The sequence below is a fragment of the Niallia nealsonii genome (assembly GCF_002835805.1).
GTDB lineage: Bacteria > Bacillota > Bacilli > Bacillales > Cytobacillaceae > Niallia > Niallia nealsonii.
Genome location: NZ_PISE01000026.1, coordinates 1 through 57671, shown reverse-complemented (window position 1 = coordinate 57671; position 57671 = coordinate 1). Strand labels below are relative to the sequence as shown.

General features: G+C 34.9%; 53 protein-coding genes (1 of these 53 running past the window's edge). 41 read left to right on the top strand and 12 right to left on the bottom strand.

What is annotated here, in order from left to right; genetic code table 11:
• Window positions 1-307: the start of a 5-oxoprolinase subunit PxpA gene (pxpA, locus tag CWS01_RS12705; RefSeq protein ID WP_101177574.1), read on the bottom strand. It extends 458 nt beyond the left edge of the window; only the first 307 of its 765 coding nucleotides appear in the window; the start codon lies at window positions 305-307; its stop codon lies beyond the left edge, outside the window.
• 260 nt (window positions 308-567) lie between these two features.
• On the opposite strand from pxpA, the gene CWS01_RS22670 reads away from it, so the two are divergent.
• From CWS01_RS22670 to CWS01_RS12680, 6 genes are all read left to right on the top strand, one after another.
• Window positions 568-723, top strand: a complete 156-nt coding sequence (locus tag CWS01_RS22670; RefSeq protein ID WP_168714393.1) for a hypothetical protein — start codon at window positions 568-570, stop codon at window positions 721-723.
• Window positions 724-837: 114 nt separating this feature from the next.
• Complete coding sequence (pxpB, locus tag CWS01_RS12700; RefSeq protein ID WP_328588911.1) at window positions 838-1590, top strand: 5-oxoprolinase subunit PxpB; 753 nt, start codon at window positions 838-840, stop codon at window positions 1588-1590.
• Complete coding sequence (locus tag CWS01_RS12695) at window positions 1587-2588, top strand: 5-oxoprolinase subunit C family protein (protein WP_101177573.1); 1002 nt, start codon at window positions 1587-1589, stop codon at window positions 2586-2588. The genes pxpB and CWS01_RS12695 overlap by 4 nt, the downstream gene beginning before the upstream one ends.
• 55 nt (window positions 2589-2643) lie before the next feature.
• Window positions 2644-3414 carry an IclR family transcriptional regulator gene (locus CWS01_RS12690; RefSeq protein ID WP_101177572.1) on the top strand — a complete coding sequence of 257 codons (771 nt, stop codon included), beginning with the start codon at window positions 2644-2646 and terminating at the stop codon, window positions 3412-3414.
• A gap of 484 nt (window positions 3415-3898) precedes the next feature.
• The gene (locus CWS01_RS12685; protein WP_101177571.1) at window positions 3899-4411 is read left to right on the top strand and encodes an RNA polymerase sigma factor; all 513 of its coding nucleotides are present in this window, start codon (window positions 3899-3901) and stop codon (window positions 4409-4411) included.
• Window positions 4389-5315, top strand: coding sequence for an anti sigma factor C-terminal domain-containing protein (locus tag CWS01_RS12680; protein WP_101177570.1), 927 nt, complete (start codon window positions 4389-4391; stop codon window positions 5313-5315). The genes CWS01_RS12685 and CWS01_RS12680 overlap by 23 nt, the downstream gene beginning before the upstream one ends.
• 77 nt (window positions 5316-5392) lie before the next feature.
• On the opposite strand, the gene CWS01_RS12675 is transcribed toward CWS01_RS12680, so the two are convergent.
• The gene (locus CWS01_RS12675) at window positions 5393-6049 is read right to left on the bottom strand and encodes a Type 1 glutamine amidotransferase-like domain-containing protein (protein WP_101177569.1); all 657 of its coding nucleotides are present in this window, start codon (window positions 6047-6049) and stop codon (window positions 5393-5395) included.
• A 413-nt stretch (window positions 6050-6462) separates the two neighbouring features.
• Here CWS01_RS12675 and CWS01_RS12670 point away from each other — a divergent pair, with 413 nt between their 5' ends.
• The 4 genes from CWS01_RS12670 (at window position 6463) to CWS01_RS12655 (ending at window position 8949) form a co-directional block, all read left to right on the top strand.
• A complete protein-coding gene (locus tag CWS01_RS12670) occupies window positions 6463-6759 on the top strand; it encodes a hypothetical protein (RefSeq protein WP_101177568.1) in 297 nt (98 codons plus the stop codon).
• 73 nt (window positions 6760-6832) lie between these two features.
• Window positions 6833-7090, top strand: coding sequence for a hypothetical protein (locus tag CWS01_RS12665; protein ID WP_101177567.1), 258 nt, complete (start codon window positions 6833-6835; stop codon window positions 7088-7090).
• Between the two features lie 376 nt (window positions 7091-7466).
• Entirely contained in the window at window positions 7467-7970 is a 504-nt protein-coding gene (locus tag CWS01_RS12660; RefSeq protein WP_101177566.1) for an RNA polymerase sigma factor, read from the top strand.
• Window positions 7963-8949, top strand: coding sequence for an anti sigma factor C-terminal domain-containing protein (locus CWS01_RS12655; protein WP_101177565.1), 987 nt, complete (start codon window positions 7963-7965; stop codon window positions 8947-8949). Before CWS01_RS12660 ends, CWS01_RS12655 begins: the two co-directional genes overlap by 8 nt.
• 56 nt (window positions 8950-9005) lie before the next feature.
• Here the strand turns inward: CWS01_RS12655 and CWS01_RS12650 are convergent, their stop codons facing one another.
• Window positions 9006-9980, bottom strand: a complete 975-nt coding sequence (locus tag CWS01_RS12650; protein WP_101177564.1) for a cation diffusion facilitator family transporter — start codon at window positions 9978-9980, stop codon at window positions 9006-9008.
• 209 nt (window positions 9981-10189) lie between these two features.
• Window positions 10190-10363: a hypothetical protein gene (locus CWS01_RS22665; protein WP_168714392.1), complete on the bottom strand. Its 174-nt coding sequence runs from the start codon at window positions 10361-10363 to the stop codon at window positions 10190-10192.
• Window positions 10364-10808: 445 nt separating this feature from the next.
• Here CWS01_RS22665 and CWS01_RS12645 point away from each other — a divergent pair, with 445 nt between their 5' ends.
• Complete coding sequence (locus tag CWS01_RS12645) at window positions 10809-12458, top strand: copper resistance CopC/CopD family protein (protein ID WP_101177563.1); 1650 nt, start codon at window positions 10809-10811, stop codon at window positions 12456-12458.
• A 525-nt stretch (window positions 12459-12983) separates the two neighbouring features.
• Here the strand turns inward: CWS01_RS12645 and CWS01_RS12640 are convergent.
• A complete protein-coding gene (locus CWS01_RS12640) occupies window positions 12984-13556 on the bottom strand; it encodes a biotin transporter BioY (protein ID WP_235852052.1) in 573 nt (190 codons plus the stop codon).
• Window positions 13557-13721: 165 nt separating this feature from the next.
• Between CWS01_RS12640 and CWS01_RS12635 the strand changes: the two genes are divergently transcribed.
• Both CWS01_RS12635 and CWS01_RS12630 read left to right on the top strand, forming a co-directional pair.
• Window positions 13722-14051, top strand: coding sequence for a DUF3889 domain-containing protein (locus CWS01_RS12635; RefSeq protein ID WP_101177600.1), 330 nt, complete (start codon window positions 13722-13724; stop codon window positions 14049-14051).
• Window positions 14052-14166: 115 nt separating this feature from the next.
• The gene (locus CWS01_RS12630) at window positions 14167-14892 is read left to right on the top strand and encodes an MOSC domain-containing protein (protein WP_101177562.1); all 726 of its coding nucleotides are present in this window, start codon (window positions 14167-14169) and stop codon (window positions 14890-14892) included.
• A gap of 30 nt (window positions 14893-14922) precedes the next feature.
• Here the strand turns inward: CWS01_RS12630 and CWS01_RS12625 are convergent, their stop codons facing one another.
• Window positions 14923-15375, bottom strand: coding sequence for a VanZ family protein (locus tag CWS01_RS12625; protein ID WP_157827648.1), 453 nt, complete (start codon window positions 15373-15375; stop codon window positions 14923-14925).
• A 272-nt stretch (window positions 15376-15647) separates the two neighbouring features.
• Between CWS01_RS12625 and CWS01_RS12620 the strand changes: the two genes are divergently transcribed.
• Both CWS01_RS12620 and CWS01_RS12615 read left to right on the top strand, forming a co-directional pair.
• Window positions 15648-16085, top strand: a complete 438-nt coding sequence (locus CWS01_RS12620; protein ID WP_101177560.1) for a MarR family winged helix-turn-helix transcriptional regulator — start codon at window positions 15648-15650, stop codon at window positions 16083-16085.
• The gene (locus CWS01_RS12615; protein ID WP_101177559.1) at window positions 16078-17289 is read left to right on the top strand and encodes an MFS transporter; all 1212 of its coding nucleotides are present in this window, start codon (window positions 16078-16080) and stop codon (window positions 17287-17289) included. The genes CWS01_RS12620 and CWS01_RS12615 overlap by 8 nt, the downstream gene beginning before the upstream one ends.
• 42 nt (window positions 17290-17331) lie before the next feature.
• Here the strand turns inward: CWS01_RS12615 and CWS01_RS12610 are convergent, their stop codons facing one another.
• Entirely contained in the window at window positions 17332-20580 is a 3249-nt protein-coding gene (locus tag CWS01_RS12610) for a S8 family peptidase (RefSeq protein WP_101177558.1), read from the bottom strand.
• A gap of 260 nt (window positions 20581-20840) precedes the next feature.
• Between CWS01_RS12610 and CWS01_RS12605 the strand changes: the two genes are divergently transcribed.
• Genes CWS01_RS12605 through CWS01_RS12590 form a run of 4 tightly spaced genes read left to right on the top strand, consistent with a single transcriptional unit; the run spans window position 20841 to window position 24467 of the window.
• The gene (locus CWS01_RS12605) at window positions 20841-21221 is read left to right on the top strand and encodes a GntR family transcriptional regulator (protein ID WP_101177557.1); all 381 of its coding nucleotides are present in this window, start codon (window positions 20841-20843) and stop codon (window positions 21219-21221) included.
• A gap of 1 nt (window position 21222) precedes the next feature.
• Complete coding sequence (locus CWS01_RS12600; RefSeq protein ID WP_101177556.1) at window positions 21223-22125, top strand: ABC transporter ATP-binding protein; 903 nt, start codon at window positions 21223-21225, stop codon at window positions 22123-22125.
• Entirely contained in the window at window positions 22097-24067 is a 1971-nt protein-coding gene (locus CWS01_RS12595) for a DUF6449 domain-containing protein (RefSeq protein ID WP_101177555.1), read from the top strand. The genes CWS01_RS12600 and CWS01_RS12595 overlap by 29 nt, the downstream gene beginning before the upstream one ends.
• Window positions 24068-24095: 28 nt before the next feature.
• Window positions 24096-24467: a hypothetical protein gene (locus tag CWS01_RS12590; RefSeq protein ID WP_101177554.1), complete on the top strand. Its 372-nt coding sequence runs from the start codon at window positions 24096-24098 to the stop codon at window positions 24465-24467.
• Between the two features lie 125 nt (window positions 24468-24592).
• Here CWS01_RS12590 and CWS01_RS12585 read toward each other — a convergent pair whose 3' ends face one another.
• Window positions 24593-25381, bottom strand: a complete 789-nt coding sequence (locus CWS01_RS12585; protein WP_101177553.1) for a histidinol-phosphatase HisJ family protein — start codon at window positions 25379-25381, stop codon at window positions 24593-24595.
• A 257-nt stretch (window positions 25382-25638) separates the two neighbouring features.
• Between CWS01_RS12585 and CWS01_RS12580 the strand changes: the two genes are divergently transcribed.
• From CWS01_RS12580 to spoIIP, 7 genes are all read left to right on the top strand, one after another.
• The gene (locus tag CWS01_RS12580; protein WP_157827647.1) at window positions 25639-26418 is read left to right on the top strand and encodes an alpha/beta hydrolase; all 780 of its coding nucleotides are present in this window, start codon (window positions 25639-25641) and stop codon (window positions 26416-26418) included.
• 202 nt (window positions 26419-26620) lie between these two features.
• Window positions 26621-27379: a DeoR/GlpR family DNA-binding transcription regulator gene (locus CWS01_RS12575; RefSeq protein ID WP_101177551.1), complete on the top strand. Its 759-nt coding sequence runs from the start codon at window positions 26621-26623 to the stop codon at window positions 27377-27379.
• Window positions 27380-27393: 14 nt separating this feature from the next.
• Complete coding sequence (locus tag CWS01_RS12570) at window positions 27394-28269, top strand: Cof-type HAD-IIB family hydrolase (RefSeq protein WP_101177550.1); 876 nt, start codon at window positions 27394-27396, stop codon at window positions 28267-28269.
• Between the two features lie 264 nt (window positions 28270-28533).
• A complete protein-coding gene (locus CWS01_RS12565; RefSeq protein WP_101177549.1) occupies window positions 28534-29145 on the top strand; it encodes a lysophospholipid acyltransferase family protein in 612 nt (203 codons plus the stop codon).
• Window positions 29142-29561 carry a 3-hydroxyacyl-ACP dehydratase FabZ gene (fabZ, locus tag CWS01_RS12560; protein ID WP_235852051.1) on the top strand — a complete coding sequence of 140 codons (420 nt, stop codon included), beginning with the start codon at window positions 29142-29144 and terminating at the stop codon, window positions 29559-29561. Before CWS01_RS12565 ends, fabZ begins: the two co-directional genes overlap by 4 nt.
• Before the next feature lie 547 nt (window positions 29562-30108).
• Window positions 30109-30507, top strand: coding sequence for a GTPase RsgA (gene rsgA, locus CWS01_RS12555; RefSeq protein WP_235852050.1), 399 nt, complete (start codon window positions 30109-30111; stop codon window positions 30505-30507).
• A 181-nt stretch (window positions 30508-30688) separates the two neighbouring features.
• On the top strand, window positions 30689-31834 hold the full coding sequence (spoIIP, locus tag CWS01_RS12550; protein WP_101177548.1) for a stage II sporulation protein P: 1146 nt from the start codon (window positions 30689-30691) through the stop codon (window positions 31832-31834).
• Between the two features lie 155 nt (window positions 31835-31989).
• Here spoIIP and CWS01_RS12545 read toward each other — a convergent pair whose 3' ends face one another.
• Together CWS01_RS12545 and CWS01_RS12540 are read right to left on the bottom strand one after the other, a co-directional pair.
• On the bottom strand, window positions 31990-32442 hold the full coding sequence (locus CWS01_RS12545; RefSeq protein WP_101177547.1) for a stage III sporulation protein AH: 453 nt from the start codon (window positions 32440-32442) through the stop codon (window positions 31990-31992).
• A 2-nt stretch (window positions 32443-32444) separates the two neighbouring features.
• A complete protein-coding gene (locus CWS01_RS12540) occupies window positions 32445-33413 on the bottom strand; it encodes a tyrosine-type recombinase/integrase (RefSeq protein WP_157827646.1) in 969 nt (322 codons plus the stop codon).
• A gap of 107 nt (window positions 33414-33520) precedes the next feature.
• On the opposite strand from CWS01_RS12540, the gene CWS01_RS12535 reads away from it, so the two are divergent.
• Window positions 33521-35002, top strand: coding sequence for an aminotransferase class V-fold PLP-dependent enzyme (locus CWS01_RS12535; protein WP_101177545.1), 1482 nt, complete (start codon window positions 33521-33523; stop codon window positions 35000-35002).
• A gap of 46 nt (window positions 35003-35048) precedes the next feature.
• On the opposite strand, the gene CWS01_RS12530 is transcribed toward CWS01_RS12535, so the two are convergent.
• Window positions 35049-35576, bottom strand: coding sequence for a hypothetical protein (locus CWS01_RS12530; protein WP_101177544.1), 528 nt, complete (start codon window positions 35574-35576; stop codon window positions 35049-35051).
• A gap of 126 nt (window positions 35577-35702) precedes the next feature.
• Here CWS01_RS12530 and CWS01_RS12525 point away from each other — a divergent pair, with 126 nt between their 5' ends.
• The 6 genes from CWS01_RS12525 (at window position 35703) to CWS01_RS12500 (ending at window position 45411) form a co-directional block, all read left to right on the top strand.
• A complete protein-coding gene (locus CWS01_RS12525; RefSeq protein WP_235852049.1) occupies window positions 35703-37013 on the top strand; it encodes a D-serine ammonia-lyase in 1311 nt (436 codons plus the stop codon).
• 267 nt (window positions 37014-37280) lie between these two features.
• Window positions 37281-38993, top strand: a complete 1713-nt coding sequence (locus tag CWS01_RS12520) for a glycosyl hydrolase family 18 protein (protein ID WP_101177542.1) — start codon at window positions 37281-37283, stop codon at window positions 38991-38993.
• 361 nt (window positions 38994-39354) lie between these two features.
• Window positions 39355-39768 carry a CoA-binding protein gene (locus CWS01_RS12515; protein WP_101177541.1) on the top strand — a complete coding sequence of 138 codons (414 nt, stop codon included), beginning with the start codon at window positions 39355-39357 and terminating at the stop codon, window positions 39766-39768.
• Between the two features lie 735 nt (window positions 39769-40503).
• Window positions 40504-42483, top strand: coding sequence for a DNA topoisomerase IV subunit B (parE, locus tag CWS01_RS12510; RefSeq protein ID WP_101177598.1), 1980 nt, complete (start codon window positions 40504-40506; stop codon window positions 42481-42483).
• Window positions 42480-44906 (top strand): DNA topoisomerase IV subunit A, encoded by a 2427-nt coding sequence (gene parC / locus CWS01_RS12505; RefSeq protein WP_101177540.1) that lies wholly within the window; start codon window positions 42480-42482, stop codon window positions 44904-44906. Before parE ends, parC begins: the two co-directional genes overlap by 4 nt.
• A 157-nt stretch (window positions 44907-45063) precedes the next feature.
• Window positions 45064-45411, top strand: coding sequence for a short-chain dehydrogenase (locus CWS01_RS12500; protein ID WP_101177539.1), 348 nt, complete (start codon window positions 45064-45066; stop codon window positions 45409-45411).
• Window positions 45412-45866: 455 nt separating this feature from the next.
• Here CWS01_RS12500 and CWS01_RS12495 read toward each other — a convergent pair whose 3' ends face one another.
• Entirely contained in the window at window positions 45867-46496 is a 630-nt protein-coding gene (locus CWS01_RS12495) for a ribonuclease H1 domain-containing protein (RefSeq protein WP_101177538.1), read from the bottom strand.
• Between the two features lie 192 nt (window positions 46497-46688).
• Here CWS01_RS12495 and CWS01_RS12490 point away from each other — a divergent pair, with 192 nt between their 5' ends.
• The 8 genes from CWS01_RS12490 (at window position 46689) to CWS01_RS12455 (ending at window position 57659) form a co-directional block, all read left to right on the top strand.
• Entirely contained in the window at window positions 46689-48476 is a 1788-nt protein-coding gene (locus tag CWS01_RS12490) for a sensor histidine kinase (RefSeq protein ID WP_101177537.1), read from the top strand.
• Window positions 48448-49191, top strand: a complete 744-nt coding sequence (locus CWS01_RS12485) for a LytR/AlgR family response regulator transcription factor (protein WP_101177536.1) — start codon at window positions 48448-48450, stop codon at window positions 49189-49191. The genes CWS01_RS12490 and CWS01_RS12485 overlap by 29 nt, the downstream gene beginning before the upstream one ends.
• Before the next feature lie 118 nt (window positions 49192-49309).
• Complete coding sequence (cstA, locus tag CWS01_RS12480; RefSeq protein ID WP_101177535.1) at window positions 49310-51103, top strand: carbon starvation protein CstA; 1794 nt, start codon at window positions 49310-49312, stop codon at window positions 51101-51103.
• A 159-nt stretch (window positions 51104-51262) separates the two neighbouring features.
• On the top strand, window positions 51263-51685 hold the full coding sequence (locus CWS01_RS12475) for an EamA family transporter (RefSeq protein ID WP_101177534.1): 423 nt from the start codon (window positions 51263-51265) through the stop codon (window positions 51683-51685).
• 303 nt (window positions 51686-51988) lie between these two features.
• Window positions 51989-54214 (top strand): sensor domain-containing protein, encoded by a 2226-nt coding sequence (locus CWS01_RS12470; RefSeq protein WP_168714391.1) that lies wholly within the window; start codon window positions 51989-51991, stop codon window positions 54212-54214.
• Window positions 54215-54435: 221 nt separating this feature from the next.
• On the top strand, window positions 54436-55365 hold the full coding sequence (glsA, locus tag CWS01_RS12465; protein WP_101177532.1) for a glutaminase A: 930 nt from the start codon (window positions 54436-54438) through the stop codon (window positions 55363-55365).
• Between the two features lie 146 nt (window positions 55366-55511).
• Window positions 55512-56315: an adenosylmethionine decarboxylase gene (gene speD, locus CWS01_RS12460; RefSeq protein WP_101177531.1), complete on the top strand. Its 804-nt coding sequence runs from the start codon at window positions 55512-55514 to the stop codon at window positions 56313-56315.
• Window positions 56316-56489: 174 nt separating this feature from the next.
• Entirely contained in the window at window positions 56490-57659 is a 1170-nt protein-coding gene (locus tag CWS01_RS12455; RefSeq protein ID WP_101177530.1) for a M20 family metallopeptidase, read from the top strand.
• Window positions 57660-57671 lie beyond the last annotated feature (12 nt).

Sequence of the window (57671 nt, the reverse complement as noted above, 5' to 3'; positions counted from 1 at the left end):
CTTCTGCTTTCACAAACCCGTTTAATGCGCCAATTTGATAGAGTACAAGATCATATGCTTCTTGTGGAGAAATATCCATATTGCGGCGTCCAAAACCAATTAAATCAGGCAGTCCTGGATGTGCACCGATTTTTACTCCGTTATCAAGAGCAAGACGAACGGTTTTTCCCATAACAGATGGATCTCCAGCATGAAATCCACAGGCAATATTAGCAGAAGTAATTAGAGGAAGAATTTCTTCATCTCTTCCTTTCTTGTATGTTCCAAAACTTTCTCCTAAATCACAATTTAAATCAATTTGATGCAAGCAAAAAACCTCCCTTTTAAAAATAGTTTCTATGTATTTGTCTATATTTCGGAATAAAAGTTCCAAAAAAAGCAAGCTATCATAATCTTAATATAGATATGGAATTTTTAAAATAATTATTTAAAAAGTAACGGTTGTTCTTTTTGAAAAGGATCATTATAATATAGTTAAATCTATAAAATAGAACTAAAGTTCCGAAAAAAGGAATGATATAACGTTCAGTTATTAAATATTAAGAGATTGTCAGGAGGCATTTAAAAATGTGGGTTATTACCCTCTATTCAAAAGAAAATGAATTATGCATGTATGAATTTACAAGCGAAAAGGAAGCAAGGGAAACATTGGCGAAATTAAATGGAAGCAAAATTCTTTCTGAAGTGATCTACTACAATGATCCGGTTTTTGCAGGAAATTGATTAACCACAAAAATGGGAAACTACTAAGATGAATTTCTAGTTAGTTTCTATTTTTTTAGGTGAAGTTATGGTAATATTCAGATATTATGGACATGAAAAAAGAGGGGATGAACATTGACTCATATAAGGATAGATTTACGGACAATCATACATATAGAACCATTCTCCGATTCGGCCATATTAATTGAATTCGGCAAGGAAGTAAATAAAGACATTCACCAGCATATCCAGCAGTTAACCCACTATTTAGATCAGCATTCTTTTCCAGGATTTATTGAGTATATACCCGCATTCACCAATGTTGTTGTGTTTTATGATCCTGTTGTTGTTTACGAAGAATATAAAAACTCATTTCAAGAGATTTCTCCATACAAAATGGTAGATGCTTTGATGGAAGAAATTATTGGGAAGCTAAACAGTAATGAAAAATGCAGCCCCCGTATTATGGAAATACCTGTATGCTATGGAGGAGAATTGGGACCAGACTTAGAACTGGTGGCATCCATTAATAAATTAACGTCAGAAGAAGTGATATCTATACATACAAGTGGAGAATATCTTGTTCATATGATTGGATTTGCCCCAGGTTTTCCTTTTTTAGGCGGGATGTCGAAAAAAATTGCAGCGCCTAGACATTCGTCGCCTCGCACTCTTATTCCACCTGGTTCTGTTGGGATAGCTGGAGTACAAACAGGTGTTTATCCAATTGGTACACCAGGTGGCTGGAATCTGATTGGAAGAACGCCATTAAATCTTTTTTTGCCAGAAGATAATCCGCCAAGTCTGCTTCAAGCAGGTGATCTAGTAAAGTTTCGTTCTATTTCTTGGAAAGAATATAACGAATGGAAAGGAGACACTTCAACATGAGCATAACAATACTTCGTCCAGGGCTTCTTACTAGTATACAGGATACAGGCAGGTACGGTTTTCAAAAATATGGCGTCATTGCGAGTGGTGCAATGGATGTTTATTCTTTAAGAATGGCAAATTTATTAGTCGGAAATAAGGAAACGGAAGCGGCCCTTGAAATAACACTAATGGGACCTATGATAAGTGTGAATGAAGATATGCTGATTGCCATTACGGGAGCCGATTTATCTCCATCAGTAGACGGGATTTCTTTGCCTGTTTGGCGCCCTGTTTGGATAAAAAGGGGAAGTGTAATAAAGTTTGGTGTGCCAAAGTCTGGCTGCCGCAGCTATTTTGCTGTTGCCGGCGGATTTGCTGTAGAGAAAATTATGCACAGCAAAAGCACCTATTTGCGGGGAGAAATCGGCGGTTTTAAAGGAAGAGCGCTACAAAAGCAGGATACTATTGAGATAGGCAAATATTCGGAACGATCCATGATGCTTTTTAGCAAGCTGAAAGATACAGTTTCTACTTCTCCTTTTTCCACAACCGATTGGTTTGTAGACTCCAAGCTATTTTTTTCTGGGTCGAGTGAAGCCCTTATCCGAGTGCTTTCTGGACGGCAATATGATCAATTAACAAAACAAGGAAAAAATCAGCTTTTTGCAGAATTTTTTCAAATAACCCCTCAATCAGATCGGATGGGCTTTCGTTTATCAGGACCAAAGATGGAATTTCAGGAAAAAGAAGACATGCTGTCAGAAGCTGTTTCTTTTGGCACGATCCAACTTCCTCCAAATGGAAATCCCATCATTCTCCTTGCTGATCGCCAAACAACAGGGGGCTACCCGAAAATTGCTCAAGTTGCCTCCGTTGATTTAGCTTATTTAGCACAAAGGAAGCCAGGAGAAAAAATTAGGTTTCAGCTTATCACATTAGAAGAAGCACAGCAGCTGCAGCTTAAAAAGGAAAAACAATGGAAACAGCTGAAGCACGCTATTTTAATGAAACAGTAGACTGCTAGAAAGAATTGTTTAAAATAGACAAATCTGTTTAAAAGGGGAATGGTGCATGCAAAACAAAAATAAAACCGTCATTAAATCAAAGGATCTATTAACACTTTTTCTTATACATTCAAAACTATCATTTAATGAAATCATTCAGCTGACAGGAACGCCAAAAACATCTGTTCATCGTATGCTTGGTTCTTTAGAGGATATGGGTTTTCTTGATAAAGATGAGGATAACTTATATTCTCTAGGTCTATTATTTTTGCAGTTTGGCCAATTAGTTGCCGACAGGCTCGATGTAAGGGAAATTGCTTTGCCTGTGATGAAAAAATTGCGTGATGAAACAGAAGAAGCAGTGAATTTAATTATTAAAGATGGCGATGAGGCGATGTATGTAGAAAAGTTGGATTCCACTCATCCGGTCCGGTTATATACAGCTGTTGGCAGAAGATCCCCTTTATATGCAGGGGCATGTCCGCGCATTATTTTAGCATTTTTTCCAAAAGAAGAGCAGGAACAATATTTGAAAATAGTTGATTTTAAGGCATATGCATCTGGAACCATTACGGATGTAGACAAACTTCGCCTTGTTTTGGAAGAAACGAGACAAGCTGGTTATGCAATCAGCAAATCGGAATTAGAAGATCATACAACAGCGATTGCTGCACCTATTTTTAACCATAAAGGCCAGGTGGTTGGAGGCCTTAGCCTAGCAGGACCAGATATTCGTTTTCAAGCAGAAAGATTGCCAGAATTTATTAAAAAAGTAAAGAAGCATGCCCAAGAAGTATCAGAGAAAATGGGATATGCAGGGGATGTTGTTTATAAATAACCATACAACTGGTAAAAGAAGGAGCTCTTAAAAGGGATTTTTTTATGGAGTAAAGCCAAAAAATAGAGAAGATGGCAAATAAGCGAACCCGAATAGTACACTAAAATAAATTCATTTAGTATAAATGTGAAAAAAATCCTATTATTTTCGATCTTTCTATAAATCATTTAGTGGAGACAATAGAAGCAGCACTACAATATGGAGAGGATATTGTCGTAGTTGGTGGACAGATCAGTTAACAAAAAAGCATTAGGAGAAATCCTGATGCTTTTTTGTTTTGAAGTTTTTATTCGGTAAGCAATTAAATAGGAAATTTAAAATAATTAACATGGATTTCTAGTATTCTCAAAAAATGATTTTATAGAAAGAGGGATTAATTTTACACAGTATTCCCTCTTTGACAAAATTATTTCCAATTAATATTAATTATAACTGTATACATTTCATCTCCTTTTGCGTTATAAAAACAGAGGGAGGAAGATAGTTGAAAAAGAAGTTGTCCAATGATGTTTTAAAGAAAGTGATGAATGAGCTTTATTATTATTTAATGAGGCAAGGGGCTGATTCAGAAACGGCTAAAGATATTGTGCAGGATAGTGTGTATAAGATGATGATTCATATTGATGCTGTTGATCCTGATAAATATAGGGCATGGCTTTTTAAAGTGGCAACCAATCTTTACTATGATTATTGCCGGAGGAAAAATAAAGCGCCAAGTTTAATGCTCGATGAAACACTCGCATCCAATACAGAATTAATAGAGGATATAATCATTACAAAAGAAAATCAGCAGCACATCAGAAAAATGCTGGATCTTATGCCAACAGCGTATAAGCAGCTGCTTCTTCTAAAATATGAATTAGAGTGGTCTTATCAGCAAATTGCCGATTATTTAGAAATGAAGCCGAACAATGTCAAAACGTATTTAGCAAGAGCACGAAAAAAATTTAGAGAGATTTATCAGGAGGAATATAATGGAAAAAATAAAAGAAAATGAATTGGAAGATATTTTTGATGAAAAAAGCTTAAAAAAAACATTGAAAAAAGCAAAACGAATAACTTTAGTCCGGACATTACTTATCTCAGTTATTGTTTGTTTAGCTGTCGGTTATGGAGTGCATCGAACGAATATTTGGATTGTCGATAAAAGAGGAAGTGAAGTTGCTATAGAACATCAAAAAGCAGATGCAGTAATGAAAGCACCCAATACATTTATCCAAACAGAAACAATTGATTTTGGCTTTTTTAAAGGCACAGTAAAAAGAAAAGTATATAAAGTGATAGAAGATAAAATTATTCCATGGGATACGGAAGAAGCACATTTTGGGATAAGGGGTTTTACATCAACTTCTTTTTCATCTTATAGTACAATTGTGAATGATACAACAGTTGTTAATATTCCTAGCGGGGAAAAGGAAATGATGTTTTATGTTCCACGGTATACATATCAAAAGTATTCAGATGATTTAGCTAAATTAAAAGACTATCCAGAAGATAAGTATATGGAGATGGGGATTTCTTTTGATAAAAGCTACTCGCTAGAAGAAGTAAAAAAATTGCTTCCGAAATCTGTTCATCCAACATGGTTTTGGGTGAATAATTATGATAATAAACCAGCAGAAAGAAGTGAACCAGAGTTTGGCCGCTGGTTATATGGGATCTATCAAGCTACATCTGAATTAGGTAAATCTGACAGCTATCCTAATATAAAAAATGAAGCTGCTTTTTTAAATAAACTAAAAGAATATAATAAGTATGACTATAAAGAATTGAAAAAACGCCAAAAAGACGGCTTAATCATCGGAGTTGTTGTAACCGGAACAAAAGAGGATCTCCTTAGCTTAAAAGGAAAATCTTATGTAAAAGCATCGAGCATTGGAGCGGTTGTGGACAAGTATTAATAGTAGGAGCAAAGATTCTTTGCTAAAAAGAATCTTTGCTGTTTCTTATTTTTTCAATTAAAGTAGTGAGAATTGCTTTAGTGTATTTTTAGCAATTGCTTATTTTTAACTGTATATACGCCTTTGCCTTCGATTGTATGCATTTTTCCATTTCGAAAGTAGATTCCAGTATTTTCATCTATGCCATAATTCTGCTGTTCTCCTAATTTATTTACAGCATGCAGCAAATGGGTTTCATCCTTCCACTCAGAAAAATGTACAGCGAGCAGCAGATTTTTTAATAATCCTAATCCTTTTTTTGGCTCAAATTCGCCTTTGGGATTATCTTTTGCTGAAATAATGCAAGTTTCAGGAAAAATAAGAGCGCCTGCAGAAAATCCAGCAATAGGGATGCCTGATTCATAGCAATTTAGTAAAATCTGACTAATAGGAGTATCCACAATATAATCTCTATAAAGAGTGGTATTTCCTCCGCAAATAATAATTCCAGCGCTATTATGTAAACTGTTTTTTATTTTTTCAAGTGAAGGAGACGGCAGCGGCAAATATTCAAATGATGCTGCACCTAAATCTTTTAGCGTTTGAGTATACATAGGCATATATTGCTGCCAACCTGTTTTGCCCACACATAATATGCTTATAGGATTAGTAGATTTCAGTAGATTAATAAACTTTTTTGCATGCTGCAAAGTAAAGGGAGGTCCTCCTCCGAAAAGAAATAAATGTTGATTCATTTTAGCTCCTTGTATAATAGATTTGCTTTGTTGCTAATTTTAAGAGTAGATAGTGTTAGTTTATCAAAAACAACTTGTTAAATATATCCAATGTTTTATAATAAGTAAAAAGAAAGGGGAAGGCTGAATATTGTATTTGATCATGGGGATTCGGGCATTAATTGGAGCTGATTATTATTTTTCTAATTTGGAAAGGATTCACTAAGTTTAATGGATCGGGATGAACACAATTAAAAACATTTAATGGATAATTCTTATTTTCTATCAAGTGGAAGCAATGGATCGCTATTTTAGGAGTTTATTCTATTGGCTGGTTAAAAGGATTTATCTAAAAGTAAAAAATTTTACGCATTCAAAATAAATAAAAAGAAATGAGATAGAATAATGAAAAAAAACTATTTTTAGGAATTATATTGCTGCTGTTTTTATCTTTTGTATATATTTGGATTAATGCTAAAACAGATACTGTATCTGTAGAAATAAACACTTATACCAAACAAGAAGAAAGCAAGATGCTGACATTGACATATAATGCATTAGATCCATCTTTGCAGAATAAAATAGCAGATCAAAAACAGGGCAGTATAAGTGGTTTTAAATCTGGAAGCAAATTTCTTGTGAAACAGGTAAATTCAAGCCAGAAAAAAGACATTAAAAATCGCAGCACGATTAAAATTAGTTATTTAGCAAAAGAACCATTAAAAAAATAAATGTCTATTTAAATGTGGAAGGCAATAAGGTCATAGGGTATAGAGAAGAATAAAACATTTGGGAGGGGGTGTAATGAAAACTTTTCAAATTTTTGTGATTCTTTTGCAACTATCTGCCGCTTTTTCACTGCTTAGCTTTATAGCGGGAGTATTTTTTCATTCATGGAAATGGATGTTTGCTAGTTGTATAATAGATCTTCCAATTGCCTATTATTTTTTCGGTGCAGAAAATAACTGGAAGCTAGTTGGATATCTACCTATTTTGCTTTTTGCAGTCAGCGAGGGATTGTGGAAAAAACGAAAGCATAAACAGACTGGTGCACTTAGATGAGCAGCTTCATCTGAGTGCATCAGTCTTTTATTTATCACGCATTAACGGGCTTTTGACTCTCACCTAAGGGATGGTAAGAGAAAACGAGAAATCTAGGTGGGGGATAAACTGCCCATAAAAGCCTGATTAGTTCAACTAACAATCGGTGGTGAATGAAGAAAACCCCCACTGATTGAAGTTTCACTTTATAAAAAATATCGCTGGTTGATAATACAGCAAAAAATTTGATAAAAAAAGAGCATAAATCGATAAAAAGCATAGAAAAATTGATAAAAAAGCAGAGGGCTGGCAAAAAAAGAGCGTCGAAATAGAAAAAATACTAAAATTTTTGTAAACTTTTTCTTTTTTTATTCGTTTAGTAGGCAGGAGGGGGAAGATGGATGACTTAATAAAAGGAAAAGAACTGAATGAAGAATTGAATGTTGTTTATCGTTATCTTTGCAAAGTGGGAGTTCCAAAAGAAGATGCAAAGGATGCAGTGCAAGAAGCAGCAATAAAATATTTGATTCATTTTGATTCTATTCCTCTAAAAAAAATTAGAAGCTGGTTAATTCGAGTGGCGCTCAATTTTTATTATGACCAATATCGCAAGCAAAAGAGAATAGATCTTGATGTCAACCTGAAAAAGGTTGCGGCAGATTTTAAAGAGAATCCAGAATCTATTTATTTAGAACTGGAAAAAAATAATGATTTAAAACAGGCCATCGCAAAATTAAAGCCCGATTATCAAGAAATGCTGTTTTTAAAATATCAATTAGCGCTATCTTATGAGGAAATTGGACAAATCGTAAATAAGAGTTTAGCTTCTGTAAAAACCAATTTGTTTCGTGCAAAAAAACAATTAGCAAAAGTTTATAAGGAGGCTACTGAAAATGAGTGATAAAAAAGAACAGCAGGAAGAAATTGATTTTATCAATCAAACCTCTTTGCAGTCAGCAGTCAAAAAGTCCAAAAGAAAACAGCTGGTTAAATACATATTTATTTCGGTTATTACTACTGTTGTCAGCCTATATGTTCTTATTAATGGCAGTCAGTATTTGCTGAATAAAAAAATAGATAATGAAAATTATTTATTCGAAATGATACATGGTGCAAATATAAATCTTGAAGGTTCTTCCTATGATTATAACTTATTTAGTGTAAGAGAAGATTCTATGTATATGAAAACAATTGGCGATCGCACCATTGTATGGGACAAAACAGTAAAAACAATTCCCATTTTTGGAAAACCAAAATTAGTAGAAAGAGGCAGCGGCATGGGTGAAACTCTTTCTTTTAATAAGGAAGCCAAAAGAGTAGTCCGCTATAATTACTTTAATAATCAACGAAAACTAGATTTTTACTATCCAAAATTATCTTATGACTATTTGCCACATGAACTTGATATTGCGGCGACTCTAGATGACAATAAGCTAATTGAAGTCGGCCTTTCTTTTACCAAGCCATTATCTATTAAAGAGCTGAAAAAAAAATTAGGCTATGAAAATGTGAATTGGCTCTGGGTCGACACCAGCTATGCTGCTCAAATGGAAAAAATGACAAAAGAATTGCCAAGCGATGATTTAAAAACAAAAGGAGGGGGAGGCGCATTTGGTTTTGATGTAAATCCTGAAGTGGCATATTCTCAAGAGCAGGTGCAGTATTTTAACGAAACATTAAAGCAGCTTTATAACAAAAAAATTCATAAAAGTGAAGTAAAGGAAGCAATAAAAGGTATTAAAGAAAATACAAATTCTAATCCTTCCAACCTAAAATTTAACGGAGCGGTGGTAACTGGCACAGCAAAAGAATTACAAAGGTTTCAGCATATGGATATTATTCGTGCATCCGTTCTTGGAGCAACGATTGACAAGTATTAAGAATAAAAAACAGGAAACTCCCAGTTTCCTGTTTTTTTATTAATCAAACGTTTGTTTTATTTCTGTTCTGAAAGTGGATTTTTATTCCAATTTAATACGCCATCATCTGTATCAAATTCGATAATAACGTCAGACACGCCATTTTCTTCCATGATTTGGTCTTCGATGCGGTGGCGGATTTTATCTGCTTGTTCGACGGTTAACTGGCTGTCGATTTCAATGCTCATTTCTACATGAAAATCTTCGCCTTCTTTGTATACAGTCAGATCTTGTATATCGCGAACATCTGGATCAGCCATTGCAAGCATACCGATTCGTCCTTCCATTTCTGCGTCACTTTCTCCAATTGCACCAGCTGCATTGTCCAAGAAAACTTTTCCGACTACTATAAACATAAAGGAACCAATAATGATAGAGGCAATTCCTTCTGCTTGATGAAAAGGAGTGTAATGGGCGATGATAACAGCAATCATCGCAAGCAATCCTCCGCCTGTTGCAACAATATCTTCAAGAAATACTAGTTTTGTTGCAGGTTTTGCTCTTTTTAAGTATTGGAAGCTATGACTAAAAAGCCTCCATCCTTTTGGATCTAATCCTTGGTCGTGAACAATTTCTTTCATTGCTTTTATGAGCACATAAAATTCTAAAATAACGGCAGCTCCTAAAACAGAAATATTTAATAAAAAGCCGCTTGATTCTGTTGGGTGAAAAATATGGGCAAAACCTTCTTTGATTGTTTCATAGGACATAATGCCAACAATTAAGACTGCTCCTAATAATACTAAGTTGACAACCCGTCCAAAACCGCCGGGAAAGCGTTTAGTAGGCTGTTTTTTACTTAAAGCGGAACCGATAAATACAAAAAACTGGTTGGCAGCATCTCCTAAAGAATGCATGGTTTCTGCAAACATCGCAACATTGCCTGTAATCATATAGGCGGCTCCTTTAATAATCGCAATCAATGTATTAACAGTAGCAGCTAAAAGGGCAGATTTATTTCCATTGCGCAAAAGAATAAAAAAATCTTTCATCTTGTACCTCGTTCCTAAAATCTTGTTTTTATTATGAACCGCTATAGAGAAGATATTCAATATTTTTCGGACAATTAGGAAAACCCATAGAGAATAACTCTTCTATGGGCGCCTATTTTGTTTTCATGCTGTAAATGATTTATGTATGCTCTAGTGAAAAGAAGGACTTGGAAGCAGTCTAAAAAGGTTGTAGATAAAAAGCGGAATTTTTAAGCTAAATTGCTTTTATCCACTGCACTATTCCAATCAGGAAAGTAATGCAGAGCATGTCTCATTAAATCTGGATGGTTTTGTTTGACCTTTTTTTTAGCTAAATTTTCTCCGCGAGTCTGTAATTGAGAAATAGCGGTCATTACTTCCTCTGCAGTCATATTTACTTCCATTTTCCTACCTCCTTGCACATTTGTTTTTATTTTTACCTGGAATAGAAAGCAATATACTTACAGAAAGAAAAATAATAAAAAATATTTCTCGGGAAAGCGCAGATATTGGCAAAATACTCTCTTTTTAGACAAGGGGAGAGCAGCATAATTAGTATATTCCTATACAGATGTCAGAGTGTAGACAAAGCTTGTTTTGCTAATTTTTCAGGTTGATCAAAAATGGTTTCTTTAAAGGCATGAAGCCTTGGGAGGAGCGGAGTTACCCAGGTACATAATGAGCATCTGGGCAAGGCGAATAATAAAGAAAGCGAGCGTTTGTCGACAGCTACTTACTGTATTCCTATACGGATATGTTTTCTTCCTTTATAATGTTAGTTGTGTCGTATCTCTTACTAGCAAGAGAGTACTCCTACATAGAAATACATAAAGGAAGGTAGCGAAAGCAATGAATAAAAAACATATAGCAAGTCTGCTTCTTTTGTTTCTCAGCTTTTTTTTATTGCAAGCAAATGCATCTGCTCATGCTTATATAACAAACTCAACTCCTGTGGAAAATGAGAGTTTAGATAAAGCGCCAAAAAAAGTGGAAATCGAATTTAATGAAAAAATTCAAAGTGGGTTTACGGTGCTGAATGTTCTTAATTCAGCGGGAGAGCGTGTTGACAAAAGAGATGTTGCAATTGATAAAAAAACTCAAAAATCCATTTCTGTTACACTAAAAGACGGATTAAAAAATGATGTCTATACAGTAGAATGGCGTGTTCTTTCTGCAGATGGCCATTCTGTATCGGGAATGATTCCATTTAGTATTGGAGAGCTTCCAAAAGGGGTGACATTGCCCAAGCAGCAATATACGATTGATAAAAGCACGATGATTGCCGTAGGAATCAATAAAGCATTTTTGTATACAGGACTTTGTTTGTATGTAGGACTTCTTTTGTTTTATTTCGTTTGGTTTCGGACGGACAAACTTGCATCACCGCTCGGTTCTCGCACGAAAAAACTTGTTTATACTGCACTTAGTTTTCTAACAATAGGAATTATTACTTTTTTAATGGTGCAAACTCAAACAAATACAGGAATGAACTTTTTAGAAAGTTTGCGTCCTCGTTATCTATTGGAAACCATTGCAAGCACAAAAGAAGGTACGGTATGGATTATACAAATGCTTTTATTGCTTGTATTATGGGCTCTCCACCTTTATATGGAGCGAAAACAAAGCTATCAGATGAAAAGATATTGGATAATTCCAGGGATCTCTATTATAGGCATTATCCTTGCTAAAGCTTTTATTGGACATCCATCTAGTTCTCCATATGATACACCTGCAATTATTTTTGACTTTTTTCATTTAATAGGAGCATCGATTTGGCTAGGAGGAATACTGGTTATTGTTTTCTTGTTAAAAGAAGGAATAGTTGCAAAAAATGGTGAGGAACATGACCAGTATTGGCATACATTGCAAAACTATTCTCATTGGGCGCTGTTTAGTGTGGCGGTTCTTGCCATTTCAGGTGCAATAAATGCATCATTATTAATACCTGATTTTCATTCATTAGTTAGTACAACATATGGAGTAGTGCTGCTTATTAAGGCTGGTTTGTTTTTAGTGATGATTGGGTTTGGGGCCTATCATTTATTCAGCAGGTTATTATTATCCCGCAAAAAAATCTATAAAACCTCCATTAAAATGGAAATGTGTTTAGGCATTCTTATTCTGCTTACAACAGCAGTGTTTACGCAATTGCAGACACCAACATTGCCAATAGATAAGCCTTTTTATGGGGAAGCAGAATTAGGCTATAATGAAAATATAAGTCTGTCCATTTCTCCGAAAAAAACGGGTGTGCAAAATGAATTTGACATTAATTTGTTTACAAATGACCGCAAACCAATGGAAGATGTAGAGCAGTTATCGATTAGTTTGTCTCATGAAGGTCAAAAAACTAACTTTACATTAAAGAAAACAGCAGATGGAAAGTATAGTGGCGAAAATTTAAAGTTGAATCAGCCTGGAAAATGGGAAGCAACCGTTCATGTGTTAACAAAGGATTTTGATAGCTATGAGGCTCCTTTTAGCTTCCAAGTGAGATAACTTCTTTATGGGAAAAAGAGGACTATTTCTTGGGAAAGCGCAAGAATAGACAGTTATTTTCTTTTTCAGTCGGTTTTTGTCTATTTAAATCAAAGGAATAAAAAAGAGTAGAATCCAGTTTAAAGGATTTCTACTCTTTTTTATGGCTGTTTTCTTAAAGTTTGTTGTTTTTTACCATATAAAATAGAGAAAAAGACATAGTGGCTTGCATACAGGCCACTGAGAAAGTTAAATTAGTGGATAGAACTAGTTTGAAATTTGCTTTTAATCGATGAATGAATCCGTTTTTCGAGGCTTACCATTCGCTTTCCGGAGGGCGAGCGCCGAGCCGCTTCGTGCAAGGGTCTCGCCTGTCTCGCTAATCCCCCAGGAGTCGAATGGGAAGCCTCTTCAAACAATAGCTGTTTCCTGTAATTGCCCCTTCCATCACATACAAATATAAAATATAGTAAGTTTTTCAGCAGTCTCGCTTACATACAGGCAGCGTTTAAAAAGCAACCATCTATACGAAAACAGTCTTTTTTATTAATTGATTTTTAAACTGCTTTTTGCCATTACTGTTTTGTTTAAACGATGGCCGACAATTCCAGCAAAAATACTGACGATTACGTCTTTTACAAGGAAGACCAACATCCACGACCAAGCTAACCCATAAGTAAATCCTTCTGGGGCAGCTGCCCAAAATTTATAGGCAAAATACATCCAGTTGGTGCCGATAACATAATTTAAGATCAGACCAACAATGGCGCTAAAAATAAACATTGGCAAGGTTGCTTTTTTCTCTCTCATAAATCCAACTACATAACTGACTACAATATAAGATAAAATAAATCCAAACGTTGGAGAAAAAATAACCCGGAATCCGCCGCCAAATTGCGAAAAGATAGGCAAGCCGAGTAACCCGACAAACATATAGACAATCATCGCCATACTGCCAAGTCTTTTGCCTAACACGAGCCCTGCCAAAATAGCAAAAAAAGTCTGCAATGTTAAAGGAACACCGCCGATAATAAAAAAGTTGCCGATATTAGCTCCAATTGCTGTAAAGGCCACAAATAAAGCAATCATCGTAATTTCAATTGTTTTCCATTTTTTCACTTGTTTCACTCCTATATAAAATTATTATGTATAAATAAACTATAAATGGGAAAAAGATTTGTGTCAACTTAATTTTATAATTAGTTAACAAATGAAAGTGGGTTGTTTACATATTCTGATTTTACATGCCCATACTATTACTAAAAGAGAAGGGTGTGATAAATGATGAAAAAAACGATATCTAACCTAACTATTATGCTGTTTGCTTTTGCTTTGCTGTTTCAAGCAATTCCAGCAAACGCTCAAAATGAAGGATTGCCTTCCTATGTAAAATGGGGCAGAATTGCGATGACCAAAACACAAGAAAAATATCCAGATAGTGAAATTACCGACTATTTGCATGTAGGCAAAGAAAATAAAAATGGCAAATCTGTTGAAAAATTTAAACTGATTGTAAAAAATCAAAATAAAGAAATTGGGGTATTTGTCAATTTAACCTTTGATACAAGAACAGAGCGGTTATTGGCTGTTAATATGACGGAAGGAAGACCATAATATTTAGACTGTCCTTTTTATTATTCCGTAATGGGGAGATAAAAGGGACAGTTTTTTTCTATAAAAGGATTTTTTGCCTTTTTGTCGTATTAACATAAATAGAGGTGAATCCATTATGAAAATTGGAACAATTACAAAATTAGTTAGACATCCAGTTAAATCGTTTACAGGAGAAAGTGTAGCTTCGACAAATGTTGTGAATTATGGAATGTATGGAGATCGAAGTCATGCATTTATTGATTTAACCAATAATCAAAAACATTTGACCATTACGCAATATCCAGATATGGCTACATATAAAGCGAGGTTTACGGAAGAGGAAAGTCCAAAAAAATTGCCGTCCGTTGAAATAGTCACAAAAGATGGAAAAATATATGATTGGCAGGACCCATGCCTTTTGCAAGAATTAGAAGCAAATACAAATAGAAAGCTGACTGCCGTTCAATATGCCCCTGACTTTGTTCCATTCCCTGCTATTGAAGAAGATCATCTTCTTTTAATTAGTGAACAGTCGCTAGAGCAGCTAGAAAACAGCATTGGCGAAAGGGTGGATGAACGAAGATTTCGTGGTAATATTGTATACCAAATGGAAGCACTAGATATAACAGAAGAAGAGTTGATTGGGAAAAAAATTAAAATTGGGTCAGAAGTAATCATTCAAATAAATAAATTTTGTGAACGATGCATGATTATTACCGTTGACCCGGAGACAGGGGAAAAAAAACCTTCTATTTTAAAAAAAATTGTCAAAGAAAATAATAATCATTTTGGTTTATATGCAGCAGTTCTGCATACAGGAAAAATTAATGTTGGAGATTTTCTTCAGCTAATAGACGAATAATCCAGACTGCCTTCATTTATTGGAAGGCATTTATTGTTTTTTTACTAAAAAAGGCATAGTTAAATAAAAAAGGCAGTATCCTAAAGCGCCGCCAATTGTATTCAGCAGAATGTCATTAATATCACATATGCCAATGGCAAAGATAAACTGCAACATTTCTATGGAAAAGGATAAAAGAAAAGACATCATGATAATGGCAGAAACATTTTTTTTAGTAAAAAAAGCAGCAAAAAAACCCAATGGCAAAAAGGCTAATACATTTCCAAATAAATTGCTTGTAATAAAAGATAAGCCAAAAGAATTTAATGAGGCTACTTCCTCCAAAAGAGGCAGCAATGGGAGATAATTATATCCTCGTAAGCCATAAACAGATTGCCTGTAACCAGAAAAAAATAAAAGATAAAACAAAACAACAAGATACAGCGTAAAAAGTAAAATGGCTGGTGCTCTATATTTTCTAAGCGTAAATGCTGAGATTTTCATGCTAACCTCGATTCGTTTTCTTTTATTATACATATGCTGTATACAGAATAAAAATTTAAATTTGTTAATTCATCTTGTTTAAAAGCGATTTTATATGATATAGTTACTTAGGTAACTAATTTTGAGTGTTGAACAGATAATAGTCTTCGCTAAAGCCTCGCTTATATATGCTGCTTAAAAAATTGCTGTCAGTATTTCAGTTATTCCAAAAAAAAGGGCAAACTTATTATCAAAGAAATTGTAGGGGGAAATAGGAACAGGGAGGGAAATCTTTGCAGGATCTTCATATTTTATTTCATGGCATTCATCAATTGGCTCGAGAATTAACAAAAGAATTAAATGTGGCACTTCAACCTTTTGGGCTATACAGTTCCCAGTGGTCGGTTATTTATGTGCTAAAACAAAAAGGATCACTGACGCAAACAGAACTGTCTGATTATTTGTCAGTCGAAAAACCGCCAATGACAAGAACCATACAAAAGCTTGTAGCTGGTGGATATGTGAATCAAATCCAAGGGTCAGATAAACGCACCAAAAAAATTGAACTAACAAAAAAGGCATTGGAGATGTATCCGGTTTGGGAAGAAGCTGTTCTAGTCATGAACAAACGGCTTGTAGAGACATTCCCAAAAGAATCGCAGCAGCAGCTGACAATGCTGCTGGCAGAATGGACGGGACAGATTGCAGCAAGGGGGAAAAACAATGAGTAAGGAAGCATTATGGACAAAAGGGTTTATCAGTATTTGGATAAGTAATTTTTTTCTGTTTTTAACCTTTTATTATTTATTAGTATCATTGCCGATTTATGCAATTAATCATTTGCATGGACATCAGGCCAGTGCAGGATTGATTGTAACGATTTTTTTAATTTCGGCGATTGTCATTCGTCCATTTGCAGGTAATTTTATGCAGAAAATTGGAAAAAAACCAATATTTATTGTAGCGTTGGTGCTATTTTTAATTGGGACATTATTATATTTTCTTCCTCAATCTGTTGGCGGATTATTGCTAGTCCGCGCATTTCATGGTATTGGTTTTGGAATTGCAACAACTGCTACGGGGACAATTGTCGCTGATTTGATTCCTAATTCAAGAAGAGGAGAGGGCATGGGCTATTATTCTATGTCTATGAACTTGGCTATGGTTATCGGTCCTTTTTTAGGATTAATGGCAATCAATTCGTGGGGTGTGCAGCTATTATTTATTATTGCAAGCATTTGTGCATTGCTGTCATTAGGGACAGGAATAGCAATTAGATTGCCGAAACAGGAAAACAGACAAGTGCATGCTCATGCAAAACAGAAGCATACATTTAAATGGAGCAATATATTCGAACCGTCTGCTTTATCGATCAGTTTTGTTGCCGCCTTGTTTGGCATCGCTTATTCTTCGATTTTATCCTTCGTATCTGTTTATGCCAACGCAAAAGGATTAGCTTCTGTATCAGGTTACTTTTTTGTGGTATATGCTGTATTGATGCTGATGGCAAGACCTTTCACTGGCCGATGGTTTGACCGTTATGGAGCAAATATCATTATTTATCCTTGTATTGTATTATTTGCGGTTGGCATGTTTATTTTAAGTGGCATGCATACAGCTGGTCTCTTTTTAGTGGCTGCAGGACTAATCGGGATAGGATATGGAACCTTGTTTCCTAGTTTTCAAACGATTGCGATACAATCAGCAGAGCCGCAAAGAAGAGGACTTGCAACAGCGACTTTTTTATCCTTATTTGATTCTGGAATTGGAATAGGATCCTTTCTTGTTGGGTTTATTGGGGATAAAATTGGTTTTAGTTCTTTGTATTTTTATACAAGCATCTATATCCTGCTTGGATTAGTTGTTTATTATTTTATGTATGGAAAAAAAGTGAAACAAAATGTTGGGGAATTAGCCGAGAAAAAAGTGGGCTAATAAACAAAAGGAGAAGGAATGCTTGCATTCCTTCTCCTTTTGTTATTTTGCTTTTGTTACGGTTTTTTGTGTTGCTTTGCTTATATTTCCTGCTTTATCTTTTGCTGTAACAGATAAAACAGTCGCTGCTTTTTGTTTCGTTATTTTAATAGAATAAGAGCCGTTGCTGTCTGCTGTACCTTTAGCCAGCTCTTTGTTTTTTACTTTAATGACAATCGCTGCATTTGCTTCCGCCTTGCCTGTTACTGTTGTGGAATTTATTGTAACAGCATTTACTTTTGGAGCATTCGGCGCTGTTTTGTCTGCAACAGTGATGGTTTTTGCTTTGCTTATGTTGCCTGCTTTATCTGTTGCAGTAATCGAAAGTTTTGCATTAGCTTTTTGTTTTTTTATAGCTAGAGAATAGGATCCTTTGCTGTTTGTTTTGCCAGCAGCAACCTTTGTTTTCCCGTTTTTAATGGTAATAGTGGAATTTGCTTCTGCCTTTCCAGCTATTTTGTCGCTTTTATCGCTAATGGTGCCAACTACACTTGGCGCGCCAGGTGCTGTTTTGTCTATTACTGTTACAGAAGCTGCTTTACTTGTATTTTTAGCGCCATCTGCTGCAGTAATAGTTAGTTTTGTGCCAGCCATTTGTTTTGGAATCACAATGCTGAAGGCACCATTTGCATTTGCAGCGCCAGTTTTTAATGTTTTGTTGTTTGCTTTTACTGTAATTGTCGCATATTCTTCTGTTGTTCCAGTAATTTTAGTATCTTTGTCTGATACCGGATTTACTTTTGGTGCATTAGGTGCTTTTGTATCTTTTTGCACAGTCGTACGAATGGTAGTAGTTACTTTTACTTTATTGATTGTTTTTTCAAAGATAAGATATAAAAGACTGTCTGTTTTTTGCACAGGAATTTCGATTTTAAAATTGCCTTTGCTGTCAGCAACAGCTTTTTTAGTCGTTTTTCCGATTTTTACACTTACAGCTGTACCTTTTTCTGCAGTACCTTTAATTGTTTTTGAACTGTTATATACGGTGTTTACTTTTGCGTTAAGTTTAACTGCGCTAATTGCACTAAAAGCATTTAGTCTTCCCCAAGCAGACACTAGATCATAGCCTGGCGCTAACGCTTCGATTTCTTCGTCTTCGTAATCTAATAAATCAAGATAGCTGATTTCTTCTTCCATATATCCATCTGTTTCTGTGAATGCTACATTTTTTGTTGTGCTGATTAATGCTTTTTCCACATCTTTAGGCTTTAAGTTTGGATTGATTGACAACATAAGTCCTGCCACAGCAGCTACATGCGGTGCTGCCATAGAAGTTCCGCTATAATACGTAATATTTCCATTTGGCACTAAGCTTGGAATATTTGTGCCAGGTGCAACTAAATCAAGGCCTTCCCCGTAGTTGGAGTAGTCAGAAACAAGATCCAAGTCATTTGTTGCTCCAACGCTTGTTACATATTGACTGGAAGCAGGATATGACAGCATGGAAGAGGATTCATTTCCACTTGCTGCAACCACAGTGACATTACGTTTATTTGCATATTGAAGCATATACTCCAACACTCTGCTATAATCGCCGCCAAGGCTTAAATTGATGACTTTAGCACCTTTATCCACCGCATATTTAATTCCTTTGGCAATTTGTTCATTATCGCCCATTCCGCTTGCATCCAATACTTTTACTGGAAGAATTTTTGCGCTTGTGTTAATCCCTGCAATAGAATAATTATTATCAACACTTGCTGCAATAATGCCGCTCACATGTGTTCCATGTCCATTATCATCTGTTGCATCTTTTGTATTGGAAATATAGTTATAGCCGCTTTGTGTTTTTACCGTGTTTTTCAAATCAGCAAGTGTGCTGTCAACGCCAGTATCTACTACTGCAATTAAGGTTTCTTTTGGTTTAGTTTCTTTTGGTTTAATTGCTTTTTGCAGCTTATAGAGGCTTTCATATTGAATATCAGCGCCTTTGCTGCCGCTTGTTTGTCCACTGTTTTTAAGTGACCATTGATAGTTGCTGGAAATGTCACTTGTTGTGCCTAATGCTTTATAGGTTTTTACTGGCTCCACAAATTCAACTGCTGGATTGTTTTTAATAGAGTTGACTAAACTCGTTTTTTCTTTGGCAGAAAAGCTTTTTGTTTTGATTTCTTTGCCTAAATCCATCACAATCAATTGATCGGTGATTTTATCTGTCTGATCTAAGTCTTGAATTGTGTCGCTTTTTAAAGCTTTAGTGCCTGTTTGAAAGTTTGATAGGCTTTTGCCTTCTTTTAACTTCACAATATATTTTCCAGTTGTATTCTTGCTTGCAATTGCTTTTGTTGATGCACCTAGTTTTGAAAAAGCAGAAGAAAGGGTTTTATCTTCTAAATTGCTGATATTGATTTTTGCTTCGATTTTTTGAATTTGTTCTTTTAGTGTTTTTGGAGAAGCAGCTAAAGCTGATTCATATAAACGATTAATTGCTTTGACATCTTTACTAGTAAACGTGTATGTTGAATTCGTTCCGTTATTTAATAGTTCTGTAAAAATTGGTTTTAATTGACGCAAATCTGCCAATGTATTTGTGCGCAGTTCTTTATCAAACACCATTTTGGAACTTAAAAATGGGGAAACTTTATAATATAAAGAAGATAATTCTTTCCCGTTTACTGTTTGAGATAAAATAGAATCGCGAATAGTGCGCAAATCGCTTAGAATCGATTGTCCATCTTTTTTATCTTTAGTGCTTAATTCAACAGGACACTGTTCTAAGATTGATGCTGATTCTGCTGATGGAGCTAAAGTTGCTCCTTTTGCTTGAAGAGTAAAGGAACTGTCTATTTTATCTTCTGTATTCAATAGAACAACTGTTTCAACTTCCTCCGCTTCCTCTATTATTTCATCTGAATAATACTCTACTTTTACATAGTATGTACCATTCCAAGCTAATGGGAAGTCAATAATAGCAGGCTTTTGATCATAGCTATACGCTGTGTATTGATCAAATAGTTTGTTAAGCTTCGCGTTCTCTGCACTGGAATAGATGGATATATTCATTTCCTGTTTGGATTTTAATGTAAATTCAAGGTGAGTAAATTTTTTGATAGTGTCTGCAGTAGGTGTGATTTTAAACCATTTTACATATTCATTTGTGCCGAAACTTGCCTTTTTTGCTTGTCCAACTGTTAATGTTTCTGCTTTATCGGCTGTAGCAGCCGCAAAAACAGTGCCAGCTGTTGCAGTGCTGAATACAAATACAAACGCTAGCAAAATAGCAAATAAAGAAGTTATTTTTCTCTTTTTCATCATGTTCCCCCGTAAAGTTTATTTATTACACATCTATTAAAACATGAAATTTCAAAAAGTGTAAATATTTTCTTGTTTTCTCATTAAAATTTTAATTTTTAGATAATTATGAAAAGTTGAAAATGAATTCTAGTTTTTGCGAGACAGTAAAAAAATTTCCAATTTATTTAAAATACCCCTTTTAATTGGAAAAGGTATCCTTTATAATGAAAACTGTATTATGAGTTATAGTACACTTAATACAGATTGGAGGGTTTATTATGTTTGAGCTTGATTTGCGAAGCCGAACCCCTATATATGAGCAATTAGTGGATAAATTAATAGAATTGATTGTATCAGGCGTTATGGTTCCAGATGAGCAGCTTCCATCTGTCCGGACATTAGCTGCTCAATTAACCATTAATCCAAACACCATTCAAAAAGCATATCGGGAATTGGAGACAAAAGGATATATTTATTCAATCAAAGGAAAAGGCAGTTTTGTTAATGCTTCTAACCTCATGCAAGATGAAACCAAATTAAAAGAAGCCTTACGAAAATTAGAAAAACTGATATCAGAAGCCCTTTTTTTAGGAGTAAAGCCAGATGATATTATCCAGCTTGTAGAAAATTTGAAAGACCAGAAAGGAGGAACTAGTTGAAATGATCAAATTGGAACATGTTAATAAAAAAATTGAAAAAGATCAAATACTAGATGACTTATCGTTAAATGTAAATAAAGGATCTATTTATGGTCTTCTTGGTTCAAATGGTGCCGGGAAAACCACGATGCTAAAAACATTGGCAGGCATTCTGAAACAAGATAGCGGTACGGTTACAATAGCAGGGGAGAATGTATATGAAAACAATGCTATTAAACAGTCCGTGTTTTTTATGCCCGACTATCCAACCTTTTTCCCCCAATATACAACAAAACAAATGGCTAAATTTTTCCAATCGATTTATCCAAATTGGAGCGAAGAACGTTTTTTAAAGCTTGGAGAAGTGTTTGAATTGGACGTGAATAAAAAAATCCATACGTATTCAAAAGGTTTGCAGCGTCAGGCAGCTTTTTGGCTCGCCTTATCGACTAATCCTAGCGTATTTATTCTCGATGAACCATTTGATGGGCTAGATCCTGTCATTCGCACAAAGGTGAAAAACTTGCTTGTTCAAGAAGTGGCAGAACGAGACATGACGGTGATTATTTCCTCCCATAATTTAAGAGAAGTAGAGGATTTATGCGACCATATTGGCATTATCCATAAAGGAACATGCATGATTGAAAAAGATATTGATGATTTGAAATCTGATATTCATAAAATTCAAGTCGCATTTCCGAAAGAAACAAAAGAAGACTGGAAAGAAAGTGTAAAGCCTCTTTATATGGAGCAAAGAGGCAGCGTGTATATGCTGATTGTAAGAGGAGAAAAGCAAAAGATTTTAACAAATATCGAAACTTTTAAACCAGTACTGTTAGATATGCTGCCACTAACATTAGAAGAAATATTTATTTATGAAATGGGGGATATGAATTATGCCATCCAAAACATCCTTTTATCATAAGCAATTAGCTGTTCTTGTTTTGCGCAATGTCGGATGGGTTAGCATTGTATCATTTTTTGCGCTCTTTTTTTCTGTGCCATTGTATTTGCTGTTGATAGAAAAAGACGAAGCTTGGAAGAACAGCCCTGATTATTATCCGATGTTTGAAAAGGTATTTGATGTAAATGTCTTTGTACAAATATTGGTGATGATCATTTTGCCTATCCTTTTAGCAGTTTTTCTATTTCGTTTTTTGCAGTCAAAGTCATATAGTGACTTAATCCATAGCATGCCTATGAAACGAAACTATCTTTTTCATTATTACAGCATCAGTGGAATCATTTTATTAATTTTGCCTATCTTAGTAAATGGAATTATTTTGCGGTTTATTTATTCTGTTGCAAATTTGGAATATTTTTTCCCTGTTTCTGATATCTATAAATGGGTTTTCATTTTTTCTATCTTTAGCATCGTGCTATTTACAGCATGTGTATGTATTGGCATGCTGACTGGTTTATCTGTTTTTCAAGGGGTGCTGACTTGTTTGCTTCTAGTATTGCCAGTTGGTTTTTTTGCCCTTTTATGTTTTAACATCACAATGTGGGTACATGGATTTCCAATTGATCATTATTTAGATGAAGATAAATTATTGTTCCTTTCACCCCTTTTAGCTCCAGCAATTATATGGAATGATGATACAAAAGTTTATCATTATATTGCGTATTTCCTGCTGGCGATTGTTTTTTATTTCCTGGGCTTATTTTTATATCGAAAAAGAAAAGTCGAATATATTTCTCAAGCGATTGTTTTTGCAAAATTAAAAGGAATTTTTAAATATGTATTTGCTCTTTCTTTTGTTTTAATCGGCAGTCTTTATGGAGAAATTGTTGATGCAGGGAAACCAGCAATGGTTATTGGCAATTTCTTTGGAGGCTTAGTAGGCTATTTATTAGCGGAGATGATATTAGAAAAAACATGGCGAGTATTTTATCGTTTAAAACATTTTGGCTACTTTGCTGCCGTGGTCATTCTAGTAATTGGCATCTCGGTTCCCTTTGTGAAAATGTACGAAAAGAAGGTGCCTGATGCAGAAGCTGTTGAGAGTGTTTCCTTTATGGATGACCAATACACATTTATGACAAGTGAAAGTGATGAAACGGAAAACATCATAAAAATGATGAGTTCTAAAGAAAATATTCAGGATGTAATCGCTCTTCATAAAAAATTAGCAATGGAAAAAGATGCAAAAGACAGTGATCAAGATACAACAGTAAGATTAGAATATAAACTGAAAAATGGGAAAAGTATGTATCGTGATTATGCTTTTAATAGTAAAAAGTACCAAGAAATAATCAAACCAATTTATGAAACAGAAGAATTTAAAACATTAAACTATCCGATTTTTTCGTGGAGAAGTGATGATATAAGCAATATTATGATTGGTGAAGGTATTCGTTTATTACAAAAGAGTGAAATCATTGAATTGATGACCGTTTTAAAACGGGATATTTTAAACCAATCCTATGAAAATATGAAACGAGATTATTGGAATATTGCTAATATAGAATTTACATTAAAGAATAAAAACAACAGCTATTATAATATGACGATTAATCCAACTTATACAGAAACCATTAATTGGCTGGACAAAAAAGGCATGCTTGAAAAATCATTTGCCGTTTCTGATGAAGTAAAGGAAATTCAAATTGTAAAATCCCAAAATACTGGCATTACGCAAAATATGTATGATTTTGAGGGGGAAAAAATTGAGAGGAAAATACTTGAAGCCAAGCAAAAAACAACGGTAAAAAAAGACGATATCAAAAAACAATTATTAGATGATGCAAGCAGCAATTTTAAGTCGTATTCTCTGTTAGTTATTTACAAAAATGGAACAAACGAGATTGCTTATCTATCTGCAAAAAATATGCCTAATTTTATCAAAGACGAATTAAATAAATAAAAAGGAATTGGAAAGGTGGATGTGCATTGTGGCAAAAACAAAAGAATACGAAAATCTTGTAACTGTTCATGCACAAAAGCTTTTCCACCTTGTTTTTTGTGTTGTCCGTGATGAAGAATTAGCGAGCAGGGTGGTAGAAAAAGTATTTGTTACTGCCTATAGTCGTTTTTTTGAAATGGAACAAGAAGATTTTGAAAAATATCTTTTTCAACTAGCGGCGAAAACGGCTGTTACTTGTAATAAAACAACTAAAAAGCAACAAAGAAGTGAAAAAATAAAAAAGCAAAGCAGCATAAATTCATCTATTATAGAAGAGCAGAAAAGTTATTCGAAACTTATTTCTAAACCGAAAATTCATATAGAAGCTATACAAACAAAGGCTTTCCTGTTGCGCAGTTAATCGAATAGGCGATTATTAGAATAAGTGAATTGATTGTTTCTTATATAATAGAAGAAAAGCGGAATTTTTAAAGGATGTCCTTAAAAATTCCGCTTTTTTCTTCCTCATTAAAGGGAAGTAAGGTTTTACAAGACAATCATTTTCGGTACTCGTTTTGTATAAATGAATATCCCTTTAAACCCACATTCTTTTGCTAGTTGAATGGCTTCTTCATAATGATCGCCAGCTGTTTCAACATGATGAGAATCCGAGCCGATCGTAAGAATTTCTCCGCCTAACTTGTTGTATAAAAAAAGAATATCTTTAGAAGGAAGGGACTCGTTTAACGATGTCCGCCATCCAGATGTATTAATTTCAAGGCCGATGCCACGTTTTATAGCTGTTTGTAAAATAGAAGTAATAATTGGCTCGTATTTTTCAAAAGAGTAGCGGCCATAAATGGGATAAGCATATCTTTTCATTAAATCAAAATGGGCAATCACGTCAATATCTGCATGTTGAACCATTTTTTCCAATTCTAGGAAATATTCTTGATAGCAATCTTTTTCTGGAAAACCATTCATAAATTTCCGCAATGTTAATTGATTGATATTATGAACAGATCCTAGGATAAAATCTAGTGGAAGATCGGAAAGCGCATTTTTATATGCATCCATCATTAAATGAGGTTCGCATAATTCAATTCCTGTTTTAATGGTTAATTGCCCTTGGAATTTTTCGCGGCAATTTGATAAGCTCTTTAAATAAAGGGACCAATTCATATGTCCATAGGTAGGGGCAATAGGATTAACAGAAAAATGCTCTGTAAAACAAAGTTCTTTTATCCCCTTGTCAAGCGCCTTTTTGCACACTTGCTCCATATTTGCCTGGGAGTCGAATGAATGGTTGGAGTGATGATGATAGTCTGTATACATGTATGTCTTCCTTTAGTTTTCTTTTATTATTTCATATTGGCAAAAAGAATTCAGCAAAAAAACAAATTTTATTTTGACAAGAAAAAAGAAAGTACACTATAATAAAACTATTATCTAGAAAATATCGTTTGTTCAAAAACATAGTAAACAGGTAGGAAAAGTTATATATAAAATTTATTGATACGTACATATTAAGAAAGTAATTGTTTTAAAGTCGTATTCTATTTAGGCTGCAGTTGGACTAGGAGGAAATGTATATGTTTAAAATGATAAACTGGAAAAAGGAAGAACTTGTTTTATCGGTTGATTTTCCAAAAGATTTTCAAGAAAATAAGTCATACAAAGCTATTATTATCTGCCATGGATTAATTGGTTCAAAGGTTGGAGTAGATCGCTTATTTGTAAAAACAGGACAGCGTCTAACAAAAGAAAACTATATTGTTTTTCGTTTTGATTATAGCGGCTGCGGGGAAAGCAGCGGCATTTATGGAAATTACAGCATGCCTGAATTAATCGAGCAAACAAAAGTTATGATGGATTATGCGTCATCATTTCCATATGTGGAAGAGTTAATTCTTCTTGGCCATAGTTTAGGAGGAGCAACAGCACTTTTAACAGCCAATACGGATAAACGCATTACGAAACTTATCCAATGGGCAGCGGTAAGCGATCCATATAAAGAACTTGTGCAAATTTTTGGAGAAGATTATGTACAAACATTAATTCATGTGCCAACAATTGATTTTAATGGCTACTATTTTAGTTCTTATTATTTTGAACAGATGAAAAATTTTTATCCATTAGAAGAAGCAGCTGTTTTTAGCGGCGATGTTCTGTTAATCCATGGAACAGCAGATGACGATATATCGTATGAAGGGTTAGAAAAGTATAAAAAAAGCTATTTGAAAAGGGCGCATGGAAATGTAGAAACAGATACGATTTATAATGCAAATCATACTTTTTCAAATGGAAAGCATTATCAGCAGCTAATCGATAAAACTTGTGAATGGCTGCAAAAAGTGAATATGAATTATTAGTAAAAAACTTATATGCTGCAAACTAGCATATAAGTTTTTTTGTGCAATAAAGTGCAACTTTAAGCAGTGGGGAATAAAAGCCTGCTAATGTGTAATAAATAAGTTTTTTTAAGTGATTTTACTTTTTTCACTTAAAATATATAGTTTTTTCAGTAATTATAACTTATAATTACTTATATAATAGATGGAAAAAGGAGAAAACATGTCCCAGGAAGAACGACTATTGCTGATACTAGAAAATTTAACAGCAAATAACCGAATAACTGTTGATGAAATCTGCACACAGTTTGATGTGTCAAGAGATACTGCAAGAAGAGATTTAGTAAAACTTGCAGACCAGCAAAAAATTATTCGTACACGAGGAGGAGCCATTCTTCCGAGCCAGCATAAAAAGGTCCATAATTACGAAAGCCGTTTGAAATTTGTTTCTGAAGAAAAACAGCGAATTGGAAAATTGGCAGCATCCTTAATTCAAGAAAATGATCATATTATATTAGACGCTTCCACTACTGTGCAGACAATGGGAGAGTATGTGGAAAAAGACTGTACCATTATTACCAATTCCATTCATGCTGCTGAAATGCTTTCCGACAAAAAAGAGCCGAAGATTCATTTGCTTGGCGGGAAATTCCATAAAGAACATCGCTATTTATATGGCCATTCTGTTCTGGAAAAATTAGATTTTTATTTAGTGGATAAAGCATTTATCGGTGTTGTTGGTGTATCAGAAAATGGTCTTACCATTGCAGACCAAGAAGATGGTGCGGTAAAAAGAAAAATGATGCAGCAAGCAAAACAAGTAATTGTGCTTGCTGACAACAGTAAGATTGGCATTACAGAATTTTACCGATTTGCAGAATTAAAGGAAATTGATTTGTTTATTACCGATAAAGAGCCTGATCCGACATTTATGGGATTATTAAAAGACAATGGCGTCGAGCTTTTGATTGTACAAAATTAAAAGGGGGAAATAAAATGAATTCATGCATGACATTTGATTTAGATGGAACATTATTAAATCATGAAAGCAAGTTAAGCAAAGAAAATGTGGAAAGTTTAAAAGAGGCACAAAAAAGAGGGATAGAGATCATTGTGGCAACAGGAAGAAACTATCCAGATGTGGTGGAAATATTTAAGGAAACGGGCATTAAAACATGGATTATTGCTGCAAATGGAGCCACTATCCATACCCCAGATGGAGAGTTAATGCACGATGTGCCAATGGAAAAAAAGAAGGCGCTAGACTTGCTCAAGTGGCTAGAAGAAAATGATTATTATTATGAAGTGTTCAGCAAAAATTATTTATATACACCGCAAACAGCAAGAGAGTTAATTACAATTGAAATGGACCGTTTATGTACGGCAAATCCAGATATAGACCGTGCTGAATTGGAACACTACGCAAATACGCAATTTAAACAAACCAATTTTTCTTTTATCAACTCGTATAAAGATTTAGAAGATGAATCAATCCCCGTTTATAATATCCTTGCTTTTTCTTTTGATCTGCAAAAATTAGCCAAGGGATGGGAAACCTTTAAAGAGGATACATCTGTCACCCTTGTTACTTCAGGAAAATATAATTTTGAATTTGAACATCTTTTAGCATCTAAAGGCCATGCTTTAACAAAGTTAGCAGACCATTTAGGCATTTCTTTGCAAGAGACATTAGCGATGGGAGATAGCATGAATGATTTGTCCATGCTCTCTCTTGTTGGATACCCTGTAGCAATGGGAAATGCAAGAGAGGATGTAAAAGCTGTTTGTTTAGAAGTGACGGATACAAATGACCAAAATGGGGTAGCGAAAACCATTAATAAGATGCTAAACCAAATAGAAGTGGCAAATTAATTTATTCTAGCAAAAGCGGGAATCTTTAGTGTTTAATAAAGAGTCCCGCTATTTTTTTCTGTCTACTCATTTTTGTCATTATAGTATATAATTTAATATAAGGATAAATTATAGTATCTAGTACTAATAGTAGATGGTATAATACAAATAAATTAGGGAATATGGCTGAAATTTTTTCCAATCTCCCTATTTGAACGAATAGCAGATATTGCGTTTATCATACTTGATAACGATTATTATCATACATATAAAGGAGTTTTATCCATGTATACCTTTACAGCAAACTTTGCCAATGTCGTGTTAAGATTATTTGGACGTACAAAGGTGATTAATAAAGACAAACTCCCAGAAGAGGGACAAGGCTATGTCGTGGCGTGTTCTCATATTGGCTGGGTTGATGTTGTTGCACTTGGAACGGCTATGTTGCCAAAGCATATTCACTTTATGGCGAAAAAAGAGCTGTTTGATACACCGAAAACAGCAAAATTTTTTAATAGCATTAATGCTTTTCCTGTCGATCGTGCAAATCCAGGACCAAGCAGCATTAAAACGCCAGTTAAACTAATAAAGGATGGCAAGATCGTGGGGATTTTTCCAAGCGGAACAAGAACGTCAGAAGATGTACCGCTAAAAAGAGGAGCAGCAACGATTGCAAATTTAGCAAAGTGTCCAATTATACCTGCTGCATTTAGCGGTCCAACGGATTTAAAAGGATTATTAAGCGGCAAAAAAATTACGGTTATTTTCGGCGATCCTATTTATTTAAAAACAAGTGACGGCGCGAAAAAAGATGTCGTGGATGTAACAAAAGAATTAAGTGATGTAATGGCGGCTTTACAAGAAGAGATTAAGCCGAATAAAGGATCAAAAAAATGATGAATCTCCCTAAAGTGAAAGAGATACTAAGCCGGTATCCATTGCCTTTAGTCGATGAGATTTTAGAGCTGAAAGAAGGGAAAATGGCGGTTGGCGTCAAACAAATCAGCAAAGAAGATACCTTTGCATTTGGCCAAAATCCAAATAGTCCCCTTATGCCAGGTGTGCTAATTGTCGAAGCGATAGCTCAAGTAACAGCGGTTGCCATTCACAGTGATGAAAAACATGATAATAAACAAGCACTTTTAGCTCGCATTCATAATTGCCGTATCCGTAAACAAGTGTTCCCAGGAGATGAACTTTGTGTGGAGGTATTTGTCTCCAAAGTAAAAAAAACAATTGCCAAAGCCACAGGAAGAGCAACTGTTCGCGGGGAATTAATTGGGGAAGCAGAATTTCTGTTTTCTTTTAAATAATGGTTAAAAAAGATAGCCAGAAAATAGTCTGGTTATCTTTTTTATATAGGATCAATAAATTTTACGCAACCAAATTAATTTTAGTTTTTACTTTTCGTGAAAGCATCTAAATAATTTTCATTTTCTGATTATTTATATATATTAAAAGAAATAAAAGGTGATGTGTTATGGAAAATGTATATGCAAACAAATTAATGCTATTTAATTTGTTCCATTTCACACGCCAAAAGTGTACATTTTAGCAACAATGTATGCTTCTTAAACGTGGGAAAAATCTTGTGGACTGCTAAATGGCAGAACGCAAGGTTTTTTATTATGCATTTTTAGGAGGAAATATAATTGAATTTAAAACAACTAGGTTTTATTGAATTTTTTAATAAACAATATAATTATTTGAAACAAAATAATAAATTTAAAAACTGAGTTCCTGCACGCATTACGTTAGAACACAAGCATTCCTACCATATGAGAAGTGGAGCTTTTGAATGGATTGCTACAATTTTATTTATACAACAGTTTCTCGTACAGATTTTCCGGCAGTAGGTGATTGGGTGCTTATGGAAAAATTCCAGGGGAAGATAAAGCAATTATTCACCATGTATTCGAAAGAAAGTCAAAGTTTTCGCGGAAAATGGCTGGAACAACAATAGATAAGCAAATTGTTGCCGCAAATGTGGATATTGTATTTATTGCTATGAGCTTAAATGAAGACTTTAATATTAGACGATTGGAAAGATATTTAAGAAATTGCACTCATACAAATGAACCTGGGTGCTTTGTTCAAGAGAAAATACAAGCAAGGGAATTAGAAACAAAACGTCTTCAAAGCTACTTTAAAATAAAAAAAGAGCTGGATTTTATCGAAAAGAAAACAATTAAACATACAAAGCTGGCGGAAAAACGAAAAAAGAAAAAGTTAGCTAAAAAAAAGAAAAAGAATAGATAAAAAAAACTATTTAAACGAATAAGAGCAAAGATTTTATTATAGTTTTTTAAAATTTTACGCATTCAAAATATCATAAATATATAAAAATACGCTTTTAAAATCCTCTTAAATTACTATTTGATATTCTTCTTCTAAATCTCCTAGTAAATGCATATATCTGTTAGTAGAAAGGAGACGGCCTATGCATCCAACTAAAATACGCTATTATTTCCAAGCCATTAATTCTACTATATTAGGAGTCATCCTTGTTTTTATCCTAACTGCAGGGATTACCACTTCTTTTTTCTCATTGAAACTTTCATCGAATTACGTCAGTAACTTTCTAAAAGATGTAGACTCTACTAATCTTTATTATGAAATTTTCCGTTCGGAAAATCACTTTTTTCCAGAGACTACATCTAGCGGACTTTCTTTTTCTAAGCTATTCTTCCAGGTAGCAACAAATATTAAATTAGATGATACGAGAACTTTATTAGGACGGGAACTTCCGTTGCTTACTTTTTATCATACAGATATTATTGTAGCAGAGAATGGGACAACGATTGCTAATTTGCCATATGAATCAACACCATCAGAGGAAATATTAAAAAATCCAAAAGAAGCAAATGAAGAAAGCATTGAAAAAGAGCAAACAGAGGAAAAAGAAAATACAAAACCTATCCAAGTCGCAAAAACAAAAAAAGTGTTTATTTATCAAACACATAATATAGAATCCTATTTGCCATTATTAAAAAATGCTACTAATCCTGATGATGCAATCAGTGCAGATCCACGAGTTAATGTTGTGAGTCTTGGAAGCAAGCTGACATCTCTTTTGCAAAAAGAAGGCATTGGCGTGGAACATGATAAAACAAACTTTAATCAAAAATTACTAGATCGCAAGTGGAGCTATTCTTCTTCTTATACCATGTCTAAAGAAGTTGTAAAAGAGGCAGTTGTAAGCAATGATGATTTAACGTATTTAATTGATATCCATCGAGATTCAAGCAGACGCCAAGCCACCACTACAACTATAAATGGAAAATCTTATGCCCGACTAGTATTTGTTATTGGTCAAGCAAATAAAAATTATGAAAAAAACACAGAGTTTGCGAAAAAACTGAATAATAAACTAAAAGAAAAATATCCTGGCATTTCTAGAGGGATTCTTGGTAAAGCAAAAACAGAAGGAAATGGCATTTATAATCAAGATTTTTCTAATAAAGCAATTCTTTTAGAAGTTGGCGGAGTAGACAATAATCAAGCAGAATTAAAGAGAACAATGGAAGCATTCGCAGATGTATTCTCCGAAGTATATTGGGAGGAAAATAATGCAACAGAGCAATAATTTCAAAAAAACCAGTAATTCTTTTTTAAGAATTACTGGTTTTTTCTATGCTTGACTTATCACGCAGTATCCCCCTCAGCTAAGGGGAGAGAAGAGAAAACGGGAAATCTAGATAGGCAGAAATTTGCCCGTAAAAGCCTGATAGAAATTTCACTTCATTCTATTTCAAACAATAAACCAGGAATACTTGTAACCATTATCCTTTCTTTTTCATTGTTTGGCGATATCGTACACCATTGTTCATGGCTGCTTGTAACAAGCCACTCTTTCCCTTTTTGAAAAAAAGACAAGTCTTCCGGCAATTTTGGATGTTCCCAAGCGTATAAAGAATCGCTATATTTAGTTAATGCTTCCAATGCGTTTTTATCTGTTTGATAATAAAAAACCTCTACCTTTTTTCCGCCGAAAAGCATTGTGCTTGCCCATTCTGCTTGATTTTTCTTCATAAGGAAAGAAGGCTCTAAATCATTCATAATAGTTTGATATTTTTTATACGTTGCACCCATATCACTTCTAAGGATTAGCTGAAAGGAATCACAAACACGAAATGCAGCAGCAAGCAGTAATTTGTATACATGGTTATGTGGATCTGCTTTTATATGAATCATTATTATTTTCCTTTATTTGTTTCTTTTGTAGAAAAAGCAGCTTCAATAAACTGTTTATACCGCCGCAGTGCTGCTTCACTAGTAAGGGCAAATCGCTTCATAATTTGCTCATCTCGATGTTCTTCTTTTATATAATCCAAAATGGCTGTATTTCTTAATGTTACCGCAGAAATTTTTCTCAGAGGAATTTTTCTTACTTCATCTTTAATCATTTCCTGAATAGCGCGAACAGATAAAACCTTGGGACGCTGAACATCATAATCATATTGAAAAGAGTAGGAAATATTGTTAAAAGCAACAAACAAAGGATCAAGTGTATGATATTTTGGTCGAAATAATGACGGAATAGAAAAGAAATAGGCTCTTATATTCTTTATAATATCTTCCTCAAGTGTAAATTTTCTAGAGGCTTCATTCCCTTCTAAGATCAGCTCCTTTTGTGCAAAATTAATATTTTTCATGGTTAGATTATGTATTTCTTGAGGAGTTAATCCATATGTTCGGATCAGTTGGACAATGGCGATATTTCTATCTAGCAAATAGTTCCGGGCCGACTTTTTTGTTTGTTCGATCTCTTTTGTTTGTAAAGATTCAAGCAACCGATTGTATTCCTCTTTTTTAATAAAATCATTTTCTGTTAAAGAACGCATAGGCAGCGCTTCTGAAAGTTTATGAATTTCCTCAGCAGCTATTACTTGATGAAATTTCATAAGGCGGCTTAATACAGATGCCAAGCGGCGAATAGTTGCCTGGGATAAATCCTGTTCTCTCAAATAAAGAAAATAAGCGCGTATATCTTCTGTTTGAAGAGCGGCAAATGTTTCGAAATCAGTGCTTTTTTTCTCTTTTTCCAGCCAGTTGATAAACTTTTTGATATCGGATTCATACTGTTTTAATGTTAATTTTGATTTTCCCGAATCGATTAAGTTTTCTATATAAGATTGAACATACTCTGGAAATAATAAGTTCACTTTTCCTCGCTCCCTTACAGAAAATTTTTGAATTTTTAGCTTGTGTTGATTAACTTCTTTTTTATTTTAACATAGGTTATTAAGTGAGGGAGAAAGGGGCTTTCAGATTGATAAAAGCAAGAGTTGGCGAATCCACATACTTTTTCAATAGTGATTTAGAATCGTATTTTTCGAGATTTAAACAGAATATTATTGGGCATAATCAAACATTCGCAGCCTTTGGCAAGCAAAAACTTCTCTATGCTGATTGGACTGCAAGCGGTCGTTTATATAAAAGTATTGAAGAAAAATTAACAAAAGAGTTAGGTCCATTTGTAGGAAACACTCATACAGAATCAAATATTACAGGAACCTATATGACAAAGGCTTATGAAGAAGCAAAAGGGATTATAAAGTCACATGTTCATGCAAATGAGAACGATATACTTTTGTTTGCAGGTTCTGGTATGACAGCAGCAGTAAATAAGCTACAGAGAATACTTGGGCTAAAACAGCCAAAAAAGCAGCATAAATTAGAAAGACCCATTGTTTTTGTAACACATATGGAGCATCATTCCAATTATCTTTCTTGGGTAGAAACAAATGCAGATGTAGAAATGATTCTCCCTGATTCAACAGGAGATGTGGATTATGACTATCTAGAAGAAATCCTGGAAAAATATAAAGATAGGAAACAAAAAATTGGTGCTTTTACTGCTTGTTCTAACGTAACAGGAAGAAAAACAGATTATCATCGTTTAGCAAGCATTATGCATCATCATAATGGCCTATGTTTTATCGATTTTTCCGCTTCTGCGCCTTATGTCGAAATCAATATGCATCCAAGTAATAAAAGAGAACAATTAGATGCCATCTACTTTTCTCCGCATAAATTTCTTGGAGGGCCTGGCACAAGCGGTGTTTTACTAATGAATAAAAACTTGCTCACATTAAAAGTGCCTGATTTGCCAGGAGGAGGAACCGTTGATTTTACTAATCAATGGGGCGATATTCTTTATAAAAAAGACATCGAGGAAAGAGAAGAGGGCGGGACACCAGGATTTTTGCAAGCGATTAAAACAGCATTATCGATAAAATTAAAAGAAAATATGGGCATACAAGAGATCGAGACAAGAGAAAAAGAACTGGTAATGATTGCGCTTGCCGAATTAGAAAAAATAGAAGGAATAGAAGTGCTCGATTCCCACAACAAAAATCGCCTTGGCGTTATTTCTTTTATCGCCAAAAATGTTCATTATGACTTAATGGTGCGGCTATTAAACGATCGCTTTGGCATACAAGTAAGAGGAGGCTGCTCTTGTGCGGGACCATATGGACATCATTTATTGCATATAACAAAAGAACAATCGAAAACAATTAGCCAAGAAGTAATGGGAGGAGATTTTTCCCATAAACCTGGCTGGGTGCGCCTGTCCCTTCATCCAACTATGTCCAATGAAGAGGTATATACTATTATTCATGGAATCAAAAAAATCACCCTTTTTCATGAAGAATGGGGCAAAGATTATGCATTTTGCGATTACCGCAATGAATATGATGGAAAAAGAAAACTCTCTTGTGATACAAAGGCATTGTTTGATTTGTGGTAAAATTAGAGCCTAGTTGTCTATTTTAGGCTCTAATTTTGCCTGTTTATTATTTTTCTTCCAACAATTTATCTATTTCTTTTTTTGACAATACTTTATCATTGGAAGCAGCGGACCATTTTTGTACATATGCCATAAATTCTTGTCTCGTTGTGTTTTTCTGTGCATTTTCGTCTTCTATAAGAGAGGCTATTATTTGTGATATTGAAAAATCCAGTTCTTTTCCTTCATATCTCATAACAGTATGTACAAACAAACGATAGTCGTCATAATCTCCTCTGCTCAGATAAAGGCAAGATTCTATACAAATGGTTAGTAATTTTACTGTTTCACTAGAAATGGTTTGGTTGCTGCAAAGATCTATTTTCCGCAAATTTAACAGAAATCTCATCGTGTTTTCTACCAAACCTTCACCTAGCAACGACAATCCATATTTCACCATACTTTGTAAATCAGGATCAAAATAATCAAGATTAGCCGTTTGGCTGACTACATATAAACCTTTTGTTCTCGATTGGTATAAAAGATAGGTAAATTCATAAAAAGTAGTGATTAATCTTTGTGAGTATATAGTCATTATATGGCTCCTATTTTATTATATGTAATAGGATAAGTTTACCATTTTTTCTTAAATAGGAGGAAGAAATAACTGTTTCAAGAATAGTAAAAAGAATGTGCAAAAGACGGAAGGATGGGAAAAAGAATGACCAATAAATCGCTAAAAAAATTGTTGCAAGATTATCCTTTATTGCGCTCCATAACAAAATATCAAGAGGTTTGCTGGATAAATGAGAAGAAAAACGAGCTTCCCGTTGCTACAATTAAGGAAGTTAATATGGAAGAAGCAATAAAAAGATTACAGCGCTTTGCCCCTGTTATAGCTGAATGGTTCCCTGAAACTCATTCTGATTTTGGTTTGATTGAATCATCATTGCAACAGATTCCTTTATTTAAGCAAGCGATGGAGAAGAAGGAAAATCAAATTTTTTTTGGCAATTGGTTTGTCAAATCAGATCATCAATTGCCTATATCAGGATCAGTCAAAGCAAGAGGCGGCATTTATGAAGTGCTGAAATTTGCGGAAAAACTAGCGTTAGAGAATAAGCTGATTGATCAAAAAGAATCTTATCGGAAACTGCTATTTCCTTCTATAAAAAGTTTTTTTGCGGATTTTACCATCATTGTTGGTTCTACAGGGAATCTAGGTTTAAGCATTGGCATCATTGGAAGAAAATTGGGTTTTCAGGTAATTGTACATATGTCAAAAGATGCGAAAACATGGAAAAAAGATAAGCTTAAAGAAATTGGCGCAACGGTCGTTGAACATGATGCAGATTATAGTGTTGCTGTAGAACAAGGGAGAAAGGAAGCAGAAAAGGATTCTTTTTGCTATTTTATTGATGACGAAAATTCCACCCATTTATTTGAAGGGTATGCAACTGCGGCGTATCGCTTAGAGGAGCAATTACATGCAAAACAAATTCTTGTCGATGAAAATCATCCATTATTCGTCTATTTGCCTTGTGGAGTCGGCGGAGCTCCAGGTGGTATTGCTTATGGATTAAAAAAAGTATTTCAAAAAAATGTGCACTGTTTTTTTGCGGAACCAACCCATTCTCCCGCTATGCTTACAAGGCTTTATACCAATATAAAGGATATTTCGGTCCAAGACCTTCAGTTAGATAATCAGACAGAAGCAGATGGCCTTGCGGTAGGCAAAGCATCTGAATTTGTTGCAGATCATATTGGCAGTTTCATTAGCGGCTGTTATACGATTTCCGATAACGAATTGTTTCGTTTGCAGGCATTATTATTTGAAACAGAAAAGGAATATTTAGAGCCATCTGCACTCGCAGGTTTTTATGGCCCAATAACGATTAAGTCATATACGGAAAAAGAAAAACTTTACGAAAACATGCCTCAATCGACTCATGTTTTTTGGGGAACAGGAGGCATGCTTGTACCAGAGGGAATTAGGCAAGAACAGCTGGATTTTGGGAAAACCATGCTTTAATAGTTTATGTTAGTCAGTAGATTTTGATTGGAAAATAAAAAAATGGGTTTAAAATAAAAATAATTTTAGCATTGATCTGAACGATTAAACTTTTTATAAAACAACCATATTTAATGCATATGCTAGTTACTGGAATCCTAAATATCAAGTGGGATTTCTTTTTTCTATTCACAAATAATGTTATCATAAAATTATTATTCTATGAAACTCACACTTTTTAAAGAAGCTATTGAAAGGCATCGGTAGAGTTACGTCAAGGAGGAAAGCATGTCTCAATTAATTATTCAACCGCCTAAAAGGCAAAAAAAGAAAAAACTCATACTTGGACTGACGATCGGGATTTTCCTGATTCTTTCAAGTGTTCTTCTGCTTTTTTATCCATTTGCAAGCAAGGAGAAAAGCAGTTATTTTGATGGGGAAAAACCAATTTTATTAAATGGAAAACAAATAGGCAACGCCATTACTGCCAATGATACAGTTTATCTTCCTTTATCTGTTTGGCAAAAAAATATTGATAGTTCGATTACGTATGATTCCAGCAGCAATTCTGTTATTGTGACAACAAAAGATAAAGTTGTACAATTCCCAACAGATTCTGTTTCTTATTTTGTCAATAATGAGGCGGTAAATCTGCAATTTCATCCGATTAAAGATGAAAATGGCGAAGTATATGTTGCGATTGATCCTTTAGTTGATTTTTATGCTTTATCTTATTCTATATTAAAAGACAATAATGGGATTCTATTAGAAAAAGATGGAGAAAAGAAAACATATGCAACCGTAAAAGCAGCTAAAAAAGATGAGGACTACAAAAGACTGCGCACAGAACCAAGTATGTTCGCATCTTACACAGCAGAAGTAGCTGATAAAGAATCGATAACCATTGAAAATGAAAAAGATGGTTATTATTATATTCGCAAAAAAAATGGGATAGCAGGATTTATTAAAAAAGATTTGGTTCAAAAAGGGAAAACAGAAACCGTAAAAGCAGAATTAGAACAAAAGGAACCAAAACTGGAGAAAGTAAATGGCCCGATTCAATTAACATGGGAAGCTGTCTACTCGAAAAATCCGGATACTTCTACCATTAAGAAAATGGAAGGCGTCAATGTTGTTTCGCCAACCTGGTTTAAGTTATCGGATAATAAAGGGAATGTCAGCAATTTAGGGTCTACTGCCTATGTAAAATGGGCCCATAAACAGAAATACCAAGTATGGGGTTTATTTTCCAATGATTTTTCACCAGAAAAAACACATGAAGTATTTAAAGATTATAAAACAAGGAAAAAAGTTATCCGCCAGTTGCTTGTATACAGTGAGATGTATAATTTAGATGGAATCAATATTGATATTGAAAATGTCAACGAAGAAGATGGCAAATATGTTACTCAGTTTGTTAGAGAAGCAACCCCATACTTGCATGATGCAGGTCTGACTGTATCCATGGATGTCACCTTTATTGCAGGGGGCAACTATTCGGCCTTTTTCGAACGAGCTCATCTTAGTGATCTAGTCGATTATATGGTGGTAATGGCCTATGACGAACATTGGGCAACATCTCCAGAATCTGGAAGTGTTGCGAGTTTGCCATGGGTAGAAAATAATTTAGAATCATTAATGGAAGAAGTCCCAAATGAGAAATTAGTCTTAGGGGTACCTCTGTATACAAGATTGTGGGAAGAAAAAGCAAATGGCGATATTTCTTCGAAAGCTTTATCGATGGAAAAAGCCGATGAATGGGTAAAAAAACACAAAGTAACGGTTACGTATGATGAAGAAACAGGTCAAAATTACGGAGAGTATTATGACAGCAAAACAAAATCGACCTATAAAATTTGGCTAGAAGATGAAGTATCTTTATCTAACCGAGCTAAACTTGTCGATAAGTATGATTTAGCTGGAATTGCCAGCTGGTCGAGATTTTTTGCAGATGAAACAGCTTGGAGTGCTCTTGCTTTAGAGGAAAAAAAGGAACAGTAATTTTATTCATGCTAAAAAAGTTTGGCTGTCCATTTGTGCAGCCAAACTTTTTGCTGTTATTAAGCATGCAACGTATAAGACGTTCTATTTGCTGGCACTTTTTCTGATGAAAATTCACCAAATATCCTTTTGTTTATGGTTTTTTTCTTTTCTTTCGCCAATAAAATTTGTTATCATAATTTAACAGCATTATTTTAGACAATTAAAAGAGAGATTAAAATCATTAGAGTAAACGCTTACTTTTTCAAGGCGTTTGTTATTTTTACTGATTGGGAATAGATAAAAGGGAACTTCCATCAGTAGAGACCATTTATAACTTTACTGTTTTTAATCCGGAGATAAGACAAAAGGAGAGATAATGATGGCAATCGAAAATCCTAGCAGACAAGAAATTGGTGAACTTTTAAAAAAAGCAAAAAGAATTGCAGTGGTTGGATTAAGCGACAATCCGGAAAGAACTTCTTATATGGTAAGCTATGCAATGAAAGAGGCAGGCTATGAAATTATTCCTGTCAATCCAACTATACAAGAAGTTTTTGGAGTGAAAGCTGTTGCCAATTTGTCTGATATAACAGGTCATGTGGATATTGTGAATGTTTTTAGAAGATCAGAATATTTGCCCGAAGTGGCCGATCAGTTTGAAAAAATAGATGCAGATGTATTTTGGGCTCAACTCGGAGTGGCCCATGAAGAAACATTTCAGCGTTTAGCAGAAAAAGGATATACGGTTATTATGGATCGCTGCATTAAAGTGGAGCATGCTTTAACAAAATAATAGAGTGAAAAGTTGGGTTCATTGCCTTTTTGCAGACAGAATTTTAATGGGGATTGTCTGTTTTGGCATGGATCTCTCTTTTTATTTTTTAGGAGATTTCTTTTTTTAAAAGAATCTTTTTCCCTAGAACCATACATAAGGAAAATGAGCGTCAAGTTTTTTTTCCTATCATTCTGTGTTAACATAATATAGACATTTACGTAAATAATACTTTATCTTGCATTAACGGAACACAGTAAGATCTTTACCTAAAGGATTAGGAGAAGGCAGAAGAAATCTAGGTGTGGATGAAGAACCTCCACTGATTGAAGTTTTACTTTATAAAAATAACTTTTTCTTTTTTTAGTAATAGTATATGATGAGTACCTGTGCAAAAAATAAACCAAAAAAAGAAAAAGATTTCTCGTTTTAAAAAAAAATGATACAATAAAAAAACAGAACAATTGTTCTTGTTGTGGATTATTTACTGCATTTGTAAAAATAAAAACATTTTTCACTTCGTTTTTTAGTTTAAATGGTTATGCTTCTTATTTTTTTAGTAAATAATGTGGCGAAAAGAAGGGGGGATGTTTATGACCTTCTTTTTGTTGCTTTTACGGCCAAATGATAATTTCCAAAAAAATTTGGAGATAAATTAAAGGGAAATTTAGATATTGGACGAATACATAAACAATTGTTCGACATGATACATAAAAAGAGAACATGTCGTGTTTTAAAGGTGAAAGGGGTATGTATGTGGCAAAAACTCAGCAAACATTTGATTATAACGATGATGCCATACAGGTCTTAGAAGGGCTGGAAGCAGTGAGAAAACGTCCTGGCATGTATATTGGCAGCACGGATTCAAGAGGATTGCATCATTTAGTATATGAAATTGTAGATAACGCGGTCGATGAAGCATTAGCCGGATTTGGAGATGCGATCATTGTAAAAATACATCGGGATAATAGTATTAGTGTACAAGACAAAGGAAGAGGAATGCCTACTGGAATGCATAAAATTGGCAAACCGACGCCGGAAGTCATTTTTACTATTCTTCATGCAGGAGGAAAGTTTGGACAAGGAAGCTATAAAACAAGCGGCGGTTTGCACGGGGTCGGCGCTTCTGTTGTGAATGCTTTGTCTGAATGGGTCGTTGTCAAAATTAAACGAGATGGTTTTATTTATGAACAGCGTTTTGAACATGGGGGTAAACCAGTTACAACGCTTGAAAAAAAAGGAAAAACCACACAAACAGGCACAACCATTCATTTTAAGCCAGATCCAACGATTTTCTCTACTACAACTTATAATTTTGAAACATTAAGTGAGCGGTTGAGAGAGTCTGCATTTTTATTAAAAGGTTTAAGGATTGAATTGATTGATGATAGACATGATCTTCATAATGTTTTCTTGTATGAGAATGGGATTGAAGCATTTGTCGAATATTTAAATGAGGAAAAAGACACCTTGCATCCAGTTGTCAGTTTAGAAGGCGAAAGCAATGGCATTGAAGTAGAGTTTGCTTTTCAATTTAACGATGGCTATTCAGAAAATGTGCTGTCCTTTGTTAATAATGTCCGCACAAAAGACGGAGGAACACATGAAGCTGGGTCCAAAACAGCAATGACAAGAATGTTTAATGAATATGCAAGAAAAGTAAATCTTTTAAAAGAAAAAGATAAAAATTTGGACGGATCGGATATTCGTGAAGGGCTTGCGGCAATTGTTTCTGTGCGTGTACCAGAAGATCTGCTACAGTTTGAAGGACAAACAAAAGGAAAATTAGGCACAAGTGAAGCAAGGTCTGCAGTGGATGCTGTTGTATCAGAACATCTTGCTTATTTTTTAGAAGAAAATCCAGAAACCAGTTCGCTTTTGATCAAAAAGGCGATAAAAGCCTATCAAGCAAGAGAAGCTGCGAGAAAAGCTAGGGAAGAAGCAAGAGGCGGCAAAAAAAGAAAACGTTCAGAAGCGGTTCTTTCCGGCAAATTAACGCCAGCACAATCTCGCAATCCATTAAAAAATGAATTGTATTTAGTCGAAGGGGACTCTGCGGGAGGATCGGCCAAACAAGGAAGAGACCGCCGTTTTCAAGCAGTGCTGCCGCTTCGGGGGAAAGTTATTAATACAGAAAAAGCAAAACTTGCCGATATTTTTAAAAATGAAGAAATCAACACGATTATTCATGCAATTGGCAGTGGTGTTGGTGCAGAATTTAATGTAGAAGATTCTAATTATGAAAAAATTATTATTATGACAGATGCAGATACGGACGGCGCTCATATTCAAGTATTGCTGTTGACTTTTTTTTACCGCTACATGAAACCACTTATTGAAGCAGGAAAAGTCTATATTGCTCTGCCCCCTTTATATAAAGTAAGCAAAGGTACAGGCAAAAATGAAAAGATCGAATATTCCTGGAGCGATGATGATCTGCAGGATGCGATTAAAAAAATCGGCAAAGGCTACACCCTGCAGCGTTATAAAGGACTTGGAGAAATGAACGCTGATCAATTATGGGATACGACGATGAACCCAGAAACAAGAACGTTAATACGGGTAAAAATTGATGATATTGCCCGAGCAGAACGCCGTGTAACAACATTAATGGGCGATAAAGTCGAACCACGACGGAAATGGATTGAATCCAATGTGGCATTTGGTTTAGAAGAAGATGGAAGCATTTTGGAAAATGAAAATATTGTGGTTGCAGAGGAGGGAAGTCAATCATGAGTTCAACAGAACAATTTCGTGATTTGCCCCTAGAGGACGTTCTCGGCGACCGTTTTGGACGGTACAGTAAATATATTATTCAAGAGCGGGCACTGCCTGATGCAAGAGATGGCTTAAAACCAGTACAGCGCCGCATTCTTTATGCGATGCATGTGGATGGAAACACCCAAGAAAAGAATTTCCGCAAATCAGCAAAAACAGTCGGAAATGTAATCGGGAACTATCACCCACATGGAGATTCATCTGTTTATGATGCAATGGTGCGGATGAGCCAAGAATGGAAGCTGCGCAATGTATTGATACAAATGCATGGCAACAACGGAAGTTTAGACGGAGATCCACCTGCAGCGATGCGTTATACAGAAGCAAGATTATCAGCCATTTCTGCAGAACTCTTAAAAGATATCGAAAAAAGAACAGTAGAATTTATTCCAAACTTTGATGATACATCCAATGAACCGACCGTGCTTCCAGCAAAGTTTCCTAACTTGCTTGTAAATGGTTCGACTGGGATTTCAGCAGGGTATGCAACTGATATTCCTCCCCATCATTTAGGAGAAGTGATTGATGGAGTAATTGAACGAATGGATCATCCTACTTGTTCGGTTGACGATATTATGGAGCATATTAAAGGACCAGATTTCCCGACTGGCGGTATTATTCAAGGGGTTGAAGGTTTAAAGAAAGCTTATGAAACCGGTAAAGGAAAAATTGTCGTTCGAGGCAAAACGGAAATGGAAGAACTTAGAGGCGGCAAGCAGCAAATTGTCATCACGGAAATTCCATATGAAATCAACAAAAGCAATCTTGTCAAAAAAATTGATGAACTTCGCTTAGATCGTAAAGTAGAAGGAATTGCCGAAGTCCGCGATGAGACAGACCGCACTGGCTTGCGTATCGTAATAGAATTAAAAAAAGAAACAGATGCTAATGGCATTTTGCATTTTTTATATAAAAACACGGATTTGCAGATTACGTATAGTTTTAATATGGTAGCAATCTATAATAAACGGCCAAAGCTAATGGGCATTTTGCCGCTTTTGGATGCTTATATTGAACATCAAAAAGAAGTAGTAACAAAACGCACACAATTTGATTTAGAAAAAGCAAAAGAGCGCCAACATATTGTAGATGGATTGATTAAAGCGCTGTCGATTTTAGATGAAGTGATTGCAACTATCCGTGCATCAAAAGATAAACGGAATGCAAAAGATAATTTAATCTCCGCTTTTCAATTTACGGAGCCTCAAGCAGAAGCTATTGTCTCCTTGCAGTTGTATCGATTAACCAATACAGATATTACCGCATTGCAAGCTGAAGCAAAGGATCTTGCCAAAAAAATCGCGGAGTGGACAGCTATTTTAGCAAGTGAAAAAAAATTGCTTTCTGTGATTAAAAAAGAGTTAAAAGATGTAAAAAAACGTTTTGAAACACCGAGACGCACTATCATTCAAGCAGAAATTGAAGAAATTAAAATCAATTTAGAAGTGCTTGTTGCCAGTGAAGATGTGATTGTGACGGTGACAAAAGAAGGATACATAAAACGTACAAGCCAACGTTCCTATGCTGCAAGCAATGGCCAGGATTTTGGTATGAAAGATAGTGATCGGATTTTAAAGAAAATCGACATTAATACAACAGAAGTCGTTTTATTATTTACGAATAAAGGAAATTATTTATATTGTCCTGTTCATTTATTGCCAGATATCCGCTGGAAAGATTTAGGACAGCATATTTCCAACATTATTCCGATTGACCGGGATGAATGCATTATCCAAGCCATTCCAGTTAAAGATTTTGAAACATCAGGATACTTATTGTTCTTTACGAAAAATGGCATGGCAAAAAAATCAGAATTAAATCAATATAAAGCACAGCGCTATTCGAAACCTCTTGTTGCCATTAATTTAAAAGGCGATGATGAAGTAGTGGATGTGCATCTTACAACAGGCAAGGAAGAAGTGCTTGTTGCCACCTATAGCGGCTATGCACTTCGTTTCCATGAAGAAGAAGTCAATATAGTGGGTGTGCGTGCTGCTGGGGTTAAAGGAGTAAACTTAAAAGAAAAAGATTTTGTTGTATCAGGCAAACTCATTACCAATGCAAAAGAACAAAGTGTCGTTATTTTAACACAGAGGGGCTCTGTCAAAAAAATGAAACTTACGGAATTTGAAAACACAGGCAGAGCCAAACGGGGTGTTGTGATGTTAAGGGAACTAAAAGCAAATCCCCATCGAATTGTCGGTATGGCAATTGTCCATAAACAAGATGTTCTCTATTTAGAAACAGAAAAGGGCGAAATCGAACAAATTGCCGTTGAGCCGATTCGTTTTAATGACCGCTATTCAAATGGTTCTTTTGTGATAGATGAAAGCGATGCAGGAAAAGTAAAAACTATGTGGATAGAAACCACAGAAGAATAAAAAAAGGAGCATCTGTTTAAGCTACAGATGCTCTCAGTTTGTCGACAGTCTGGGCTGAAGTAAAGTAAAGTGCTTCAGCTATTTTTACAAGTTTAAGGACTTGCATGATAAATTAAGTCAGAAGGATATGGTGTTTCTTTAAGAAAGGGTGTTGTCTATGCCTTGTGTACATGAATTTGGGATAATTGATGATTTTAACAGGGAGAAAAATTACAACGATTATACCCCGCAAAAATACCATTGTATTTCAGTTGATGATGATATTATCCAAAGTTTATATGAACATTTATCTATCATAAAAACCTACTTTCACTCATTTACTCGACCAGAATATGGTTTAGCCTATTACGGAATTACAATTATCCCACAGGAGTCATTATCAATATTTTATGATGTTGTCACGTCTTCCAGATACTTTAAACAATCTGCTGAACTTAGTGAATTAGCTTTAAAAATTATACAGGCAAAAGAAGAGCAGAAATACATGATACATTATGGAATTTAAATCTGATGCTTAGTATATGGCTGTTTTCGTAAACTTTGTTGCTTTTAAAGGAGTAGGTTGATTGCAGTGAAGGGATGCTCGCTGCGCGGTGAGCCTCTTCGGCGTATCGACTGCGGGGTCTCATCTGTCCCGCTAATCCCACAAGGAGTCACGTACCTTTCACTCCAATCAACCTGTCTTAACAATAGATTTACTCATGGAAACTATTCGAAAAACAATAATCTTTTAGCAAACATCCTAGTATATTCCATAAAATTACAAAGAGTTCTATGGTGTAAGTTTTTAGACTAGAAATTAATAAATTCAAAAAAGAGCAGAAGGATACGAAATCCTCTGCTTTTTTTTGAATTTATTGTTATTACCAGTTCGATTTATAATAGAAGTTTAGTCGTGAATTGATACTTTTCACTTCAAAACCGAACCTGTTATTTTTATTTTACCCTTTTATTGTTGGCTTATTTTCTCCCAAAATCTGCCTTTATTTCCCCGTAACGTTTTGTATCCCATTTGATTACTTTATTGGAATAACTATTTTCTTTGAGCCATTTTTCCGCACCCTCCACTTTTTGCCAAAGAGCTTCTGTACGATCGTCTCTTACAAGCGTTGTATTGGCCTTTTTATTGCGGACCCATGCAAGCGCCGTCATGCTGTCTGTATAGATCGTTGTATTTTTTCCTTCTTTTTGCAAGTGTGCCAATGCATGAACGATGCCAAGGAATTCTCCGATATTATTAGTGCCCAGTACTGGTCCATAATGAAAAATCGTTTCCCCTGTTTTTGTATGTACTCCTCTATATTCCATCATTCCTGGATTGCCGCTGCATGCTGCATCTACTGAGACGCTGTTTTCCTCAATTGCTGGAGCAGGAGAAGACGAAGTTTTTTTATTTCCAGCACTAGCAGTTCGAGTGCTGTTTGTTGTATTTTTTCCTTGTCCATATGCTTGTTCTGCTTCTGGTAAAGTAGGAAATGATTTAAAAGAGGCCCCTTGATATCCTTTTGTCTGCTTCTCACATTCGGCCCAGGTTGTATAAATACCAGGTTTTCTGCCATTCCATACTACATAATATTTTTTCTTTGCCATGATAAATACCCCCATGTTTTATTCATTTTTTTATCATACCATAGGAAAAAGGAGAATGGCATGTACAGTTCCTCTCGTTTTTTTACAAGGAAGGATTTTCCTATAAAAACAGGAAATATATGCAAAAAAGGATGCGAACAAACTGTAATTCAGTATAATAAAAGTATGCGGGCATAGAAAGGAGGAAAACCATTGATTATCCTTTTGCCTATTATGATAGAAAGAGTCGGTATCTTAGTATTATTTGCTTTTTTGCTTTCTCGTGTATCGCTGTTTCGTGGGATGATACAAAAAGAAAGGGAGTATGACTTCCAAGAAAAAATGCTGCTTATGTTCATTTTTGGAGTGTTTGGTATCATCAGCAATTATACAGGGGTGGCGATTGAGAAGGGAAACATTATGTCTCATTCCTGGCAGACCAATCTAGAGGAAAGTACAGCAATTGCCAATACACGCATTATGGGAGTGGCGATTGGCGGGTTATTAGGAGGGCCTGCTGTCGGGTTTGGAGTCGGACTTATTGCAGGATTGCACCGATTTACATTAGGTGGCTTTACAAGCATTGCATGTGGGATTTCGACTATTATAGCTGGGCTTCTTACTGGATTAATCGGCAGAAAATATCGTTTTTTTCAAAATCCTCCATTTAAAACAGTCTTTATTTGCATTTGTATGGAACTGTTGCAAATGGCAATTATTCTTCTTTTGGCAAAACCATTTGATAGCGCTTTCGGATTGGTATCTGTTATCACTGTACCGATGGTTATCATTAATGGATTTGGCATTTTAGTTTTTATTTATTTGATTCAAAGTATTTTATCGGAAGAAGAACAAACAAAAGCAGCGCAAACAGAAGTTGCATTAGATATTGCGCAAAGCACTTTGCCCTATTTCCGTCTTGGCCTAACTCCTGAATCAAGTCGCCATGCAGCACAGATTATTATTGCAGCAACATCAGCAGAAGCAGTAGCCATTACAAATCGAACCATGGTGCTAACTCATATTGGCATTGGATCGGACCACCATATTCCTTTAGAAAAAACAGAAACCGAATTAACCAGGCATGTGCTTGCATCAGGGAAAATAGTTACTGCCATCACTAAAAAAGAGATTCATTGCTCTCATCTAGAATGTCCATTGCAAGCTGCGATTGTGCTTCCGTTAAAAGCAAATCAGAAAATTGTTGGAACATTAAAGTTATATTTTACAAATTCGAAAAATATGGGAATTGTTGAATATAAATTAGCAGAAGGATTAAGCAAGTTATTTTCCATGCAATTAGAACTAGCAGAAGCGGAAAACCAGCAAAAACTATTAAAAGATGCAGAAATTAAAGCACTGCAGGCTCAAATTCATCCACATTTTTTATTTAACAGCATGAATACGATTGCTGCCTTAATCCGAACGGATCGGGATAAAGCGAGAAGGATGGTTCATCAATTAAGTGCTTTTTTTCGCAGCAATCTGCAAGGATCAAAAAACATGTATATCCCACTCAAACAAGAATTAGAGCATGTTGACGCCTTTTTGGCATTAGAAAAAGCGAGATTTCCTGATAAATTTTCCCTTCATTGTTCGATCGATTCTTCTTTACATAATGTATTAGTTCCACCATTTGTTCTACAGCCATTAATCGAAAATACATTAAGACATGCTTTTTCTGCCACAAAAAAAGGGGATATCTATTTAACAGGCTATAGACAACATGACTTTCTTGTGCTGATGGTAGAAGACAACGGGAAGGGCATGTCGGAGGAATTACTATTAATGCTCGGAAATAAAACAGTACATTCCGAAAAAGGCACTGGTACGGCATTATGGAATATATCTAAACGGATAAAAGAGCTGTATGGCCGAAAAGCCATTTTTTTGCTGGAAAGTGAACCAAATAGGGGAACAAAAATTACGATTAGGCTTCCAATCAGAGAAATAAGACAATGGGGGAATGAGGATGTTGAAAGCATTAGTAGTGGAAGATGAACCATTGGCTAGAGACGAATTAATGTATTTATTAAAAAGAACAGATGCGGTTGAAATAGTGGGGGAATATGATTCGGTAGAAGATGAATTAGAATTTCTCCTCTATACAGAAACAGTCGATGTTATTTTTCTTGATATCCAGCTTGGCAATGAAAGTGGCATACAATTAGCAGAAAAAATCAGCATGCTAAAGAATCCGCCGGAAATTGTTTTTGCAACCGCTTATGATGAATATGCCCTTCATGCTTTTAACGTGCATGCAATAGACTATCTTTTAAAACCGATTGATGAGGAGCGGCTAAAAATCACCATAAAAAAACTCCAGCATGTACAGGCTGCTAAACACAATAAAAATAAGGCAGCAGCATCAAAGACTGCCAATCCTATGCCCGATAAAATTGCAGTATCCAGTGATGATCGGATAAAAATTATTTCCATAGAAGAAATATTATATATTCAGTCTCAAAACAATAAAACGTCCATTACAACAAAAACTGAAACGATTATCGTCACAAGTACCTTAATACAGTTGGAACAAAAACTGAAAAATAGCTCGATGTTTCGTGTTCATCGCAGCTTTCTTGTTAATATGGATAAAATCAAAGAAATTGAGCCATGGTTTCATTCTACCTACCAACTTTTTATGGAAGATGGGGCAAAAATTCCGGTCAGCAGAAACTATACAAAAGATCTGAAACAGGTTTTACAATTTTAGCTGCATCTTAGCTTTTTATTTCTGCAGTTCACAGTGAGATTTCTGCAATTAGCATTGAAAACGCATTTATCTTCTTTTCATCTTTTATAATAAAAGCAGAAAAAGGGGGATGAGAAAAATGAATGCGATTACAATAGTGATAGCATCCATGTGTATTTTAATGATTGCCTATCGTTTATATGGAACATTTATGGCGGTAAAAGTATTAAAACTAAATGATGAAAAATTAACGCCGGCACATGAATTAAATGACGGCAAAGATTATGTACCAACAAATAAGTGGGTGTCATTTGGCCATCATTTTGCAGCAATTGCGGCTGCAGGACCACTTGTTGGGCCAATTCTTGCGGCACAGTTTGGCTATCTTCCAGGACTGTTGTGGCTGTTGATTGGAGCAGTGATTGGAGGAGCAGTCCATGATGCTGTTGTATTATTTGCTAGTATGCGCAAAAAAGGAAAATCCTTATCAGAAGTAGCAAAAGAAGAGTTAGGACCTGTAGCTGGATTTTGCACAGGGCTTGCGATGTTATTTATTATTACCATTACAATGGCAGGCTTATCGATGGTTGTTCTTCATGCATTAGAACGAAATCCTTGGGGGACATTTGCCGTTGGAATAACGATTCCGATCGCCATGGGTGTTGGCATTCTTTATAAAAAAACGGGCAATTTAAAAATGACTTCTACTATTGGATTTATTTTATTAATGGTGGGTGTTTTTATAGGACCATCCATACAAGATACTGCACTTGGAGATTTTTTGACATTTGATACGAAAACACTTGCTATTATTCTTCCTATTTATGCATTTTTTGCAGCAGCACTGCCTGTATGGCTGTTGTTGGCGCCAAGAGATTACTTATCCAGCTTTATGAAAATTGGCGTTTTTATCGCACTGATTATTGGGGTATTTATTATTAATCCAGTTATCGAGTTTCCTGCCTTTACTTCTTTTATCCATGGCGGCGGTCCAGTTATTGCGGGTCCTGTATGGCCATTCATTTCGATTACCATCGCGTGTGGAGCGATTTCTGGATTCCATGCATTTGTTGGATCTGGAACAACGCCAAAAATGCTCGACAAATGGAGTGATATAAAAGTAGTCGGTTTTGGAGCGATGCTTGTGGAATGTTTAGTTGGCATTATGGCATTGATTGCTGCAACAGCACTCCATCCAGGAGATTACTTTGCCATTAATTCTTCGCCGCAAGTATTTCAAACATTAGGAATGAATGTAACCAATCTTCCTGAATTATCGAGAGAAATTGGCATTGACTTAGAAGGAAGAACAGGAGGAGCAGTAACACTTGCTGTTGGAATGACATATGTTTTTACCGAGATTTCTTGGTTTCAGCATCTATCCTCTTATTTCTTTCAATTTGTCATTATGTTTGAAGCTGTATTCATTTTAACAGCAATTGATGCTGGCACAAGAGTTGCTCGCTATTTAATTCAAGACTTTTTTGGAGAATTTTATCGGCCATTAAAAAAAGTTGACTGGCTGCCTGGATCGATTTTTGCAAGTGCTCTTGCGTGTTTTATGTGGGGCTATCTTCTGTACTCTGGCGATATTAGTTCAGTATGGGCATTATTTGGTGTTTCTAATCAGCTGATGGCAAGCATTGGGTTAATTATTGGTGCAACGGTTATTTTAAAAATTGCCGATAAGCGCAGATATATGCTGACTTGTTTAATACCAATGGCTTATTTATTCATCACTGTTAATTATGCGGGATATTGGATGATTACAAACGTCTATTTTAATCCAAATGCAGCGGGATATAATGTATTAAACGGCATTCTTTCCATTATCATGTTAATCCTTGGGATCATTATTATGATTACGGCAACAAGCAAATGGCTGAAAATGTGGAATGAGCCAAGAATTCACACAGAAACACATTCATTATAAACAGTATCAAGACAAAATAGAGTAGTAGCATGCTTTTTATGCTACTACTCTATTTTGTCTGATTTAGAAAAAAAGGAATAATATTTCCGGAAATTAGTGTATCCTAAGAAAAAGAAGAAAGAACCATTATACATACATAAAAAGGGAAGGGGAAAAAAGATGTCCTGGTTAATTTTTGCTTTATTATCTGCCGCCTGTGCGGCACTTGTTGGGATTTTTGGAAAAATAGGGCTTGCCAATATTGATGCTAATACAGCTACTGCCGTTCGCGCTATTATTATGGCTGCTTTTTTAGTAATTGTGGTAGCGATTGAAGGCAATTTAACAAAAATTCCAAGCCTGATTGCTGATAAGAAAAACTTTTTGTGGATTGTGTTAAGTGGAGTGGCAGGGGCAACTTCCTGGCTATTTTATTTTTTAGCATTAAAAACAGGGAAAGTTACACAAGTGGCTCCTGTTGACAAATTAAGTGTAGTGCTTGCCACCATTATAGCCATTTTATTTTTAGGGGAAAAAATCAGCTTATTAAATGGAATAGGCATTGCACTGATTACCATTGGGGTTATTTTAACCACTCTTTAATTATAATTATTCGGATAAACAGATCATTCTTGTTTTTAATATTCCTATTAAAAATAACTTCACTGTTTCCGATATTACTAATATAGGTTGATTGGTAAAATGTATACGTTGCTTTGCATGTAAAATAAAATGATTTGCTTATGCGATTCCATCATTTTATTCATATGTCAGCTCTGGATTAAATAGACGAACAAATAAAATAAACAATGGAATAGCTTGTTTTTTGCAGTAATGCAAGAGAAGATGCCATAAGAAAAAACAGAATCATTAACCTTACACCGAGTACGAATGGAGATTGGCACAATGGTCTATAAAAATAACGAAACAAAATGGATCATTATATTATGTTCTTTTATGTTCAGCACATTAGTATTAAATATTTTTTATAAAGAAATCAATGATACTCTTTATATCACTTTACATGCCTTATTTCTTATCGGTTGTCTTTTTAGTTTATTAAAAATACTAAAAAATATTGAAAAAATGGTAAAAGAAATTCGAACGAGCAATCTAAAATTGCAGACCATCTTCGAAACAACAGATATTGCTATTTGGTATCATGATATGAAAAAGGATGAATTGCTTATCTCAGCAGGGATTGAAAAAATATATGGCAGACCTTTGCAAGATTTTTACGCAAATCCCGATTTATGGCGAGATGTCATAGTGGAAGAGGATACTTTTATTTTAGAAGAAAGATTCCAAAATCTTGGCCGCAGAGAAAATGTTACAAGCATCTACCGTATTGTAAAGCCCAATGGCGATATTCGCTGGATAAAAGATAAAGGCATTCCAGAATTTGATCAGCATGGCAATATGATTGAATTCACCAGTGTATTATTGGATATTACCGAAAGCAAAGAAAATGAAGAACGATTCAGCACACTTGTCGATATTTCACCAGATATAATCGCAGTTGTAAGTAATTATCAAATTTTATATATAAATAACGTTGGAAAAGATATCTTAGGAATTGCTGAATCAGAAGAATTAAAGAAACAAACAATTGATAATTATTTATCAAAAGAAGACTATGAACGAATCAAAGAGGTATTTCCGGTCCCGCCTAAAAAACAATATAGCAGCAAAACATATGAAGTAAAGATTATTCAAGATAAAACAGGAGCTATTTTTGATGTAGAAATATCCTGCAAACCAATTCTATTTGCTGGCAAACACGCCATCCTAGTAGTGGGGAAAGATATTACCAAAAGAAAAGCGACAGATCAAATGATCAAAAATTTAGCTTATTTTGATCAATTGACGAATCTTCCCAATCGAAACAGTTCAAAAAGCAAACTAAACGAACTTCTTTTTCATCCATCTGTTCAGTCAATGGCTTTATTATTTGTCGATTTGGATCAATTCAAACGAATTAATGATACAAAAGGACATTCCACAGGAGATATTATCTTGCAGCAGGTTGCAAAAAGACTGCAAAAGGCAAGCATAAAAGACAGTTTTGTTTCCCGCCTCGGGGGCGATGAATTTTTAATCTTTTTAGAAAACAAACAACTAGAAGAAATAAAAGAGATTGCCGGCACCATTATGAAAGAAATATCCTTCCCATTCCTCATTAAAGAGGAAGAGTTTTTTATTTCTGCAAGTATTGGCATCAGTTTATATCCAGAGGATGGGTCAGATCAGGAAACATTAATAAAAAATGCGGATGCTGCGATGTTTTTAGCAAAAGAAAACGGAAAAAATAATTTCCAATTTTATTCTTCTACCTTAGCCATAAAAAGTTCTAGAAAAATGGAATTAGAAATGGCTTTAAGAAAAGCGATTCAACATAATGAATTAGTTTTGTATTATCAGCCGCAAGTGAATTTGCACACAAACAAAATCATTGGATTTGAAGCATTGTTAAGGTGGATTCACCCTACGTATGGATTTATCTCTCCTGAAGAGTTTATTCCATTGGCGGAAGAAACCAATTTGATTTTTTCTATCGGGGAATGGGTGTTCACACAAGCTTGCAAACAAAAAAAGAAATGGGATGCACTTGGCACGCCTCCCATTACAATGAGCGTTAATATTTCTGCTAAACAATTTCAGTGTTCAGAACTGGCACAAATTTTTGAAAAGATTATCACAGATTTGCAGCTTAACCCTAATACAGTGGAATTAGAAATTACAGAAAGCATTATGCAAAATATCGATCGCTCCATAAAGATCCTAAATGAACTAAAAAAGATTGGCTTCCTTATTTCTATTGATGATTTTGGAAAAGGCTATTCTAGCTTAAGCTATTTAAAACATTTGCCTATTGATACCCTTAAAATCGATAAATCTTTTGTTGATGATATTAATGATCCTGTTCACAAAGGGTCTTTAGTAAAAGCGATTATCGATATGGGACAAAACATGAATTTTTCTGTCATTGCAGAAGGAATAGAAAAGCTAGATCAAGTTCACTTTCTTGTAAAAAATAATTGTAAAATGGGCCAAGGTTATTTTTACAGCAAACCCCTTCCAAAAGAAGAAGTGGAGAAATTGCTTTTGCGAATGAATGATACAAATCAGTAGCGCTATACTGCTACTGATTTTTTTGCTTCCTTTCTTTTTCTGAAAAGTCAGATATGATAGAATAGATAGAATGAAATAAGAAATATTTTTTTGCGCTTGCATAATGCATAGTCCCTAAAAGGAGCAGATTAGAAAAAAGAAAAGGGGGAAAAATAACCCTAATCTATTTCCTATTTCAAAAAATAACTAGATTTGTAAACTACATAAAGTTGGTGAAAAATATGCCTTGTCAAACAAACAATGAACTAGAAGCAATATTGGAAGAAGCAAAATATTACACACAAAAAGGGAAAGTGGCCGATTACATACCAGCCTTAAGCAAAGCAAATCCAGATGATTTATCCATCGCAGTTTATCATCCTGATGGCAGATGCATCTCTGCAGGAGATATCCAAGAAAGCATTACGCTGCAAAGCATTTCCAAAGTATTAACACTTGCCCTTGCACTGATTGAATGCGGGGAGGAATATGTATTTCAAAAAGTAGGATATGAGCCGACTGGAGATCCTTTTAACAGCATTGTTAAACTGGAAATGAGCAATCCGTCTAAACCGCTGAACCCCATGATTAATGCAGGTGCACTTGCTGTTACTCATATGATTAAGGGTCAATCAGTAGAGGAACGCCTGAATAAAATTCTCTCTTTTGTCAGTCTTTTGACTGGCAATGAACATACTACCTATTCAAAAGAAGTGGCTAAATCTGAATTTGAAACCTCTCATTTAAATAGATCGTTATGCTACTTTATGAAACAGCATGGCATCATCAATGAAGATGTCGAAGAGTTATTAGATTTATATACAAAACAATGTGCGATTGAAGTAAACTGTTTAGATCTTGCGCGCATTGGCATTATTTTCGCTTTAGATGGCATGGAGCCAATTACCAATAAGCGAATTATGCCTGCACATGTTGCGAGAATCTGCAAAACGTTTATGGTAACATGCGGCATGTACAATGCTTCAGGAGAATTTGCTGTTCGCGTCGGCATTCCTGCAAAAAGCGGTGTATCAGGGGGGATATTAGGAGCTGTTCCAAACCGGTTTGGCATCGGAATATCAGGTCCTGCACTCGATGATAAAGGAAATAGTGTCGCAGGTTTAAAACTATTGGAACTCCTTGCAGAAAAATATTCGCTTAGCATGTTTTAATTACAGGATGATCTTTCATGTTTCTTGCCCCAAGTGCACAGAAACATAAAGATCATCTTTTTTTATGATTAAATAGTGCTAAAAAGGGTAAGATAAAAATATTTTCGATGATATTAAAAGTGTGATCATGACTGGGGGAGAAAAAGATGTTAACACCACAGCAGCGAATTGAACTCCACGGATTTAATAATTTAACAAAATCCTTAAGTTTTAATATGTATGATATATGCTATACAAGAACAAGAGAGGAAAGAGAAGCGTATCTGGAATATATTGATGAGCAGTATAATGCAGATCGTCTTACTAATATTCTAAAAGATGTATCAGATATCATTGGTGCTCATGTATTAAATATCGCCAAACAAGATTATGAACCACAAGGAGCAAGTGTCACTTTGCTTGTATCCGAAGGACCTGTTGCTGAGGCTCCAAAAGATGTATTTGAAGAATCGCCAGGGCCTTTGCCAGATTCGGTTGTTATGCATTTAGATAAAAGTCATATAACGGTACATACTTATCCTGAATATCATCCAGATGAAGGAATAAGCACCTTTAGAGCAGATATTGATGTATCCACATGCGGCGAAATCTCTCCCTTAAAGGCATTAAATTATCTTATTCATTCATTTGATACAGATATTATGATTATGGATTATCGTGTTAGAGGTTTTACAAGGGATATAAACGGCCATAAATTATTTATCGACCATAATATCGATTCTATCCAAAATTATATACCAGATGAAGTAAAAGCACTATTTGATATGATCGACGTCAACATCTATCAAGAAAATATTTTTCATACAAAATGTAAATTAAAAAAATTCGATTTAAACAATTATTTGTTTGGCTATACGGCAGAAGAACTTTCCACTCAAGAACAAATGGCGATTACAGGCAAATTAAGAATGGAAATGAATGAAATTTTTTATGGGAAAAATGTTCATTAAAAACAACCATATATTTGGCAGGAAACAAAAAAAGCGGTGGAAAGACGTTTGCTCCTCCGCTTTTTTATCGTATATTTATACATTTATGATTATTTTTACTCGTTTCTAACTATGCATTTATCACTGATTCTGCTAAACTATTTTAGTAGAATAATTGAAAGGTGCTGACAAGCAGTGAAAAAGAACATCGTAGAAGCAATTGACCACTATAAAAATGATTTTGATGACATTAGTATTTATATAGGAGAAAATCCAGAGTTAGGCCACGAAGAATTTAAAGCATGCAAAGTGTTGACAGACACATTAAAAAAACATGATTTTGATGTAGAAATTGGAACATTGGGACTTGCAACTGCGTTTACAGCGACTTTTGACAGCGGCAAACAAGGACCGACTATTGGATTTATGGCAGAATATGATGCTTTGCCGGAAGTAGGACATGCTTGCGGCCATAATTTAATTGGAACAATGGGTATAGCAGCAGGAATTGGCTTAAGCAAAGTGTTGAAGGAAACAGGGGGGAAAATCATTGTTTTTGGAACGCCAGCAGAAGAAACAAAAGGCGGCAAAGTAACAATGGCAGAAGCCGGTTTATTTGATGCATTAGATGTAGCAATGATGGTGCATCCATTAGACAACTATGTAAAAAGTGGTGCATCATTAGCGATGGATGCTATTCAATTTGAATTTTTTGGAAAAGCTGCTCATGCAGCAGCAAGCCCTCATATGGGAATAAATGCCCTTGATGCCGTGCTGCAAACGTTTAACAGTATTAATGCACTTCGTCAGCATATCACTTCAGATGCCCGCATTCACGGTATTATTACAGAAGGAGGCAAAGCAGCGAACGTCGTGCCGGATTATGCGGTTGCCCAATTTTATGTACGTGCAGCAAAACGGGAATATGTGAATGAATTAGTGGAAAAAGTGAAAAAATGTGCAGAAGGAGCTGCCTTGCAGACAGGGGCGAAAATGGAAGCTTCCTTCTACGAATTTTCCTATGATGATATGATTACCAATCATACATTGTCAGAAATTTTTACCAAAGAGCTGATTTCATTAGGGGTAAAAGAAGAAGAAATCTTCTCTCAAAAAGATGGTACAGGCTCTCTTGATATGGGGAATGTAAGCCAAGTGGTGCCAGCGATTCATCCATATATTAAAATTTGCAATGAAGCATATGCTTGCCATACCCATGAATTTAGAGAAGCTGCCATGTCAGATCAAGCAAGAGAAGCAATGATTCTTGGGGCAAAATCGATGGCCTTAACCGCATTTGAAGTATTAACAAATAAAGAACTTCTAGAAAAAATTAAAAAAGAATTTAAACAGCAGAAACAATAATTTCATAAAAAA

Bases quoted from the DNA above. Each gene is read 5' to 3' on its own strand.
- CWS01_RS22670 (WP_168714393.1), top strand. From the start codon at position 568: ATGTGGGTTATTACCCTCTATTCAAAAGAAAATGAATTATGCATGTAT.
- CWS01_RS12695 (WP_101177573.1), top strand. From the start codon at position 1,587: ATGAGCATAACAATACTTCGTCCAGGGCTTCTTACTAGTATACAGGAT.
- CWS01_RS12690 (WP_101177572.1), top strand. From the start codon at position 2,644: ATGCAAAACAAAAATAAAACCGTCATTAAATCAAAGGATCTATTAACA.
- CWS01_RS12680 (WP_101177570.1), top strand. From the start codon at position 4,389: ATGGAAAAAATAAAAGAAAATGAATTGGAAGATATTTTTGATGAAAAA.
- CWS01_RS12675 (WP_101177569.1), bottom strand. From the start codon at position 6,049: ATGAATCAACATTTATTTCTTTTCGGAGGAGGACCTCCCTTTACTTTG.
- CWS01_RS12665 (WP_101177567.1), top strand. From the start codon at position 6,833: ATGAAAACTTTTCAAATTTTTGTGATTCTTTTGCAACTATCTGCCGCT.
- CWS01_RS12660 (WP_101177566.1), top strand. From the start codon at position 7,467: ATGGATGACTTAATAAAAGGAAAAGAACTGAATGAAGAATTGAATGTT.
- CWS01_RS12655 (WP_101177565.1), top strand. From the start codon at position 7,963: ATGAGTGATAAAAAAGAACAGCAGGAAGAAATTGATTTTATCAATCAA.
- CWS01_RS12650 (WP_101177564.1), bottom strand. From the start codon at position 9,980: ATGAAAGATTTTTTTATTCTTTTGCGCAATGGAAATAAATCTGCCCTT.
- CWS01_RS22665 (WP_168714392.1), bottom strand. From the start codon at position 10,363: ATGGAAGTAAATATGACTGCAGAGGAAGTAATGACCGCTATTTCTCAA.
- CWS01_RS12645 (WP_101177563.1), top strand. From the start codon at position 10,809: ATGAATAAAAAACATATAGCAAGTCTGCTTCTTTTGTTTCTCAGCTTT.
- CWS01_RS12635 (WP_101177600.1), top strand. From the start codon at position 13,722: ATGAAAAAAACGATATCTAACCTAACTATTATGCTGTTTGCTTTTGCT.
- CWS01_RS12630 (WP_101177562.1), top strand. From the start codon at position 14,167: ATGAAAATTGGAACAATTACAAAATTAGTTAGACATCCAGTTAAATCG.
- CWS01_RS12625 (WP_157827648.1), bottom strand. From the start codon at position 15,375: ATGAAAATCTCAGCATTTACGCTTAGAAAATATAGAGCACCAGCCATT.
- CWS01_RS12615 (WP_101177559.1), top strand. From the start codon at position 16,078: ATGAGTAAGGAAGCATTATGGACAAAAGGGTTTATCAGTATTTGGATA.
- CWS01_RS12610 (WP_101177558.1), bottom strand. From the start codon at position 20,580: ATGAAAAAGAGAAAAATAACTTCTTTATTTGCTATTTTGCTAGCGTTT.
- CWS01_RS12605 (WP_101177557.1), top strand. From the start codon at position 20,841: ATGTTTGAGCTTGATTTGCGAAGCCGAACCCCTATATATGAGCAATTA.
- CWS01_RS12600 (WP_101177556.1), top strand. From the start codon at position 21,223: ATGATCAAATTGGAACATGTTAATAAAAAAATTGAAAAAGATCAAATA.
- CWS01_RS12595 (WP_101177555.1), top strand. From the start codon at position 22,097: ATGCCATCCAAAACATCCTTTTATCATAAGCAATTAGCTGTTCTTGTT.
- CWS01_RS12585 (WP_101177553.1), bottom strand. From the start codon at position 25,381: ATGTATACAGACTATCATCATCACTCCAACCATTCATTCGACTCCCAG.
- CWS01_RS12580 (WP_157827647.1), top strand. From the start codon at position 25,639: ATGTTTAAAATGATAAACTGGAAAAAGGAAGAACTTGTTTTATCGGTT.
- CWS01_RS12575 (WP_101177551.1), top strand. From the start codon at position 26,621: ATGTCCCAGGAAGAACGACTATTGCTGATACTAGAAAATTTAACAGCA.
- CWS01_RS12570 (WP_101177550.1), top strand. From the start codon at position 27,394: ATGAATTCATGCATGACATTTGATTTAGATGGAACATTATTAAATCAT.
- CWS01_RS12565 (WP_101177549.1), top strand. From the start codon at position 28,534: ATGTATACCTTTACAGCAAACTTTGCCAATGTCGTGTTAAGATTATTT.
- fabZ (WP_235852051.1), top strand. From the start codon at position 29,142: ATGATGAATCTCCCTAAAGTGAAAGAGATACTAAGCCGGTATCCATTG.
- spoIIP (WP_101177548.1), top strand. From the start codon at position 30,689: ATGCATCCAACTAAAATACGCTATTATTTCCAAGCCATTAATTCTACT.
- CWS01_RS12545 (WP_101177547.1), bottom strand. From the start codon at position 32,442: ATGATTCATATAAAAGCAGATCCACATAACCATGTATACAAATTACTG.
- CWS01_RS12530 (WP_101177544.1), bottom strand. From the start codon at position 35,576: ATGACTATATACTCACAAAGATTAATCACTACTTTTTATGAATTTACC.
- CWS01_RS12525 (WP_235852049.1), top strand. From the start codon at position 35,703: ATGACCAATAAATCGCTAAAAAAATTGTTGCAAGATTATCCTTTATTG.
- CWS01_RS12520 (WP_101177542.1), top strand. From the start codon at position 37,281: ATGTCTCAATTAATTATTCAACCGCCTAAAAGGCAAAAAAAGAAAAAA.
- CWS01_RS12515 (WP_101177541.1), top strand. From the start codon at position 39,355: ATGGCAATCGAAAATCCTAGCAGACAAGAAATTGGTGAACTTTTAAAA.
- parC (WP_101177540.1), top strand. From the start codon at position 42,480: ATGAGTTCAACAGAACAATTTCGTGATTTGCCCCTAGAGGACGTTCTC.
- CWS01_RS12500 (WP_101177539.1), top strand. From the start codon at position 45,064: ATGCCTTGTGTACATGAATTTGGGATAATTGATGATTTTAACAGGGAG.
- CWS01_RS12495 (WP_101177538.1), bottom strand. From the start codon at position 46,496: ATGGCAAAGAAAAAATATTATGTAGTATGGAATGGCAGAAAACCTGGT.
- CWS01_RS12485 (WP_101177536.1), top strand. From the start codon at position 48,448: ATGTTGAAAGCATTAGTAGTGGAAGATGAACCATTGGCTAGAGACGAA.
- cstA (WP_101177535.1), top strand. From the start codon at position 49,310: ATGAATGCGATTACAATAGTGATAGCATCCATGTGTATTTTAATGATT.
- CWS01_RS12475 (WP_101177534.1), top strand. From the start codon at position 51,263: ATGTCCTGGTTAATTTTTGCTTTATTATCTGCCGCCTGTGCGGCACTT.
- CWS01_RS12470 (WP_168714391.1), top strand. From the start codon at position 51,989: ATGGTCTATAAAAATAACGAAACAAAATGGATCATTATATTATGTTCT.
- glsA (WP_101177532.1), top strand. From the start codon at position 54,436: ATGCCTTGTCAAACAAACAATGAACTAGAAGCAATATTGGAAGAAGCA.
- speD (WP_101177531.1), top strand. From the start codon at position 55,512: ATGTTAACACCACAGCAGCGAATTGAACTCCACGGATTTAATAATTTA.